Consider the following 50,044-nt stretch of genomic DNA (forward strand, 5'->3'; position numbering starts at 1 on the left):
CGCTCAGGCTAGCTTCTCCAACACCACTGATGGGCGAGCACACCCGTGACAATTTAAGCGGCGGGTTGCATTTGTCAATCAGCAATTATGCTCATAATTTACTCAAATTTTGGGTGGAAAACACAGATTTGGGCGTGAGTGCGATCGCCCTCGATGCAGCAATCGATTATCTTAGTAACATTGGCATGGATAAGATTCACGCTTGCGAAGCTGAATTGACTGCTTATATGTTCCAACAATTGTGGCAAATTCCCGAAATCAAAATTTACGGCGCGCAGCCAGACCGCAACGGCGAAGGTAGGGCAGCTTTGGCGGCATTTACTGCGGGAGAAATTCACCCTCAAGACTTGTCTACCATGTTAGATCAGGAGGGAGTCGCGATTCGTTCCGGGCATCACTGCACGCAAGCTTTACACCGCTATTTGAACGTTTCATCTACTGCCAGAGCGAGTTTGTATTTTTACAATACTCGCGAGGAGATTGATGTGTTTGTGAAAGCGTTGAAAGAGACGATCGACTTTTTTGGTGGGATTATGGGGTAAGTTAATTAGTGATTAAAAGGGCTTTTTTTGAACCGCCGATGTCGGAAGATGGACAGGGATAAACGCAGATGAATAAAAAATCTAAATCTGTCAATATTGCCCTTTCTTCATCCGCGTTCATCCGCGTCTATCCGCCTGCATCGGCGGTAAAGAAAAAGAGCGATTGCCCAACTAAAATTCCCTAATCTCAGGATGAACAAACTGATAACCAGCCGCCTTAATCTTTTGATTCGACACCCTCGCATTATAAGGCCGCACACTAGGACTTCCATCCCAAGAAACTTTAGGCAGATTATGAGCTTCAAAAATGCGATCGAGCAATTCACCACTGGATAGCGACACATCCCCGACTAAATTGTAAATTCCCTGCAATCGATTTTCCAAAGCAAAAGTTAACCCCCCAACAATATCATCTCGATGCACCCAATTACTAGCATCTTCCCCCCTACCGGGACGAGTGCTACCAGCCCAGCCTCCAAAGATTTTAACTAATTCTCGCGCAGGCCCATAAATTCCTCCCAAACGGAGAATGCAGACGTGAAGATTGGGACTAGATGCTGCTAATAAAACCCGTTCTGTTTCTGCGAGAATTTCACCGTTTGGATTAGCCGGTGCGACGGGTGATTCTTCATTTACCAATTCACCTTGGCGATCGCCATACACAGAATAAGTACCCGTATAAATAACCTGCTTTACAGTCGGTATCTGCTGTAAAACCGATACTAAAGTTGTCGCCGTATCTAAATAACTTTCCCGATAAGCATGAGGATTTGGAGCACCGACGCACAGCATAACAGCATCTTGTTCTTGCAGTACAGAGGCGATCGCATCTTTGTCATTTCCTTTGAGCACGGCTACCCGCTGCGCGACACCCTCCAACTCAACTACTCGCGTCGCCGTGGTAGTTGTCGCCGTCACGGTACAATCAGATTTGCCACGTAAATGTTTGGCTGTCGCAGTACCCACATAGCCGCAGCCGACGATCGCAACTTTCATAAAAAATTCTCCATTGTGTCATGTTCTCTCAAATTATTGCCGGTTTCTTAAATCATGGCGCGCTGAGTTTTGTGGTAAAATGCAAAGCGTCGTTATCAATCGGAGTAGCATCGTGTCCGAAAGAGATATTTTTGCCACATCCTCAGAAAGCGAACTTTTAGCTTTTTATGGTTCTTTGTTTGCGATCGCAGCCGCCGATGGCTCCATTGATATTGACGAACTAGATTTGTTGTTTAAAACCATAAATTTAGACAAATTTTCTGACTCTGCAAAAACTCAAATCCAATCCTACACAGCCAGTCCCCCATCACTCAGCGATTGTTTGCAAACACTCAGCCAGTCAGAAGAACCGCTGCGTTTGGGAGTCATGTATTTTTTAATTAACATGGCTGGGGCAAATAAGACGCTGCATCCCGCAGAAAGCGAGGCGATCCAATCCGCAAAAAAACTGCTGGCGGTTTCCGAATTGCAAATCCCAGCCATGCAGGAATTCATCGCAGACATGAAACAAATACGGGAGGCCACCCCTAATAAAAATCAGGCATCAGCCTCCTTCAATTCTACTGTTTCCCAGCTTAAAACTAAGGGCATTCCTCTCGATTTGATCGACCGAAAAGGAACCGCAACAAACCTCAGCAACCCCAAAATCAACTATTCAGATGAAAGTTTTTGGACTAAACTTAAAAACTTTGCTTTAACCGCAGGAAGAGAAGTAGTTGAAAAAGCTTTGATTCTCTACTATACGGCTCAGAACCCAAACGTGCCTGCTTGGGCAAAAGGAGTTGTAGTTGGAGCTTTGACCTATTTTATATCTCCGGTCGATGCCATTCCCGATATATTAGTCGGCATCGGATTTACAGACGATTTGGGAGTATTGCTGGCGGCAATAGCTACTGTTTCAGTATATATTAATGCTGATACCAAAGCACAAGCAAAACAAAAAATGAAAGATTGGTTTGGCAAATAATATTATGTCCTGTGGCGCGTTTTGTTTCCGTCTGCATGGGCATAATATAATCTGAATAATATAGAATTTGTCAATCGGATCAAATAAATGACACGGCGTTGCCGTGCCCCTACCCAATATCTGTAATTCACTCAACTGAAAACTTGATTATTGTGGGTTCTCAGTCTTTAATCGGCTTACCATCTCGATTGACAATACGGCTTTCACCATCCTTAGCCGTGACATTTTCATAAACCCCTTCATCCCGCTTCACGTACTTGCTGAAACCAGAATTTTTATAATCGGTGTCGGATGTCGGCTTCATCAACCTCGGAGCGCTCAGCAGTCGGCGTACCGGAGCATCTACGGGAGTCTCCCCGGGTTCGCACTTAGCTAACTCGCACAGTTGGCCCCAAGTCGAAACTTCCAGGTTCATGCTGTGCGAAACTTCTAACTGCTGATTGTTTTTGGGACAAAAATAATCGTATACAGGCATACTAAGAATCTCGTTTGCAACTACTAAAATTACTAATTGCACGGTTATTGAGAATATTATAGCTCAACATTACTAAAAATTCAAGCCCAAAAATCAAACTTTACTATTTTTAACGGTTGTTAAAACCTTAAATCAGCTATATTATTAACCCAGTGTGCTTGCTCCCGGATGCGATCGAGACAAAGCCCAAAAGTACCCTACCCTGAAATCCTCTGACTCGATCGAACAATCGCACGATCGACGGCTAGCAAATGCCCGCAAGACTTCCCTCAATGCCGTCACAGGATTGATCATCATTTTCAGACTGTACGCCAATCACAGATTCTAAGTTTCAATTTTATTTATTTACTCACCAGCGAGGATTTACCGATGAGCGATTTCAAAGTTACGCCAGAAGTAGAGCTGAACACAGCTCAAATGTTGGAGCGATACCAACTGCAAGATGAGACAACTCTGCGCCGTTGGGCAAAACTGCACGGCATCAACAGCACTCGTGGTTTCTTCTATCCCAGTGAAGTAGATTTGATGGATCACGCTCACCATCATCTCTACAATTTGGGAATGAGCATTGCAGATTACCAAAGTCTTTTAGACCGACGCCGCAGCCATTCCCAGACACCGGGCGACAAAAATAAAACAGTAGCAAGTCAAGTTGCTGACGAAGCATACGATGCCATAGAAACGCTAACAGATCAGTATGCTGAAGCTATTGATTTAATGGGAGAACGTATAGCAGACCATTTCATCGATGAACTCGATTTATCTGTGATGAGGCACCTTTCTAAAAAAGTGCAAGACCGGCGCACTCTCAACGGTCAAACCAAAAAGCCTAACCGTTTTCTCCAAGTGATTAAAGCTGTGTTGCAACCGAGCAGCGAAAATACGCTTCTGGTTCCCAAAAAAGAGAATGACTCTAGTTTAGAATTAGAACAGCATCACCGCCTCGGCTAGTCGCCGATTTTTGGGAAAGACTAAGAGACTTTTTGTTCAATTTACTGGTCAATTTTACTGAAAAGCCGACCGGACCCCTCCCCTTTTCAAGGGGAGGGAGCAGGAGTCAAATTTTTTATATTATGAAACGGAATAGAAGAAAATAAATTGAGATTTCCCAGAAGTCTAAATTACTTTTCAACTGATGTTGGGTTTCGCGACGGAACCAAAACTAATATAACTAGGGACAGATTGCGCGATCGCCAAAATTAGAGATAATATCTGCTGAATTGAACCTGTCAACCTCGCCCAAGGTAAAAAAATGATTAAATCCTGGATGGTAATTGGAGGCGTCGCCTTGATAGTAGCACTAGCAGCTAACTTTATCCCGCCCAGCGACATCCAATGGTTTAACCGCTTGCAGCGTCCGAGATGGCTAGTAATTGAAAAAGCAATTCCCCTAATTTGGACAGTAATTTTTATTTGTGCAGCTTGGTCAGCAGTGATTGTTTGGGAAAAAGAACCGGGAACTCAGGAGACTTGGCTGAGAATGGGTTTGTACCTGCTTTTAGAAATAGTAACTATGTCTTATACCTCGGTTATGTGCAAAGTTAGGAGCCTAAAAGTCGGCACAATAATCGGCGGAACGGGCGCTATTTTAAGCGTTATACTAGCTTTAAGTGTGTTGCAAGTTTCCGAGCCTGCCGCCCTGTTATTGCTGCCTTACATACTTTGGAGTCCGATCGGCACTTACACCACTTGGGCGATGATGCACCTAAATCCGGCAGATGTTTAATTGATTTAAAAATAAAGGGTAATTGGTAATTGATAATTAGGAAAAAGCTAATTGCTAAGCTGTACCTCACCCAATAGAAAACTGCTATAGCAAGCCTCGCATCACTTGTGAACTCTTTCTATTGTCTCTCTTGTCTTCCTTTTCTTCCTTCGCGCCCTACCCTACGGGAACGGCTTCGCCGAAGGCGTCTTCGCGGTTCTTTAAATAGATACTCTCTGAGTTTTATCGCGTGGTGGGGGCGGCTTTATTTAATTTGTTGGCAAGGTGAGGATTATTAGTAAACCCCCGCCTAAAAGTTGATTGAGAATGATGCTTGATGTGAGTTAAAACTCTAATCAAGCACTAATTCTCAGGGTTTAAACCCCCCGCCCCATGTCGGGCAAGCGAGTTAACCTAGCGACTCCGAGAACGGCTAGGAGGCTCAGTTTCTGGCGGTTCGGGAGGGGGAGATTCAGCATCCGAAGAATTCAGCGACTCCTCCCAAACTTGGATTTGCGATCGAGCTTGCTCAAAAGCCCGAGTACCCGAGGGAATTTTCTTCAAAGTCGCGATCGCCCCAGCCAGATCCGACGACGACTGTTCCACACCAAGCGCCAAAATCCGCTGGCTCCACTCATCAATCGCCTCACTCGCCTGCCACCGGAGCGAACTCGACTCCGGCACCTGAAGAGCCAGCGAAATTGCCGTTTGCAAAGCGTCAGCAGTCCCCGCTCGGGCCGCCTGACGGGCGCTCTGCAAACCTTGCTCGCCCTGAAATTGAGCCTCCCAAGTCCGAATGTTCGATCGAGCTTCCTCATAAAGCACCCGTCCCGATCGAATCCGGCGGGCCATCTCAATTGCCCCCGCCAAATTGCCCGCCGCCGCTAGCTGCTGAGCTCTATCCAAAAACGGCTGGTCAACAAGCCGCTGTCTCCTCTCCACCCAAGCTTGAATTTTGGTTTGAGCTTCCACGTAAAGCGCCCTACCTTGACCGATCCGAGAAGCTTGAGCAACGGCGGCCTCCAGAGAATTCGGATCGCCTGTACTCGCCAAATCGTTCGCTCTTTGCAAATACGGACTGTCTTCCAGCAGCTCGATTTGACGGCTCAAGCGGCTAATTTGAGTGCGAACTTCCGAAGCGCGGGGGTTTGATTGGGGGACTGTTTGCAATTGCGCGATGGCAGCCCTCAAATCATTTACCCCTCCCGGCGCCGCCAGCCTGCTTGCCAAATCCAAAACTTTCACATCAGCCATTTCTTGCTGCCAGCGGCCGACTAAATTTTGAGCTTGTTTGTATAAAGGGCGACCCGAATTCAACTTTTGAGCAATCTCGATCGCCTTGGAGAAACCCTCAACAGAGCCAGTCAAAGCCTGAGCAGTAGCACTCGCCAACTGGTTAAAATCCTCAACTTGTCCCCTTAAATTTGCCGACTCTGGAATCTTGTTAGCGATCGCGATCGCCTGCTCCCAATCCCCTGCCTGCAAGCGTTGTTGCGCGATCCCCAGAATTTTCTTGCTAAATTCCGCGATCGCCTTATTGGCAGCTTGATACAAATAACTGTTTTGATCAATTCCCTGAGCCAGCTTAATCCCCGTCACCAGATTGTCAAGACCTCCCTCAGAGGCTGTATTCCGGGCTTTTAGCAACTTATTTCCCTCAGCCCGAGTCGTCTGAATTAGCTTAGTCAATTCCTCGTACTTAGCCGATTCCCAGAAAGTATTTCCCACATCCAAAAGCAGAGTAGCTTGGCGGAAAGCCAGCGTCCACTCTTCCTGACGCAAATGGTCTTCGGCCGTGTGGTAAATTTTCTCTGCCTCGCTCCATATCGACTGCCACTTTTCAATCTGCTTTTCCACCATCGGGTAAGCGGGAACGTTTTGAGGAACCTTGTTCGCAATCGCAATCGCCTGCTCCAGCTTTCCTTCTTGAAAACTAGCATTTCCCAGCCTAATAATATCCTCCGACCACCGATCAATTTGAGTGTTAATTCTCGGCCGCAGCGGATGGTCTTGTGGCAAAGCATTCACTAATTCGATCGCCCACAGTAAATCATCTGCCGTCCGCTTGCTAGCTGCTTCTTGAGCACAAAAAAAGCGATCGTTAGCAGAAGCCGTCGGCCAAAAAATCTTTGAGCAATTCGACTGCGAAGTCAGGTTGAGCAAAGACGCAAGTGCCACAAACCCCATGCCCACCGACAGAATCAAACTCACGGCGAGCCAAAACTGCCACTTATTCGACCACCTGGGCCACAACCGATTGTGTCCCTCCGGCTGCTGCGAGTTTTCCCCAGACAAATTCGGCGGTAGTTCCAGATGCCCTCCCGGCAGTTTTCCCGAAGTAACCAACTCTCGGAGCTCTTTAAGTCGCTCAGCCCGGTTTTTCCTTGCTGGAAGTGGCACCAGCGATGAAGTATCCCTTTTTGGCTCGAAGGATTCTGATGCAGACCAACGGCCTGATGTTTTGCGATCTTGACTCATATCCTCACCACAAACAACAACCAGCCTGTCTTAATTATTTCAAAACAGCGATCGCTGCTATTGACTGCTCTATAGAATGTATTCATCACTTTTAAATACTCCAGCAGGCGAAAGACTACAAGAGGCGATCGCCAAACCCCAAAAATCAAAATTTTGTGATTAGGTAATTGATAATGGGTAATTGGCAATTGGTCAAGGCCTTGATCCCTAACTCGCACTCCTGATTGCCAATTACCAATTATTATCTCAAGAACCGGAGTTCGATCGCAAATCGCCGATCAGTTCCGCAAGTTGGTCGCTATTAGCTTTGTAAACCTCGTTGCAGAAATGGCACGTAGCCTCTGCCCCCCCATCTTTTTCAATCATGTCTTGGAGTTCCGCTTCGCCCAACATTTTCAGAGCTCCCAAAACTCGATCGAACGAACAGCCGCAGTGAAAGCGCACCATCTGAGTTTCCGGGAAAATTTCCAGGCCCATATCTCCCAGTAACTCTTCGAGAATCTCGTGCAGCGTTTTCCCTGAGCGCAGCAGCGGCGTAAAGCCCGACAGTGCAGCCACTCTAGATTCTAAAGTTTGCACCAATTTTTCGTCCGTTGCCGCCTTCGGCAGAACCTGCAACAGCACACCCCCAGACGCTTGTACCCCGCCCGCCCCCACAAACACCCCCAAAACCAGAGCCGAAGGCGTCTGCTCCGAGGTTGCCAAATAGTGAGTCAGATCGTCGCCAATTTCGCCGGAAACCAATTCTACCGTACTTGAGTAAGGGAAACCGTATCCAACGTCCCGCACCACGTACAAATAACCGTCACCTATTGCCCCGCCCACATCGAGTTTGCCTTTAGCATTGGGCGGCAACTCGACTCCGGGATTGTCCACATAACCTCGAACTGTTCCATCAAGTCCCGCATCCACCAGAAGCCCGCCCAGCGGCCCATCTCCTTTGATGCGAATATTGACTCTCGATTCGGGGCGTTTCATGCTGGAGGCGAGTAACAGCCCCGCCGACATTGTGCGGCCGAGGGCGGCTGTAGCCACGTAGGAGAGCTTGTGCCGCTGTCTTGCTTCTTCGGTGAGGCGGGTGGAAATGACGCCTACAGCGCGAATTCCGCCCTCTGCGGCTGTAGCGCGAATTAATTGATCGGCCATGAAAAACCTTACTATGTCTTTTGATACTTCTTTAAACTATTTTAGAAGTTCTTGAAGGTTGCCGCAGCAAGTAGCAACAGTTGACTCTGCGGGCCTGGAAGTGCGATCGAGCTTCAGAACTCGCCTCTGTTTTCTATAAAACCTGGATCAACCCACTATTTATTAACAAAAATTCTGATTCATTCTTCCACTTAAATATTTATTTAATATGCCGGGAATAACGAGTGCATTTATTTTCTACAATCCACCGTGTTTTCAGTCATTTTATAACAACTAACAACTAATGACTAACAACTAATGATTAAAGCTTATCTTTCCCCTAACCTGACGATTACCAAACCTTTACCTTTGTAAGCTAGAGTGAGAGGCGTAGGTCTCAGACTAATGTTTTTTAGCTGGAAATAACGGATATGCCACCAACATCCAAAGCACTTTTAGCGGAAGTCCAGCATAACACAGGAGCAACTCGAAACTTGCATTTTTATGCCAAGGGCGAAACCATTCCTATGATGCCGCAAGGCCTTTGGCGAGTCTGTCAAGGTCTAGCACAACTGAGTACGCTTTATCCAACCGGGGAAGAAGGACTTTTGGGTTGGGTTGGGCCTTCGATGTGCTTCGGTTTGTGGTTGACAAGCTTACAGACTTACCGAGCTACGGCGACATCAGATATTTATTTGATGTGGTATTCTATGGTGGAAATCGAAGCTTCTCCTCAATTGGCTCACGAGTTGCTGCCTCAAATGGTACGGCGGCTGCGACAAATGGAAGCTATTTTAGCGATCGCCGGACAGCGGCGAGTAGATGACCGTTTGTATCAGCTACTGCTATTATTGCAACAGGAATTCGGTCAGCCTGTGGTTGGGGGAACTCGTTTGAATATCCGCTTGACACATCAAGATATTGCTAATGCGATTTGCACGACGCGGGTAACAGTAACTCGAATGCTGGGAAAATTGCAGCAGCAAGGGTTAATCAGTCGAGATGGCGATCGGCATTTAATTCTTAAGAAAGGTGTTTTTGCGTCAACGTCTGATTTGTTTGGCTGCAACCCTCAAGCAGTGTAGCAAGCGCAGAAAAAAATCTTATTCTGCTTCGCCAATCAGCGTAAACGCCGCCCAATCTTGCGGAGTTGGGTGCATCTTCATTGTCATCAGCATCGCTTGCCGCAAAGCTTGAGCTTTATTCGGGTTTTTCTGTAACTGGCGATAGAATTCTGCCATTAATTCCGCTGTCGGCTCATCGGGAACTAACCACAGAGAAACGATAATACTGGAAACACCAGCACTAATTAAAGCACGAGATAATCCAAGCACACCATCACCTGTGATTTTTCCTCTGCCTGTATTGCAAGCGCTTAATACCACTAATTCAGCATTTAATTTTAACTCCAATATTTCGCTAGAAGTCAACAATCCGTCATCATTTCCTGATGGAGCCAGGGCGATCGCTCCCGGTAAATCTCGCGTCTTCACTTCATTGAGTAATCCGTGAGTTGCCAGATGAATAATCCGGGCTTTTAGCATCTGTTGAGTAATCGATGCTTTAGTGGCTTGAGAGCCTGTAATCGGTTTAGTATTCAGAAGTTGGGCAATTGTAATTGCTTCCCGTTCGCTGCCCGGTAAAGGAGCTAATTGGCGCGGCGGGGTGCCAATTAGGGGCATAATTGGATTGCCTACAACTAAGTTATTCTGGAGAGAAAGTTGTCGGACTTTTTGCCGTGATTGGTGGGTTAACTGCAAAACTCGAATGGCGGGAGCAGTGAGGATGGTATGTTTTTCAATCAAATATTGACCTGTCGGATCTTGTAAGGCGACAAAGGGAACTAAAAACAGGGATTGATGGGGAATGAAGATGACAGGAGCATTCGGGTCAGTAGGTAAAAGATCGGCAATGGGTTGAATCAGTAGTTGATAACTTTGCTGTAATTTGGGGTAGATTATGCGAGAATTAGCAGGGGTAGAAGCAGGACGATTAGCCACTTGTCGATTGGCAGTGTCCCCCGCCGATACACCCAGAGCCTCGCGAGTGCCGCGAATCATCTCAGCTAAGGCTGTATCTTGCTCGTTTAATCCTCTCGTCCCGAGAGCAGCAGATACTCTTGTCTGTTCGCTGGCTTCGGGTAGATTGATGTTAAGAGATTTGAGGTCAACTGAGCGAAAGGTAATTTCACCAGTCGGCTTAATTACCCAAATATAAAGGGATTCATTCCCAATAGTTGAATACTCGACGAGAGTAGCGTTTTGCTCTTTAGCGATTTGTTGAATTTGCTGGATATTGAGCGGATTGATAGGAATTCCGAAATAGGCAGATGGGGCGAGACGAGATGCCAATAACTGGACAAAAACTCTGGCTCTACCTCGCTCGGCAATTTCTAACGCTTCCTGAGTTTTTTTCTGGGCAATGAGGACTTTTTGTAAGTTGACATAGAAGTTAGCTTGCTCGTCAAACATTGCCACTCTCGAGGCATCGTCCCCACCTAGGGAAGATTCTGAAACTTTGATGCTATCTAGTAGGGTTTGCTCGGCTCCTGTAAGATTGCCAGATGTATAGAGAGCCCATCCTAGATTATTCAAAGCTGCTCCCTCATAGAAAGCCAACATCGTATCACTGAAAGTTGCTTCCTCCTTTTTAATTTCTCGCGTGCTCGCCAAAAGCTGCTGAGCATACTCAATCACTTTGGCGTAGTCGCCGAGGTTACGGTAAGCATCTCCCAGATTACCCAAAGCTGCTCGCTCTATTCGGCGGTTTTTAATTTCGCGGGCAATCACCAACGACTGCTGAGCGTACTCAACTGCTTTGGCGTAGTCGCCAAGCTTTACGTAAGCAATTCCCAAATTTAACAAAGCTAATGCCTCACTTTGGCGGTTTTGAATTTCGCGGACGATCGGCAACGACTTCTGAGCGTACTCAATGACTTTGGCGTAGTCGCGGAGGTACATGTAAGCTTCTCCCAAAACTCTCAAAGCTCCTCCTTCAATTTGGCGATCTTTAATTTCTCGCGCCATCACCAAGCCCTGCTGAGCGTACTCAATCGCTTTGGCATAGTCCTGGAGAATCATATAAAACCTTACCAAACTTCCTAAAGCTTCTACCTCACTCGGGCGGTCTTTAGTTTCGCGGGCGATCGCCAACTGCTGCTGAGCGGACTTAATTTCTTCAGCGTAGTGGTTGTCGATAGAACCGGAAGCACGGCTCAAATTTCTGTCAGCTTCTACCTCACTTCGGCTGTCATTAATTTCTCGTGCGATCGCCAACTGCTGCCGAGCGTACTCAAGGGCTTTGGGGTAGTTGCCTAGAGAATAATAAACTTGTCCCAAAATTCCCAGAGCTCTTCCCTCACTTTTGCGGTCTTTAATTTCTCGTGCGATCACCAAGCCCTGCTGAGCGTACTCAAGGGCTTTGGCGTGGTCGCCGAGGTTTATGTAAGCATCTCCCAGATTTCTTAGAGCTATCCCTTCGTTTTGGCGGTCATTAATTTCTTGTGCGATCGTCAACAACTGCTGAGCGTACTCAATAACTTTGGCGTAGTCGCCGAGGTTTCGGTAAACAAGTCCCAAATTTCCCAGAGCCACTGCTTCACCTTGAGGGTCATTAATGTCCCGTGCGATCGCCAACTGCTGCTGAGCGTACTCAATCGCTTTAGCGTAGTCGCCGAGGTCACTGTAAGCAAGTCCCAGAATTCCCAGAGCTATCCCCTGCCTTCGGCGATCTTTAATTTCTCGGGCTATCGCCAACTGCTGCTGAGCGGACTTAATTTCTTCAGCGTAGCGGTCGAGGTTGTAGATGGTATCGTAAGCACTTCTCAAATTTCTGTCAGCTTCTACCTCACTTCGGCTGTCATTAATTTCTCGTGCGATCACCAACTGCTGCTGAGCGTAATCAAGGGCTTTGGCGTAGTTGCCTAGATAATAGTAAGCTTCTTTCAAAATTCCCAAAGCTACTCCCTCACTTCGGCGGTCATTAATTTCTCGTGCGATCGCCAACTGCTGCTGAGCGTAATCAAGGGCTTTGGCGTAATCGCCGAGGTTACTGTAAACACGTCCCAGACTTTCGAGAACCCACCCTTCACCTTGGCGGTTTTTAATTTCTCTATAAATTATTAGTGCCTGTTGGCAAGACTGTAATCCAGCTTGAAATTGACTAATCTGATACTGCTGAATCCCTTGCTTGAACAGTCGGTCTGCTTCGGCTTCCCGCTCAGCTTGGGTTTGAGCCAAGGCCTGGGAATTGATGATTTTAAATTGAGAGTTAGGGATAAACCGAAACTCACCTATAGTCAGCGCCGCTAAGATTGAGATCAGTCCCGACAATCCTATTTTTTGCAGTTTCATAACTTTTGACAGGCCTCTGGTTTGAATATCCGCTTGACACATCAAAATATTCCTAACACTTATTAAAGCTTAAATGCCACTCCATGAGAATTGTTTGTCTTGATTTTCCTCTCGATATCTACAGCAATATCTTTGCAGCCCCAAACGATATAATTAAGCGGTGCATCTATTTAGGACAAAACTCAATGGCTCACTCAACTCCAGAAACACCGCAACCAGACAAAAAAGAATTAACTCAGATCACAGCTAAACCTCAAGAACAACAAGAAGAACCGCCCAATAAAGGTGACGGGCGGAAATAGTTGATCGACATTCATCTGTGACGATATAAATCTCGAATTGCCTTTAGATCGCTAACTTCTTTTTTTCTCAAAATCTGTGTTCTTCCCTACAATACCAGTTCCTATAAATTGGTATTCTGCCAGTAGTTTTTAAGTAATAAACTAACCCGATTTTTGCCAAAAATCGGGTTAGTTTGCTATTGACAAATTATTCCGTTTGTGTAGTGGTGTTGTTCGATCGCAACTTCGCCTTTCCCGGCTTTCCACGGAGGCCGTTTAAAGACACCACATCAGCCTCTGAACTCTCTCTCGCCACCCGAATCAGCAACCCCGACAACAACAAACTTGCCAACATCGAAGAACCCCCGTAACTAAAAAACGGCAGCGGCAAACCCGTAGTCGGCAAAACTCCCGTCGCCACCCCAATATTCAGCAGCGACTGTCCCACCATCACCACCATCGCCCCAATTGCCACCAACTGACTCTCACTATTTCGAGCCTTCATCGCTACCCTCAAAGCCACAGTAGAGTAAGCCGCCAACATCAGCAACAGTGAGAAACATCCCACCAAACCAAACTCCTCAGCAAAGACAGCAAAAATAAAATCGCTGTACTGAATCGGCAGATAAAATAGCTTTTGCTGCGACATCCCCAAACCCACACCCCAAATGCCCCCAGAACCCACAGCCAGCAGACTTTGAATCAACTGATAACCGTCTTGCATCGGATCAGCCCAAGGATTGAGGAAAGACATAATCCGGCGGCGCTGATATTCCCTAAAACTAATACTTAAAACCGCCAAAAGCATTCCCCCCATAGCCGTTGCGCCCAACTGCAAGTAAGGCAAGCCCGCCGCCAAAGCCACCAACCACAAAGTCATGCCGCACAAAGCCGTGGTACTTAAATTCGGCTGCAACAAAATTCCCAACAGCATTGCACCGAAAATTAACAGCCAAGTTAAACGAACTTTATTCGTCAACCGGGACCAGTTGCCGAAAATGCGGGCGCTTTGGAGAACAAAAAACGGCTTTATCAACTCAGAAGGTTGAATAATCGGAACCGGGCCCAGAGATATCCAGCGAGTCGCGCCGTTGACGGTGGTTCCCACTCCCGGAATTAAGGTCAACCACAGCAATCCCAGCAACAACAGGACTCCTAACTGAGCTGTTTTCAGCAGGTAGCGCAGGGGGGAGTACACCATCAAGTTAAAACCTGCCAGCCCGATCGCCACTGCGATTAGCTGTCGCTTAAAATAATAAAGGCCGTCTCCAAATTCAGAATTTGCGATGGGATAGGAAGCCGAAAACAAAGCTGTCAACCCGACAAACAGCCACAGAAAAGTCAGCCACCTCAGCCACCGAGCCTCAGCGGCCCATTGAGACGCGCTGGGGTCAAAAAATGGAATGAAGCGTCGAATGTCATTAGCCATAGGATTTTAGAAGGATCTCAATAAACTCTAACAAAGATGGCTAAAGTACCAGATTGGTTAATTTACGCATTAATCTGCTCGCTATTATATGGTTTGTGGGGATTTTTCGGCAATTTAGCGACTAAATATATTGACTACAAAACTGCTTTTGTTTATGAAGCAATTGGTGCTATTTTAACTACTTTATTTATTATCCAAACTAATAGTTTTAGTTTTGAGGGAGATGTTAGGGGAATTTTGTTTGCCATGTTAGTTGGTGTTTGTGGCACTGTGGCATCATTAGTATTTTTTATAGCCCTTGGCAAAGGTGAAGTTGCCAATGTAGTGAGTGTTACGTCTATCTACCCGCTGATTACTATATTATTATCGTCTTTATTCTTGAAAGAGCCTATTACATTACCACAAATGCTGGCTGTTTTGTTAGCGATAATCGCAGTTATACTTTCTGCTTATTGAAATATTTGTCAATGATTAGATTAACAACGGTCGGAGCATCTGACTTCTGCTATAACAACAAAAAAGAGGTCATCGCGACCTCTTACCCCTCTACTAATCCAGCTTCGGCTCTTAAAGCAGGCCGGTATTAGCTCCGGGCTTACCCGTAGCCAGTTGCACTTTAATAATTCTGCCGCCCATTTTCATAATTCTTTGCTGTTCCCGGAACCAGTTGTCGTAAGGAACGAGCTTAGTAAAATAGGTATTTTGCAATTCGCGCTGAGTGCGGATGCGAGTTTGACTTGGGACGCAAGCAGTCACCTTAAACATTCTCATTGGAAACTAACTCCTGAGTAGGTTTACAGATTATTAGATGGATTTTTTAAAGATTGAAGGCAGGGAGTTAGGAGTCAAAACTAGCTCGTTAAAACTCGTCGGGCTTTCTCGACAAGCCTTTGACGGTCTAGCAATCACTCTCAACTTCCCTGACCTCTTTTCAAAGCCAAAGGTAACAAGTCCAAAGTTAAAAGTTAAAAGAGGCAAGAAATAAGTGTTATTTCTTCTTCTTTCTTCCTTCTTCCTTCTTCCTTTTTCCTGAGTCTTAGCTCAAGCCAGAGCAGATGTAGTCGAAATAGACGCCCATTTCTTTACCAGCGTCAGAACCGACCAAACCAGCGGTGACTTCTTTCATTGCTTGGATTGCTTGTACGGTAGAACCGATGGGCACGCCCAAGGAGTTGTAGGTTTCTTTCAAACCGTTGAGCACGCGCTCATCGAGGATGGAAGGGTCGCCAGCTAGCATAGCGTAGGTGGCGTAGCGGAGGTAGTAGTCCAAGTCGCGGATGCAAGCTGCATAACGACGAGTGGTGTACATATTGCCGCCGGGACGAGTTACGTCAGAGTACAACAGAGACTTAGCAACTGCTTCTTTGACGATTGTTGCTGCATTGGCGCTGATGGCTGTAGCGGCGCGGACGCGCAGTTCACCAGAAGCGAAGTAGTTCTTGAGCTTGTCTAGAGCGCTGATGTCGAGGTACTTACCTTGAACGTCAGAGGAATTGATAACGGCGGTAATTGCGTCTTGCATGGTTGTCTTGTTTCCTAGAAAGTGGCTGAGTCAGTCCAATTTTGGAGCTAGAATTTGGAATTTGGGATATGGGATTTGAGATTTTTAAGTGGCCGATTATCTGCAAAAGCTTTTAGCTTGTTAGCAGTAACGCCCAATTCTTCAATCTAAAATCGAAAACCTAAAATCGAAATTCCTTACTGCATCGCACCGATAACGTAGTCGAAGTAAGAGGAAGCTTCGGAAGCATCTTCTCCAGACAGCAGCGAAGAAGCTGCATTTTTCATAGCGCGAACGCCTTCGGCGACGGCTTCAATCGGGGTGCCGAGAGATTTGTACATTTCGCGGACGCCGACAATACCGATTTCTTCGATCGGAGTAATGTCGCCAGCTACGATTCCGTAGGTGATCAAACGCAGGTAGTAATCCATGTCGCGCAAGCAAGTTGCGGTCATTTCTTCGCCGTAAGCATTGCCGCCGGGAGAAACAATATCAGGGCGCTTTTGGAAAAGTTGGTCGCCTGCTTGCTTGACGATGCGTTCGCGGGATTCGCTCAAAATTTGGGCGATGCGGACGCGGCGTTCACCAGAGGTGACGAAGCTTTTGATCCGATCTAATTCACCTGGGCTCAGGTAGCGAGCTTCGGCGTCTGCGTTGACGATTGATTTGGTGACGATACTCATCTTGTGTGTACCCGCTGGATATTTTGCTATATGAACTGCTCTGCGCTGAGCTAGCGAAGGCGGGCGCTTGCGTCCCGTATCTTTCCTGCTCAGGCAGGAGCTTTGACGGGGAAGGCTGGACTTTCCACAGTCAGCAACTGTTGAAGTTGTTGGCGGGTGACTGCCTTCGGTGCTTAACGGCGCTGGTTCTTCACGCCGGTGCGGTTGTGAGTGCTCGCACTAAGCCTGTCGCTTACAATACCACAAATGACTGATGCGATCTTTAATCTACGATCGAGATTGCAGCAGGCCACTTAGTGGCGATCGAGTGACTATCGGGCAGTTAGTAAGGATATTGCTTCTCTGACACAACTACCTCTCGCAAGTATTTTGAGGCATTATGTTCACATTCTGAGTGTTACTGTAATAGTTTGTAACATTCCTTTTCATGTTTGGGCCCTCGCTTGGGTCTTCTAATTTAAAATTTCACAGTTAAAAAATCGCTAAAGTTATCTTGCCGTAAGGGTTGCAGGCGATCTAGCATTAAGAGGGAATTGTGGCGGGCGACGAGGCGAGGGTCACAGACTTGTTGCTGAGAGGGAAGGGAGACAGGCGGGAGATGTGGGAGAATCTCACACTCACATCTTGCAGCATTCTCTCTTAACAGGCTTTCGGGCCGGTTCGACAATAGAGTGAATTTTGTTGTGGGGATTAGGGGTTGGGATCTGATAGCCCGCCCGTGAAAAGCTTATTAACAATGATGCCAGATATCAGATCATCGGAAATCGTGACTTTCGAGCTTGTAGCTAGATTTGACTCTCACTTTTAATCTGGTGCGCCGTGAAAAGAAATCTATCAGCCCTTAAAAAAGCTTTGCAGTTTGGCATTAGCGGTGCAGTCGGCGGTTTCGTCGGCAATCTAATCACCGAACCTTTCATGCAGCGACTCCCTGGTTCGGAATCTTTTTTTGACAGTGTATTGTCTACAGGTCGCTGGTTTGGATTGGTAGGCGGTGGTATTGCTACTGCTATCATGTTCGGCTATTATTACTATATCAAAGGCAAGCCTCAAATTAAACAGGCTTTAAAAAATGGCGGATTGTTTGGTTTAATAGCAGGAGCGATTTCTGGGGCGATCGCCGAAGGTATTTACAGCGGAATTGGCGACGGAAACAACGAATTATTACGAGTAATTTGCTGGGGAATAGCTGGCAGTTTATTAGGACTGGGACTTGGACAGCGGATTCCTAATTTGGGAGCGCTTCGCGGCACGGGAGGCGGCGGTGTTGGAGGAGTTTTGGGCGGCTGTTTGTTTATTCTGTTTGCTTACAATCTATCTGGTACAGCGGGCCGTTTAGCTGGCTGTGCTGCGATCGGTTTTTGGATTGGAATTATGTTGGTTGTAGCTGAAACTTTGTTTAACAAAGCTTGGCTGGTAATTAGTTACGATACCGGAGCAAATCGCACTCTTACTCTTGGCTCAGAACCGATCACTTTTGGCAGTGATGAAAATTTGTCTATTATCTGCATTCCTAATGTTTCACCCGTGGCAATGCGGTTTCAATTAGAAGCAGGTCAAATTGTTTGCGAGAATCTTGATAGTGGGGCGGTGAGTTATTTGCGATCGGGCGACCAAAAGAAAATCGGCAACTGTACAATTACAGTAGGAAACTCTGACTTGCCTGCTGCAACTTCGGCTCAGGTTCCGCCTAGTATTATATCACAAAAAGCCGCACCAGCTTCTTTTACCAGCAGCCAATTTTCCCTCAAATTAGGCAGTCGAGTTATTCCTCTGACTTCGGGAACTCAACTATTCACCTCTGACATACCGAGTTTAACAGCCGCAGCATCTAACGGTCTTGTAGCTATAGTCACTTCTCGATCAAGAAACGAGCTTTCGTTAGGATTGACAAATTTGTGCGATCGCACTTGGTGGGTTACAGACATTCAAGGCGATATAAAAATGGTAGAACCTGAAAGTACCCTGACTTTGGCGTTGGGAACTCAAATCGAATTCGGTGAAATTGACGGCGAAATTGTGTAAGTAAGTAGGTAGGTAAAAACTCATCGAATAACATCATTTACAATAAGCTTTTCATGGGCGGGCAGGATGCCAACCCCACAAAAAAAATTACTCTTTGTGGAACGGGGCTCTTGCCCGTTATTAACAATAATTCAAGCAGAACTGCCGCTAACTCCAGTAATTACAGCCGCACCAATCAAATGAGCCAAACGCAAAGCTTCAGGAACTTTACCAGTGTCTGTTAAACGCTGGAGCACCCTCGCTATTACTTCCGGTTGTTCGCCACAAACTTGAAAAAAGAAAGGTTCAAAAGCGTGAATTTTTCCGGCGCGACGCAACAATTCTAAACGGTATTCCGAGTCTGGTAAATGGCGGAGGGCTTTTTCAACAGCCGCTAAATCGGGTTGGCGGCGCATGACAGCAACGCAAGGAATTTGCAGCCGCGATGCTAACTCGGGAAGGTCAATAATATTGAAGCCGCCGAAAGCAATTCCGTCTAGCAAAACGAGATGCAATTGCGGCAGAAATTTGCCTCCGAGGAGTAGCCCAGAAATAGCATCCGTGGCATCTAATCCGTCTGGGAGGACTTGTCCCCACACCATTCCTTCAAATCGCGTTCCCCCGCAGACTATGCCCGCGATCGACACCAGACTGCCGCTTGTACGAGAAAACGGAGCGTCGTCAAAGCCAATAACCTTAATTGTGCGATCGAGCCTCAGCAAATCTGCCAGTTTCAACTTATGGAGTTCCCTAAGCTAAAGTTTTTGAGATTAGGTTGTGTTTTACATAGTATCATATACGTTAAATAGCTCATTATAAAAAGGTTTTAGACAGTTGGACAAAAAATACGTAGCAGCGATCGACCAAGGAACCACCAGCACCAGATTTATCATATTCGATCGCCTGGGACAGATAATTTGCAGCAACCAACAAGAACACCAGCAAATCTACCCGCAACCAGGATGGGTTGAACACAATCCCGAGGAAATTTGGCAGCGCACCCAAAGCGTGATTAAAAATGCCCTCGAAATCGGCAATATCGACCCAAAAGATATTGCTGCCCTCGGTATTACCAACCAGCGCGAAACTACAATTGTTTGGGACAGAAAAACTGGCAAACCTTACGGAAATGCGATTGTTTGGCAAGATACCCGCACTCGCTTTATTTGCGATCAATTAGCTGAAGTTGAGGGCAAAGATCGATTTCAAAAACGATGCGGTTTGCCGCTGGCTACTTATTTCAGCGGGCCGAAAATTAAGTGGATGCTGGACAATATTGCAGGATTGCGGGAAGCTGCAAATCAAGGGGATGCGATTTTTGGCAATGTCGATACTTTTCTGATTTGGCACCTGACTGGCGGCGCGCACATTACCGATGTTACCAACGCCAGCCGCACCATGCTGATGGATTTGCAAACCCTCGATTGGGATGCCGAAACTTTGGAAATAATGGCAATTCCCCGCCAGATGCTGCCAGAAATTCGCCCTTCGAGTCAAGTTTTTGGAACTGCAAAAGGAGTGCTTGCAGGTGTTCCAATTGCTGCTGCTTTGGGCGATCAGCAGGCCGCTCTCGTCGGGCAAACTTGTTTCAGTCCGGGGGAGGCAAAAAATACTTACGGTACGGGCTGTTTTATGCTGCTGAATACTGGTGAGGCGATCGTCCCTTCAAAGCAAGGATTACTAACAACAGTCGCCTACAAGATGGGGGAATCGCCCGCTGTGTATGCTTTGGAAGGCAGTATTGCGATCGCCGGAGCTCTAGTGCAGTGGCTGCGGGATAATTTGGGTATCATCAACACATCTGCGGAAGTAGAAACATTAGCAAATACAGTTGAAGATAGCGGCGGAGTTTACGTTGTTCCGGCATTTTCTGGACTCTACGCACCCTATTGGAAAGACAGCGCGCGGGGAGTAATTGCAGGTTTAACTCGCTACGTGACTAAGGCACACATTGCCCGCGCAGTATTGGAAGCGACAGCGTGGCAAACGCGGGAAATTTTGGACGCTATGAATCAGGATTCAGCAGTGCAGCTTTTGTCTTTAAAAGTAGACGGAGGTATGGTGGGAAACCACACGCTGATGCAGTTTCAGAGCGATGTTTTGGGAGTGCCTGTGGTGCGGCCTGTGGTAGCAGAAACTACTGCACTCGGTGCGGCTTATGCGGCCGGTTTGGCGGTGGGTTTTTGGAGCCAGCTAGCCGAATTGCGCGACAATTGGGCGGTGGATTTTACTTGGGAACCGAAAATGCCGATCGCACTTCGCGAGCAAAAATATCGCTTTTGGAAAAAAGCAGTTTCCCGCACATTCGATTGGGAAGAATAAATCGCTGAGTTAACCAGAAAATGCGTATTTAGTGATATCATTAAATCCAGCAATATTTTTCAAATTGTAAATAGATGATTTCGCTAAAGAACTTAAAAAAAATTCTCACCGCCTTTCTATTGATACTGACACTGGCCTTTGTAGAAATCGCCACTAATTCCCAAATCGCCCTCGCAGATACAGCGACAAATCCCACCGCAGCAGAAGTCTTCAGCGCCAACTGTGCAGGCTGTCACATCAACGGCGGCAACATTATCAGGCGCGGCAAAAACTTGAAACAAAAAGCATTAAAAAAATACGGCATGGATTCCATCGCCAACATTTCTAACTTAGTAACCAACGGCAAAGGTATTATGCCCGCTTACAAAGATCGTTTGTCTGAACAACAAATTATCGATGTTTCAGCTTACGTGCTATCCCAAGCCGAAACCGATTGGAAATAAACCAGACTATCTATATTGTAAGACCAGTTTTAGCGCCTAACTTCAGGAAACCAAGCCGAGGTATAATGTAAGGGCAGGTTTAGCGCGTAACTTGGTCATTGATGAATAATCTTTATACAAAACCTGCCTGCTTCTTGTCTTCTATTGTTCATTCTTTTATAATCTCAATACAAACCTTTTTTTTTATATTTTTGGCTAAAAACTGTAAATTATTGGAGGTATTGGAAGTTGAAAAAACATTATTGTCGGCGTAAAACTTTAACTATTCTTAGCTTGTGCTTGTATCTAATCTTAGCGGTTAGCCCGCCCGCTTTCGCCTCGATTCACAAGTATCCCGAAACTGCCGAAACAGCAATGTTTCGCTCAGTACAAAGCCTGCGTGATACAGACGAAAAAGCCTGGCAAATTGTTTTGTACAAGCGAGTAAAGTCTGGAGTAGTAAAGTCTTTAAATCTGAGATTAGTAGGATTTCCGGGAACAGAATTGCAGCACCCTGTCCCGCTGAAAGTTGCGGCTGGCAAGCGCGAAATTGGCAAGGCTAATGATATTTGGAACGAGTCGGGTTTGCCAATTAATGTCGGAGAATACGATTTCAAATCAATAATTACACAATTGGAAAGTAATCGACCTTTGCTGTTGAGTTTGCCCGTGAAAAATCAAAATGAGACACAAGTGCTGGTTCCTCCTTTTGCTGTCAGAGAATGGCGCCTGTTGTTAGACAGAAACTAAATATACCAATTTAAGCGCACTCTACATTTAAAATCTATACAATTTCCAATGTCACAAATCCCTGTGTTTAAATTATGCCTTAAGGTAGATTTAACGTACTTGAAGAATAATAGGGTCTGACGAAAACTAAATAGCTCAATTTAATTGCACTGTACATTTAAAATCGCTAAAGTTTTATGGAGGTATCAAAAATAACTTTATTTACATAGACCTTAAGGTAGATTTAACCTATTTTAAGGATAATTATGAAACAAACTAAAAGCTGAGTTAGTCGGATGACAAAACTTCAGTGTTTTAACGTAGGTGTATTCAGGGTGAAGCTACTATGACTTTAATCAGTAAAATTGTCCGCAAAGCTTTGGCAACAGGTTACTTAACGGTTGAGGCCGAAGAACAGTTGCGACAGCAGTTGCAGATGACTAAGTACGGTTTAGAAGATTTTGAGGCTTTTATTAATTTGCAAAAAGAGGTGATGGAGGGTAGGGTGAAACAGCAAGCTTTGGAATTGTTACGATCGCGCAGATGTTCTGTGACGGCTTGAATCCCGTTCGATCGACCTTTTGGATAAAATAAGGTCGATCGACCTTCGTATGTCGATCCGGCCTTTGGGGCGCGGATTCTCGGCCCCACCCCACAAGAAAATTCACTCTTTGTGGAACAGGCCGCAAAGCCTGTTCATACAAATGATACGCCAAGCCTGGAAAAATTTTTCTACCCTATTCCTAGCTGTCGCCTTAACGCTTCTGGAACATTAACGGCTTCCTTCAAACCTCGAACATTCTCCCACTTTGTATTTTCATCCCATTTGACATCGCCAAATATGCGCTCTCTGAGGTTTGCGTCGCTAAGGTTTGCGCCGCTGAGGTTTGCGCCGCTGAGGTTTGCGCCGCTGAGGTTTGCGCCGCTGAGGTTCACGTCGGTAAGGTTTGCGTCGCTGAGGTCTGCGCCGAGGAGGTTTGCGTCGGTAATGTCTGCGTCGCTGAGGTCTGCGCCGAGGAGGTTTGCGTTGGTAAGGTCTGCGCCGAGGAGGTATGTACCGCTACCGCTGAGGTTTGCGCCACTGAGGTCTGCGCCACTGAGGTTTGCGTTGATGAGGCATACGTCGCAGAGGTATGCGTCGCTGAGGTTTGCGCCTCTGAGGTTTACGTCGGTAAGGTTTGCGTCGCCGAGGCTTGCGTCGGTGAGGTCTGCGCCACTGAGGTTTGCGCCACTGAGGTTTGCGCCCCAGAGGTTTGCGTCGCTCAGGTGTGTACCGATGAGGAATCTCCCAACTGTTTCGACAAAGCCAGAATTCCCAACACAACAGCTATAACCGATGAGACGCAACAACCGACTTGCATCGTCAAGTTCACCTTCAGCATTAGCTTTCCCGCAAGGATAAAACACCATTTTGTCTTTGAATTCAGGTGTCTCCTGACCGTAACGGTGCAACTCCAACAGCAAAATCATCACATTCAAACCAACATAAATATCTATTTGTCGCTGTCCCAAATCTTGGGTTTTCAATTGATCTCGCAGTAGGCGCATCTTCTTCTGAGGCAAACTTTCCGGCAGCATATCGATAAATTCCCCCTCGCACCACCGCAGATAAAAATTTTCCAAACGCTGGAATAACTCCACAAAGCGAAACTGATTTTCCTCGCCTAGATCAGCCGGACTTGTTAACAACCCCATCAAATATTCCACAATTTCTTCTGTCAGCGGCCCATAACCCAACAAATCATAAATCTCCCAGTCCATCTGAGAGTCTTGAGTATTAAATCCTCTACCTTTCTTTCCCGGTTCCGTCCAGTCTTCCAGACTTTCTTTCAATCGTTCCGCACACAGAAATTCACCAAAACTCTTGTGTACAAACTCCACAGAACCTTCTTTACTGCCTTGCTGAAGATAAAAAACCGCCAAAGCATTTCTCAGAGGATTGTCGCCAATCGGTATTTGGGCTTTTTCAAGTAAGGCTTTAACCGAGTTGTCTTCTCTCAATCGTTTCTCAATCATCGCTACAGGAGCGCATTCCCCTCCCGACTGCACCACGCACAATCCTGCTTCTGTAAGGATGCGCCGCAAATCTTCTGTCTCCAGTTCGGTCAAATTGCGATTGAGCAATTTAGACCGCTGTTCAGTGAGTACCCAATTCACAGCTTGGTTGTAAATCAAAATTTTTGCTTGAGTGCTGTTAGTTCCTTGAAAATCCTCAACTTTCAAGATTTTGTCCCGGTGCATTGCCGCTAACAGATAAAGCAAGAGCGGCTCTCGCGAGAGTTCTGATTTTACATTCTCTGGACAGCATTTATCTTGCAAAAAATTCTGAAAAGCTGAGGTTTTTTCTGCCCCTTGTTGGGCTTCCCACTTGCTCAACCACTGTTCCTGTAGTCCGTCATCCATTATCTGAATTTCGACTCGCTCCAAGTTATCTGGCATTTGCCTTTCAATCCCTTGCAAAGCTAAAGTTCTGCCAGTAATCAAAACCCGGTGTCCCATTTCTGAATTCTGATCGCAGTCTCGCTGAAATTGTCCTACTTGCTTAAGAAATTGCTCTAAACCCCCGCTGCTTCTCCCCTCCATCAGCAACTCGTCAAAGCCATCCAAGAAAAACAAATATCGCGTGTTTCTATCTGTCAACCAGCCGTCATCGCTAGCAAAACCAGCATTAACTGCTTCTTTGAGTGTTTCTCGAAAACTCTTTTGCAATATGGGAATATCTCGCAGTCGAATTAACACGGGAGTCCAAACTGGATGCAAATGTTGCCGCACCCAGTCAGCAAACATCCGACAAAAAACGCTCTTGCCGCGTCCGGGTCCAGCTTCGACAAACATTACTTTATTTTCTTTTTTGCCATCCTCAAGCAATTTTTTTGCCCAAGTTGCTAAATCGAAATGTTCTGTATTTTTAACACGATTGCCCTTTTTATCAATTGGCTTTGCCTTCAGAGGCACGTAGATATCTTTGAATGAGAAATTTTCTGCAAATACAGGTTCTAGTGGTAGAGAGGCAATCTGTTCTTGCAGGTAGGTGTCAATGCTGTGATATTTCTCCTGTTCCTCCCGCCATTCGCTGATAGAAGGCTGTCCAAGATGTTTCATGGCATCACCGGAAACTGCCCAAGCTTCGATTAAATAGCGGTGAGTATTAGCAGCAACTCTCTTTGTCAAAATTTGAGCTTCATCGGCATTGAGTCCGGCTTGTTGCAGCCGTTCTGATAGCACTAGGTTAAATTCCGTGGCTAACATCGAATCGCGGAAGCAAATAACAGTGTCTTTGGCTGCTTTATCGCTAAATTCTAAATCTGCCAGTTTTTTAAGCAACTGCTTAACTCCATCGGAAACCGGAGTTTGCCCGATGCGATTTAACAAATTTGCGTCTTGTTCAAGAAAATCCTTAAAACTTTCCAGATAAGCCGCCTGACTGACCAGGAAAATGCACTCAGCTAAAGTCGGCTGCTGTTGAGTTTTTTCAATAAAAAACGCCAGCATTTTCGCCGCAATCCCGACAAATGGCAATCCAGTTCCCACAACTTGAGCTAAGGGAGAGTTCAAAACCTCTAGCAGCAAGTTGCTATTGTCCAGCCCTTGTTCTTTGAACATTTTTGCCAATTCTGCGGCTGTTTTCCCAGCTTCTCCGATTCCCTCTGCTGCTTCGGCGGAACACAGTTCTTTGATATCAGTATTTAAGAATTTCCAGATGCGATTTGCCATTTTTACCTGCCCTGTTTCAGAAGAGAGAATCTGAGAAAATCTACATTTAACTCTGTAAGCATTCCGTAGTTCGTTGCCACCAATCTGTTCTCAAACTAACAATTAGAAAAGATTAACTCTCTTTTACCTTGACAAAACTCCAACAATCCGCAACAATAGTAGATTGTCTGTCTAAATCCGGCTCGGATCAGGTTAAGACATTCCAAAAGCTGGAGAGCAGTCAGCAGTCAAAAGTCCACAACGACCAATGACCAATGACTCATCAGCTACCTGTACGGCAATTTCAACCACCATCCCATGACTTACGCAATCATTGAAACCGGCGGCAAACAATTTCGGGTAGAACCAGGCCGCTTCTACGACATCGAACTGCTTCACGTTGAAGCTGAATCCAAAGTCACCATAGACAAAGTATTTCTGATCCAGCACGAAGGCGAGGTTCATATCGGCCAGCCTCTACTAGAAAATGCCACTGTAGAAGGAACGGTTCTACGGCATTTCCGGGGCCGCAAAGTCCTCGTCTACAAGATGAAGCCGAAAAAGAAAACTCGGAAGAAAAAAGGGCACCGTCAAGAAACAACTCGCTTTATGATTGACTCCATCAGCGTCAACGGTACAGTCTTAGCCGCCAGAGACTTAACTGCAGCAGTTGTTGAAACCCCCCAAACCGCCGAAACTGATTCAGAATAAAAAATAGTAAATACAGTTGAGGATATTATGGCCCACAAGAAAGGTACAGGCAGTACACGTAACGGACGCGACTCTAATTCTCAGCGTCTGGGTGTCAAAAAGTACGGCGGTCAAGTTGTCAGAGCTGGCAACATTTTGATCCGTCAGCGCGGCACTAAAGTTCACCCCGGTAACAATGTTGGTATCGGCAGAGATGATACTCTGTTTGCCATGATTGACGGTGTGGTGACTTTTGAAAGAAAAGGCAAAACTCGCAAGAAAGTCAGCATTTATCCTGTGGTTGCAGCACCTGTGGCTGAACCCGTGGCTGAAGCTGTCGCAGTTTAGTTTTATGGTTCCTAGGCTATGCCTGGGAACGCATATAAGCAAGGCTCTGCCTCCTGATTTTCTATGTTATTAGAAAGTTACAGGAGGCAGAGCTTTTTGCAATTTGTTTTCCCGGAGAAAGGACTGTGGGTGCTTACCAATAACCAGAGAAGCAGGAAAAACTCTCGTTTTTACTCCTAAAAATTGGCTAGCCTCCCCCGACAATTGTGACAACTTCTAAGATGTCGCCCTCTTGCATCTGTGTAGTTTCCCAAAATTGTTTGTGCAGAATTTCGCCGTTGTACTCCACAGCCACCAAGCGCGGGTTTAATCCCAATTGTTTTAGTAATTCTGGTAACGGTGTGTCGATCGCACAATTGCGGGTTTCTCCGTTAACTTGCAGCGCAATTTGATTTATCATAAGTAAAATATCAGTTTTCAGGGCGGGTTTGGTAACAAAATTATATTTTATGCACAGATTTCCTGTGCTAAACCCGCCCTACGAATCGCAAATAAACCTAGCTTTTGCCGTGCAAAGCTTTTTGAGCTTTCAGATTCTCCATCCGAATCAACTGCGAGATGAAAAACTGCGTGACTAAAGTAGGCTGTTCTGCTTCCATAATCGCGCGTACTATGGCAACTCTTTGAGCTCCGGCATTCAATATTTCATCGAGGTTGTTGATATCAATTCCGCCGATCGCAAACCACGGAATCGGCGACTTATCAGCAGCATACCGCACATAATCCAAACCCGCCGCCTGTTTATCAGGTTTAGTAGGAGTGTGGTAAACCGGCCCAACTCCAATATAATCGGCTCCCTCTTCAATAGCTCGCTGCATTTCCTCGCCATTGGTAGTAGAACGACCGATGATCCGTCCCGGGCCGAGCAACTTGCGCGCTTCCGCCACAGGCAAATCTCCCTGTCCTAAGTGTACGCCGTCGGCATCTGCTGCGATGGCAAAATCCACGCGATCGTTCACAATCAGCAAAGCATCGTAGCGGTGACAAAGTTCGCAAAGCTGGCGCGCATTAGCCAACTTTGCGCCGTCGTCTGAGCTTTTGTCGCGGTACTGCACCAAAGTCAGCCCGCCTTGCAAAGCAGCTTCCACGACTCCCAACAAGTTGTCTCTGGGCGAAGTTACAAGGTATAACTGCGATCGAAGTAACTGTTGGTAGCGCCGGTAAGCCAGCAAATTGCTTTCGAGAGTATAAACCCGATAGCGCATCTGCTTAAAAGCCGCCCCCATATTCCGATCGTAAATTTTGCCATACTCTTCGAGTACCCGCAGAGCTTCTTCCACCCGACAGAAATTCGCCTCCAGTAGCTGCTGAATGCTCGAACGCTGCTCTTCCTGCGGGTGAGTCAACTCCGTACCCGGATCGGCCGGCGTATCCCTAGCACTGCGAAGTTCTGCGACGTGCCAAGCAGCCAATTCTTGACGCAGTTGCTTGCACTCGCCTGCTAAATCCGCGTTGTTGAGACCAAACCTGCACCATTCTTCAATAATTCTCAACCCTTCGCGCGATCGATCTAAATTTGCATCTAAAATCCGGCAGAGGGCTGGCTGTGCCGGTAAAGTTCTGTTTTGTTTGTCGGTCATTCAGAACCACCCTAATTATAATTAATCCTACCAATCAACCCGCTACATTGTCCCACGCCGTCAAGATTGTGGCAAAGCAGGCGGCTTAATTTTGGCATAAACCAATGTAAATTCGACAATAATTTTTTAAGTTTTATTGAATTTGATGAAAACAAAGCATAATAGATCAAACTTGATGAGAGTGGAATCGTTAAACTGCATACCACACTTCGGAGGAGTGCCGTGAGGTTAGCAGAACAACACAAAAGATTAACAGAAGAAAACCCCAGCAGGCGGGTGAAATCAAAGTTCGATCGCAAAAACCCGACACCGAACTCGGGAAGCGGAAATCGGATCGCAAATCAGTGGGGTTTATTTATGCTCCTAAACTCTCAACATAGCGAGTGCAAAGAAAAGCGATCGCAAAAATCTTGTTTGAGTTCTTGCCTTTTGCTCGTTTTTGCCAGCACCGCCCTTTGCAACCATCAACCGTCAGTTATCGCTGCCGGGATACCGGGAGTGCAGCTACTTTCTCAGACGCCGCAGAGCGACATTAACATACTGTACGTCAGCTCGATCGGCGGCAGCGACACGGGGGGCAACGGCAGCGATCAAGCTCCGTTTAAAACCCTTACCTACGCCTTAAGCGTCGCCCCGCCCAAGACAGCGATTTTGCTAGCGCCCGGTACTTACAGCGAGCAAACTGGCGAAAAATTTCCATTAATGCTCAGGCCCAGCGTGACAGTTCAGGGAAATCCGAACACTCGCGGTCAGAATATTGTCATCAAAGGCGGAGGATACTTTATCAGTCCGACTTCGGCGGGTCAAAATATTGCCATTTTAGGCGCAGATGGGGCGGGACTCAGCGGGGTGACGGTAACGAATACCAACTATCGCGGTTACGCTTTGTGGATCGAATCGAGTTCTCCGACGGTTGTCAACAATACTTTTTCTGGGAGCACTCACGACGGAATTTCGGTAGTGGGTACTTCCAGGCCGACGATTGGCGGGAATGTTTTCTCAAAAAATGGAGCTAACGGCATTACGATTTTTGGGAGTTCCCAGCCGGAAGTTCGAGATAATGTGTTTGAAAACACGGGATTTGGGGTGAATGTAGCGCAGAACGCTTCGCCTCTGCTGATCGGCAACAAAATTACTCGCAATAAGGATGGCGTGGTGGTGCAAGCTGATGCTAGACCGGTGCTGCGTAACAATTATATCGAGAGTAATCGGCGGGACGGAATTGTGGCGATATCGAGAGCTCTGCCGGATTTGGGCACTGCCGCCGAACCGGGGGGCAATGTCATTCGCAACAACGGCCAGTACGATGTGAACAATGCGGCAAAAGGTCAAGTAATTCCAGCTTACGGCAATCAATTGTTGAGCAATCGGACGACGGGCTCGGTTGACGTGGCGGGAACTTTTAGCCCTCCACCAGCAATCGGGGGAAGTGCTTTGCAGCTAACGACCGATCGACCCCCCAGCATCGGTGGTCCAGACACTTCTCTCCCTGTTTACACCCCCGGGCGGCTAAGTCCCAGAGTAGAAAGAGCTCCAATTTCGCCACCTGCGCCCGTTTCAAGGCGACCGATGCAAAATCGACCTGCACCGCGAAGCGCTGAGTTGCGGCAAGAGCTTTCTCCGAGGAATGCCGCTGCTTCAGCGGTAGTCCCAGGGGCGATCGCAATTCCCGTGCCCGATCCGAATTATCGATCGGTTTCGGAAAGTTCGGTACAGCAACCAATTATTCCTCCCAATTTTGATAGTTCGAGTTCGGTTGCTTCCGAGGGTAGATTGCCGGTTCCGGGCCGCAACATTCCTATCGGAAGGGGCGGCTATGTACCTGCACCTTTAGGGGGGAATTCTTTGCCCGATTCCCCGGAGAATTCGCCGTCATTCGATTTACCGTCGGCTTTGGGTTTGCGCTATCGAGTTGTGGTGGAGGCCAACAGTTCGGGCGATCGACAAAAAATCCAATCCCTCGTTCCCGGTGCTTTTCGCTCTTTTTCCAGCGGGCGATCGGTGATGCAAGCCGGTGCTTTTCGGGAACGCCAAAAAGCTGACGAATTGCTACAAATGCTCAGCGCTAACGGTTTGAATGCTCGAATTGAGGACATTAAATGAAATCGTCATTAGTCATTAGTCAACTGTTGACTGTTGACTGTTGACTGTTGACAGCCAAAGACTGCTTGCTACTTCAAAATTTCAAAATTTTAGGGCCTAGCATATCGGATGCCAGACCCTAAAAAGTTTGTAAATTAAGTTGATTCAAGTGGGTTTTTAGCTCTGCTGAGTTTCAGCAAACTACAACTAAGGTGGACTTTTGTGCAACTACTCTGCGGACGAGCTAGCTATCAGCGGAGTCTATTCAGACTTCTGTGTTTGACTGTTGTGTGATCGCAACTTTTGATTCATGCAATAGCCTCAAGCTATCTAACAAATATCGAGCGCAATGTCAACCTTTCTTTGCTAATAAGCTACACGGTTCAGGCGTTGCCTGCGGACTAGAGCCGAGCGGGACAAATACTCTAATTCCAAATTTTTTATCCAAGTTTTTTGTGCTTCTTGGTTTTGCCCCTCATGTTTTTAAGTTAACACCAACTGCGCCTATAAAAACACTTTGTTTACCAAACTTGACACTTTTTGACGTGCAGAAATACTCCCGAAACCAATTATTAACAATTTGTAAAATCAGTATGTCGCACAATGTGCAGTAGGCCAATAAAATCTAGGACTTAGGTAGAAACCGGGTTTTTTTTACCAAAGTACGGCGTTACATCGACTATGCTAGGCCCTAAAATATTGAAATTTTGAAGTAGCAAGCAGTCTTTGGCTGTTAACACCGAACAGTCAACAGTCAACAGTCAACGCAGCAGAGCTTCCCAAGTAGCGCGGCCGACAATCCCGTCTGCTGGCAGTTGATATTGTCGCTGAGCGGCCTTGACAGCAGCTTGAGTTTCCGGGCCAAACACGCCGTTAGCACTCACGCGCAAAAATCCCTTGGCCCGCAGCCGCTCTTGCAAATCTCTGACTGCCGCCCCCCGCATTCGTCTTCTCAAAACCGGAAAATTAGTTGGCTGCGCTTGGGCATTAATCTCTGAGTTGTCGGCAGTTACGGGAGCGTTGGCGATCTGGTTTTCGGTCGTGCTCGGAGCCTCGGGAAACAGCCGGTTCCAAGTATCTTGACCGACTATTGCGTCGGGAGGCAGACCTGCTGCTTCCTGGAACTGAGATACAGCTCTAGCGGTGCTTTGGGAGAAAATCCCGTCTACAGTGTCAGCGTAAAAGCCCAATAATTTAAGAGCAGCTTGGAGTTCGATTACTTCCGACCCTCGGCTGCCCAATTTGATCGTGGGGCGGACGATCGCACCTGTTTGAGCGATCGGGCTGTTGCTGTTACTCTGTTCGGAGGTAGGTAGCTGTGCGACAGCAGGAGTAGGGGCGATCGATCCCATTACCAATAAACCGCACAAACTCCAGCCGAATAGCAAACTCGGAACCTCGCGGGCTTCATTCCAGCTTGCTGTCAAGTTTTGGGACATTGGGAATTCGACCTCTGCAAAACTGGTAGCGATCGTACATCAAATCTGGAAAAAATTGGGAATTTCGGCAGAGGGAATTGGGCATAAGGCATTAACGGATTCCCTGGCTATGCCTGCGAACGAGTTAACTCAAAACTCACAACTTTTCTCCCCTTCCCTTTCCTAAAAATAATTTATCCCCTGAAATAGCTGCAATTGGCAAAAAAACTGCTAGATTGCCCTACAGAAAACATTGAACCGCGTTCATTGGGCCCCAGCAATACCATGTCCGAATCCAGAACCGCCAGCCAAATAGACATCGGCAACGTCAACATCGGGAACTTTCAAGTCGGCAGCATCAGCGGCACCAAATACAACGACTTCAACGCCAACGGCCGCCCTGATCCCGGAGAAGTCCCCATTCCCAACTGGCAAATCTACCTCGACCTCAACAACAACGGCCAGCCAGAATTTAACGAACCTTCCACCCTCACAAACCCGCAAGGCAACTACATCTTCGCCAACCTGCCGCCGGGCACTTACCAAGTTAGGGAAGTCCAGCAGCCGAACTTTCGCCAAACTACCCCAAATCCCGCACCCATCACAATTACCAGTGGCACAAACGCTGGCAATATCAATTTTGGCAACAACTTCAACGCAGGGACGATCGCAGGCACAAAATTCAACGACATCAACAACAACAGCAGCCGAGATCCCGGGGAACAAGGGCTAGCTAACTGGCAAATTTACCTCGATCTCAACCGCAACAATAGGCTCGATGGTGGCGAACCTGTTACTTTGACAAACGCTCAAGGCAATTACGCTTTTGTCAATATTCCCGCAGCTACATATTTTGTCAGAGAAGTCCAGCAACCGGGTTTTCGCCAAACCACGCCTGACCCTGGCCCGGTTAACGTTACTTCCAATGCCACTGTCAACAACATCAATTTTGGGAATGTCTTTTTTGTCGGCAGCATCAGCGGTCTCAAATACAATGACCTCAATGCCAACAGTGTCCGAGATGCGACAGACCCGCCTCTGGCAAATTGGCAAATTTACCTCGACCTCAACGGCAACGGCAGCGTTGACCCGGGCGAACCCAACACCATCACAAACCCCCAAGGCAACTACACTTTTGCCAATGTTTCTCCCGGCCGATATTTGGTGAGGGAAGTTCAGCAACCGGGATGGGTACAGACTACGCCAAATCCAGGCCCGATCGACATCATCGGCAATACCAACGCTGTCGGCGTCAATTTCGGCAACAATTTACCCACCGGCAGCATCAGCGGTTTCAAGTTCAACGACCTCAACGGTAACGGCATCAACGAACCGACGGAACCGAGAGTTGCCAACTGGCCAATTTATCTTGATTTCAACAACAACGGCGTCCGAGATCCGAATGAACCTTCGACTTTAACAAACCCCCAAGGTAATTTCTCTTTTATCAATTTGCCTCCAGGCAGCTATGTGGTGAGGGAAGTTCCGCAGCCCGGTTTTCGACAAACCACACCAAACCCGACTCCGATCACCGTGGGCAACGGCACAAATGCCACTAATCTCAGCTTTGGCAATGTATTGGTAACTGGCACCATCAGCGGTGTGAAATTTAACGATTTTAACGCCAACGGCCGCCTAGATCCTGGGGAACCGCCGATCGCCAACACTCCAATTTACATCGACCTCAACAACAACAGCAGTTTAGATCCGGGTGAAGCGAGTACCTTAAGCGACGTTCAGGGCAATTACAGTTTCCGCAACGTTCCGGTAGGTAGTTATGTTGTCAGGGAAGTTCAGCCGCCGGGTTTCATTCAAACGACTCCGCCTGCGGTGGTTGTTGTCTCGGCAGAGATTCGGGCTAGCAAAATCGATGTGGTGACGGGAGATGTGGTGACGGGAGATGCTGAGGGTGGGGCGGCTAAATCCTTGAAGGGCGAACTGCTGCCGAATGCCACCAGCTATGCGCGACTGGAACTTGCGGGTAATATGGCGGCGGATAGCTTGCTTTGGAGCGAGGGTCGTGATAGTTATCAAAGTAGTAAATTTTTGAGTGAGGGATCTTTTGCGAATTTAGGCAATATGCCTAACATTGGGCAACAGAATGTCGGTCTGGAGCCTAATGCACAAAGAAGTAATTTTGTCAAGACCCGTGAATTAATAAATGGGGCGATCGCTCACTCGTTTGTGCCGATGGGTGTGACAAATTTCCCGGTTATGTAGGGTGAGACAAAGCTCGATCGCCCTCAATCCCAAACCGCAGATAAAAATAACGAAGAGGTGAAAGGGCGATCGCGTGATACCCTATTGTTGGCAACCTCCAACACTCAAGCCTAAGTTCCGGCAACTCCGAAGCTGGCTTGTATATTGGGTGCAAGATTCAGAGGCAGTAGCATCTCTGTGAGTGAGAAACTATCAGGTAATTCCCCCAAACCCGATCGGCGTATTTCCAGTCAGGGCAAGTCATATCAAGTGCGGTAGCTCGATCGGTGCTTGTTCTCTGTGCTTGGCAATCCCAGAGGAGGCGATCGTCAAGCACAGCGAACTAGGACAAACAAGAACGAGGCCGCCGGACTTGATATCAGGGGGAAGAAGTCAGTCTTAGGCTTTTTAAAGCTCAAAACCGCAAGTATGTACGGACAGAGAAGGCGTGCAAATCCTGAAGATGTTGCCCTCAAATTGCCAGGGTTCTTCAAAACCTGATATACTTGCCAGCGACAAAGCTTGAGGCATTGTTGTGTGAGATGGGAACATTACCTCAAGTGCAGACGTATGTAAAATCGAGTAGCGGTTGTCAGCTATTAGTAAAAACTACTCAGCAAGTTACAACCCATACAGTAGTCTGTAATTTACGTGGATTTAGGTGTGAAGGAGAGAAATCATGGCAGATTTAGATTTAACTACCGAAGAGCTCAGAGCCAAGCAATTACAGCCAGTTGTGGTTGGGAATGCTGGCCCCGCAATTGTAGGCATCAAGTTCTTGGACCAGAACCGGGATGGCATCAGACAGCCAAATGAACCAGGTCTGGGAAATATCCCGATTCTCCTCGAATCAGCAACAAGCACCAACGGTGTATTTAATGCTGGTACTGGGGAAGTATCAACCACGACGGACGCTAACGGCGCGTTCTCATTTATAAATCTTGTCCCTGGCAATTACGTACTCACCGAAACGGCACTACCTCCTGGTTTAACCGCTACTACCCCCAACCCCCTCGCTGTCACTGTCGGCAACCGAAATGTCAACGTTTTCTTTGGCAACGGTCCAGTAGAAACACCTCTAGGCAGCCGGATCGTTGGATGCAAATATTTAGACATAGATGCCGATGGCTTCCGAGATGGAAATGAACCGGGGATTAAAAATGTCAGGATTTATATTGATGCCAATGGCAACGGTCTACGCGATGCAGGGGAACAGAACACTTTAACAGACAAAAATGGTGCATGGTCATTCAACGTAGCACCCGGAACCTACAAGATTCGGGAAGAACGGATCAGACGACAGATTAATTCTGTTACCGGACTAGAAGTTAATGCTACGGACGCAGAACCCTTAGAAACACAAGATTTTCCCCAAAGCACTCCCCCCGGCAACGTTCCGGTACTGGACGTGACCGTAGCAGCAGGTCAAACCTTTGCCTGCGCTCAAGTTGGCGATACTCCGCTCTATCAAATTGAAGTTAACAAATTTCGAGACATAGACCGCAGCGGCACGCGAAATGTTGTTAATGGAGTCTTGGAACCCCCCATTGCCCGAGTACCGTTTATTTTAGATGTCAACGGGAACGGTCGCTGGGATGGAGCAGCCTCCGAACCGATAGCCATCACAGATGCGAACGGAGTAGTTACCTTCAAGGATTTGCGAGCTGGCAATTACAAAGTGTTGGAAATTTTTCCAAGTGTACTGCCTGCTGAAGTAGGTGGCGGTGTCCCCGGAAACCTCAATGCTCCAGTATCAACAACTGGAAACCCCGCTCTCGTTTCGGCACCAGGGCCTCAGGCGCGATTCCAGGGTACGATCAGCAGAGAGCAACCGCTGCTAGTAGCAGACTCAACCTACACGCTGAAACCAAACGACCCTAAATTCATAGACTCCAACCGCGACGGCGTTCAACAACCAGGTGAAAGATCGATCGCCAACACTGGTGAGCGTCCGATTTTTGCAGCGCCAGTGACAACTTTACCAGCCCCCAACCCCTCGCCGTCACTTACCTTTTCTCCCGTTGGAGCTACTCAGGGTATTGGCAGTAATGCCGGTGTGGGCAACACTCTACCCCTCATCAATGTCTTCAAGTACAATGACTTGAATGCCAACGGTCGCTACGAACCAACTCAGGGTGAAGCGCCAATTAGCGGTGTCACTGTCTTCCTAGACACCAACAATAATGGGACTCCCGACACTGGAGAACAGCAACTCAGGACAAATGACCAGGGAAGAGCCGCCTTTACCAACTTGTCAGTAGGCAACTATGTCGTCCGAGAAGTTGTACCGCCAAATTTCTCCCCTTCTACTGCAGATCGCGTCGATGTTACCCTCAATCTTCAGGACGCCAACGTTACCTTTGCCAACACACCCAGCAGCAACATCACCGGTTGCAAGTTTGAGGACTTCAACCTGAACGGTTATCGAGATGGCAATGAACCAGCTATTCCTGGTGTCAGCATTTTTATCGATAGCAATGGTGACGGTCAGTTGCAAGCAAACGAACCCACTACTACTACCAATCAGTTTGGTACCTTTGCATTCAACAATTTGCGCCCTGGCACTTACAGCATTCGAGAAGTAACGCCTCCTGGTTACTTCCAAACGACTCAACCAGTAGATGTTGTTCTCGGTGCAAATCAAACCTTTACTTGCGCTTTGGTGGGTAACTCTCGCCGCTATGACCTGTTGGTTCCTAAATTCCGAGATGACAACCGCAACGGCATAAAAGACGGAAACGAACCGCCCCTTGCCGATGTGCCTTTCACTTTGGATTTGAATGGCAACGGCCGCTACGATGCTGCAACAGAACCGCTGGTGAGAACGGATGCTGCTGGTATTGCTCGGTTTAATAATTTGTCTCCAGCCAGCTACTCGGTTTTGGAAGTCTTCGATACTCCGGGCGTTCTCAACAATTTCCCGATCCGAACTGGGCCAAACCCGGTTAGCTTTGACGTGCCGGGCCCTAATACTACGCCTACGGTGGTGGCACCGACACCAACAGTTACACCAACCGTCCGTGCTTCTAGCATCATCATCAATGATGATAAGGATGTGCTAACTGGTTCTCCGGCTACTGGGGCTCCGGCTATGGTAACTGCTTCTAGCCGCGACGATGATGGTCTGACTAACCGCGCGATGGCCGCACCAGTCAGCAATGCTGACATCGTAGTATCTGATAATGCAGTTTTTAGCAGCTTTAAATACCCTGAGCTGAGAACGGCGAGTTCCCTGATTCCTTCAACCATAGAAGCTTCGGCTCTCAATCCGAAAGAAGTACAGTTGCTAATTCCTACTCAAGCTCAAGTGTTTTAGTTCGAGACTTAGCAATTAGCATCTAGCTTGTTTAAACTGCACGTCAAACGAGGTTTTGGCGTGCAGTTTACTAACGAGGTTTTGGCGTGCAGTTTACTATTGTTACCATCTTAACAACTGCTTTCGATCGCCCAAACTGTCTTTAGTAGTAGGGAACGATCGGCAAAAAGACCGATTCCCCGCCTCACTAAAACCTTTATTTATAGAGGTAGAACTTAGAGGAATATGTTATGCCAACTCAACAACAAACCAATCCGGCTCAACATCAAGAAAAGCAACCCGGTATTGAATCGCAAATGACTCCTCAACCTCAATCTTTCGCGGAGGGATATCGGGGTAGCGACAAATTGCGGGACAAAGTAGCCTTAATTACTGGCGGAGACAGCGGTATCGGGCGGGCGGTGGCGATCGCTTTTGCCAAGGAAGGCGCTAACGTGGTCATCAGCTATCTCAACGAAGATGATGATGCTAAAAAGACCAAAGAGGCGATCGAACAACAAGGCCGTCGCTGTATTGCGATCGCCGGCGACATCGGCGATGAAAAGGTCTGTCAAAACCTTGTAGAACAAACAGTTAAAGAATTTGGTCACCTCGACATCCTGGTCAATAACGCCGCCGAACAGCATCCCCAAGAAAGCATCGAAGACATCACCGCCGAACAATTAGAGCGCACCTTCCGCACCAACATTTTCTCAATGTTTTACCTCACAAAAGCCGCTCTAAAACACCTCCAAGAAGGAAGTGCAATTATCAACACTACCTCTGTCACCGCTTACAAAGGCAATCAACAATTGCTAGATTACTCCTCCACAAAAGGAGCGATTGTTGCTTTTACCCGCTCTTTGTCTCAAAGTTTAGCTGAGAAAGGAATTCGCGTCAACGGAGTAGCTCCCGGCCCGATTTGGACGCCTCTAATTCCCTCGACTTTCCCCGAAGAAAAAGTTGAGAAATTTGGTGCAGACACGGCCTTGGGACGCGCCGGTCAACCCGATGAAGTTGCCCCCAGTTACGTGTTTTTAGCTTCAAAAGATTCGTCTTACATGACGGGTCAAATTTTGCATCCCAATGGCGGCTCTGTGATTAACGGATAGATTTGTCGCGAGTTGATTATAAGAGCATTTTTAGGCGTGGGTTTCACCCACAATCTCGGATCATAACTCAGAATCTAAATAAATCCGCCCCCACAACCAGCTTACGGAGGGCGGGTTTATTCATTTTTTTAGTTATATCGTTTCCGGTTGGAGGGGAATGATCAAGTCTCGGTCAATACTTTCACATTACCCCACTCTCCATCATGTATAAGTGCAACCACAATGGATATAATTAATCTGTGTTTATCTGCCTCTATCTGCGGTTAAAAAAGAGAATGTATTAACCGCAGATGACAAGGGATTGACGCAGATGAAGAGAATAGACCTCTTGCCAAAAAAATATGTGTTATCCTTAAAAGTTTGCTCAAGTTTAGGTCATAATTTGTATTATGGGGTTGATTGGCATCTCCTTAAACTTGCCCAGCCTGCTAGATTATAAAATTGTCTAAACTTTCTATAATAGCACAAAACTATTTTGCAACAGGTCTAATAGATATATAAATAATTCCGATGCTAACAGATTTGAGATTAGTTTTTGAACCTGGGTGACTTCACACAAAACAGTAATCCCGCTACGTGGGTAGCGGGATTGATAGGTTGCAGTTTAACTATTCTCTAGTTTTGCTAGAGGTATAATTAGCTGACTGCTGAATTAGCTCAAGTTAGCCATTTCTTGCTGCATCGTGCTTTTGGCTGCTTTGAATTGAGTAGCCATTTGTTCCATTTGTGCTTCGCTCAGGTTGCGGCGAATTTGAGGTAACATATCCTTTTCTTCTTCTTTTACGTGATCCTGAACCGCTGTTTGGAGCTGTTTTATTTGGGCTTTGAAATCAGAAGAACTGGGGCTCATGGACTTAATCTTGGCGAGCATTTGCTTCATTTCTGCTTGCTCGTCGTACAGTTCTTGAGTGTTGCTGTAGTAGCTGCGAATTGCTGGGTAAACAACTTGTTCTTCGGCTTCTGCGTGGACGCTGAGGTCTTTGTAAAGTTGACCGAAGAATTCTTGCAGTTTTTGAGGATCGTCGGTTTTTTCGATCTCCATAAATAGGGTATCGGCTTTGCGGTGATCCATGGTGATGATTTCGGTGATGTTCATCTCATCTTTGGTGCGGGTAACTGCACCGCCGATGATGCCGGTCATGGCTGCCATTGCATCTTGCACGCGGGCCCAAACGCCTTGGTCGGGGTCTTTGCCGGTCAGTTCGCGCACGCCCAAGATTTCCATAACTCCCTTGAGTTGCTCTTGGTGAGCGCGGTTTTCAAAGTTAACTGTGTTGAGGGGAGTAATGGCGGCTTCGATGTCGGCGCCGACTACTTGAGCGGCTTTGTGAATTAACAGACCGGCCATTGTTTGTTTGTGTTTGAGCAGTTCGTGCTGGGTGACTTTTTCAAACAATGTCAGTTCAGAACCTTCCATGAGTTTCTGAACTTCTTCAATCATTTTTGCGCTGGTTTCTTTGGGCTCGGCTTGAATGCCGTATTGCACGATCGTAGTTTCTAATACGCCCAAGTTTTTGCGATCGTCTTCAAGCATATCCCGGAAGCGATCAGCCAGTTCGGAGTCGTTGCAGGAATTGATGAACAATTGCTCGTTGGCGATCAACAAGTTTTGCAGCGCTTTCATGTCTGCTAATTTAGTCGCGATCGCTTGGCGCTTGGTATCTTCTAAGGTAGCTACCATCTGTCGTTTCTCCTCTCAATGTCTTTAGTGTTCTTATATTTCTTAATTTATTGAAATATTCCGATAACATCCTCTTTCTCCCGACTGATTCATTAATATCCCGCGCAACCTATTGACTTTTAAGCAAAAAAATGGTAAGTATTTGAGACTGCTTGAAAAAAAAGCAAAAAACAAAAAATAACTGATGAATAAGGATTAATGGCAGATGAGTAATGATTTCTGTATCAATTAATCCCGATCGCAGAGCTGTAAAGCGCTACCATAGTTGCAGCCGAAGTTAACTAAAGTTTAAGAATAACTAGCTTGTCTCAACTGCTCACTGCTTTAGAGTTCCCAGCCAATGTCTGGAAGCTCAACAACGGGTTAACGGTCATTCACCAGCGGATTTCGGCCACACCGGTGGTCGCGCTAGACGTGTGGGTGAGGGCTGGCGCTACGCTGGAGCCGGATTCTTGGTCGGGAATGGCTCATTTTCTAGAACATATGATATTTAAAGGGACGGACTCGATCGCCCCTGGAGAATTTGACCAGGTAATCGAAAATCGCGGCGGTGTCGCCAATGCAGCTACAAGTCACGACTACGCCCATTTTTTCGTCAACGCTGCGGCTGATTATTTAGCAGAAACAGCGCAGCCACTGGCAGAATTGCTGCTGCGGGCTTCGATTCCAGATCTGGAATTCGATCGCGAGCGAGATGTGGTGCTCGAAGAAATCCGTCAAGCTCAAGACGATCCCGATTGGCTGGGTTTCCAAGCCATGATGGAAACAGTTTACCAGCGACATCCCTACAGGCGATCGGTACTCGGCACGGAAGAACTGCTGATGTCGCGAACTCCCCACGAAATGCGCTGTTTTCACCGATCGCACTATCAGCCGGAAAATATGACTGTGGTGGTAGTCGGGGGAATTGATGAACAACAGGCCAGAGATATTACGGGGAAAGCATTCGAGCAGTTTTACGATCCGTGGGATTGTCCAAAATTAACCGCAGAGGCGGAACCGCCACTGATAGAAATTCGCCGTCAGGAACTCTGTCTCCCCCGATTGGAACAAGCGCGGCTGATGATGGCGTGGACGGGCCCGGGAGTTGAACACTTGCAAAGTGCTTGCGGCTTGGATCTGCTGTCGGTGTTGCTCGCACACGGGCGGACTTCGCGTTTAGTCAGGGAACTGCGGGAAGAATTACAATTGGTAGAGGCGATCGACAGCACTTTCTCGCTGCAACGGGAATCGAGTTTATTTACTATCAGTGCAGTCTTGGATGCGAAGGATGTCGAACAGGTGGAATCTCGGATTTGCGATCGGCTTTGGGAATTGCAGTCTGAGCCTGTTTCCGAGGTAGAATTGCTGCGCTGTAAGCGTTTGCTGTGCAACGATTTTGCTTTCTCGCTCGAAACGCCGGGACAGCTAGCGGGTCTTTACGGATATTACAATACGATCGCCACTGCCGAATTAGCGCTTAGCTATCCCACCAGGATTAAAGCATTTGGGCCATTAGACCTCCAGCGCCTAGCTCAACAATATCTCTCTCCTCGACGCTATACGGCCGTGGTGCTCAAACCAATCTAATTGGTAAACGGGTGAAAATAAATATCTTTTATACCGGATAGAGGTTCGGCGTTTGTCGGGGGTTCTCTGTGCTTGTGGCGCACCCTACGGAGTAGAGGTTCGGCATTTGTCGGGGGTTCTTTGTGCTTGTGGCGCACCCTACGGGATAAATGTTGTTACATTTAGATGTTGTGCGTCAAGCCCTACCCGGTAGGACATCATACAATATGCAAATGCAAAATAGAAAAATGGCAATCAAGTAATTACAAATTACCAATTACCAATTACCCATTCCAAATTACCAATTCCCAACTAAATTAACCATGAAAAATGAAATCCAGCGCACGGTTTTAGACAACGGTATTGTTGTCTTAGCAGCAGAAAATCCAGCAGCAGATATTATTGCAGCTAGGATATTCCTGCGGGCCGGCAGTCGCTACGTGCAGCCGGAACAAGCAGGATTGTGTCACTTGCTGTCGGCGGTAATGACTAAGGGAACCGATCGGCTGTCTTCGCTGGAAATTGCCGAGCGTGTAGAATCGGTGGGAGCGAGGTTGAGTGCCGACTCTACTACAGACTATTTTTTAGTGAGTTTGAAGACGGTTTCTGCGGATTTTGAGGAGATTTTGGAGTTGGCTGCGCAATTGACGCGATCGCCTACTTTTCCGGAAGCTGAAGTCGAACTTGAACGCCGCATTGCCATATCAGCAATTCGATCGCAGCAAGAACAGCCATTTGCGATCGCCTTCGAGCAATTGCGGCACGCGATGTACCAGGAACATCCCTATGCTTTCTCTCCCTTGGGCACGGAAGCTACTATGTCAAAGCTCACCAGAAACGAGCTTGAAGAGTTCCACAAAACCTATTTCCGTCCCGATAATGTAGTTATTTCTGTAGCCGGCAGAATATCCACCGAAGATGCGATCGCCCTGATCGATAGAACTTTTGGCGACTGGAAAGCGCCTTTAACACCCTTACCAACTTTAACCGTCCCCCCTCTGTCACCTTCCCCTGAATCGGTCGTTACGGCGCAAGATACGCAGCAATCAGTGATTATGCTGGGCTACCTCGCACCCTCTGTCAAAAATCCCGACTATGCAGCGATTAAGTTGCTGAATACTTATTTGGGTAACGGTTTGTCGAGCCGATTGTTTGTGGAATTGCGGGAAAAGCGGGGCTTGGCTTACGACGTTTCCGCGCTCTACGCGACGCGCTTGGACACGGCTCAGTTTGTCGTGTACATGGGTACGGCGCCGGAAAATACGGCGACTGCTTTTGAAGGATTGCGCGCAGAAGTCGATCGACTCACCAGCATCCAACTAAGCGAGGAGGAATTGCAAGCTTGCAAGAATAAAATGCTCGGACAATATGCTTTAGGAAAACAAACTAATTCGCAAATTGCCCAAGTTTTAGGCTGGTACGAAATTTTGGGATTGGGAATTAAATTTGACCAGCAATTTCAAGAAGAAATTGCACAGGTGACAGCTTCACAAGCGCGGGATGCTGCTAAGAAATATTTTGTAGAACCGTATGTTTCTTTGGTGGGCCCGGAGGCGGCGATTACAGAATTGGGTGTAGCGGCTGTTTGTTGAGGAGGAAATGGGCGATCGAACTTTTCACAAGTTCGATCGATGCGATCGCAGATAAAAAGACTTTGCTCGTCCGCTGTTTCTAGAAATGTGTAACTAATGTTTCGCGTTGCGGTGTAACAGTGCTTTGCAAAGTCAAGTAGCTGTTGTCAAAAGAAGGGCAGAAATGCCAACGGAATTCTTGCCTCTCAACATTGATGGTGCGGAAACCTTTTTTATTTTTGGGGTGGGTCATAGCAATACTAACCTCGAATAAAGTAAAAGATTAACCAGCGATCGTACCAAATTATTTCAGTCTAACGGTGCGCTTGAGTGGCTACAAACAATCTTCGCAATGCACTAATATCTTTGGACAATCCGCTCCAAGCAAATTGTTACGGTGCGGCTTTACAGTTTTCACAAAATGTTGCTTTCCATCCAAATTTCTAACAAAAATCTCAAAGTTGATTCCATTCGTCTAAGCATCATCTTGAGCTGAAGCTCCGTGTAAGGAGAGGTAATTTCATGTGTTCCTCGTTGGAAAAGTTTGAGAAATTCCAAAACAGCATTAATGTCCTTTTCAATAAAATCTGAACATGGGCCGTGATTCAAGGAGCGACAAATGTAAAGGAGTCGTGCCCGTCGTGTTAGCTTTCCCTTGTCATAATGTTCTGGAGAGTTACTCCAATTTTTAACTTGGTCGTCAGGTGAAAGTGTATGTAATACATGGGTAAAAAGTTCTCTCAATGAGGTTGCGGCCTGCCGAGCCTTATCAGGATTTGTAGATTCTAAGGATTGCCTTGCCCCATGCAGTAGACGAATAAGTTCTACATTTAATTTTCCAAGTAGTTCTTCAAGAACACTTTCAGTTTCCTGTTGAACATCTTTTTCTAGCTGATGTGTTTCTTCCTCAAATTGTAATTCAAATTCTAATTCATCAGATTGAATAGTAACAGCTTCAGCAAGTCTAACCCCATTTAAAAATTCAACCGCCGAATACAGTGAGACGATAGGTGGCAGTGAAATAAGAGATGCTGGGTTATGGCTAAGTGACGCAAATAATTTGGAATAAGATTTTCCCAAATCAATGAAAGTATTTTGAAGAACGCCTTGAATAGAAGTTTCTATTCTCAGAGCATTTCCTAAAAAACCTTCTAGGGGTAGATGAGATAGAGATATTTGAGATAGTGCTGAAAACTTGGAGATGTCTGCTAGGTGAGATTGCAAAACTAGATCGTAACGGTGCAAACTACCTGGAATTGTATCTATTGCTTTGAATTGCTTTTGCCAGGCAGCAGACTGGAGAGTTCCCTGCTGCATCAACTTACTGATATTTGAACTATCAACTGCTTTCAGGAGCTTTGAAATTGATAAATTTGCGGCGTTTACCTGGTCAAAAGTTGGTGATTGTTTTATTTTCTCCAAAGCATTTAACTTAGATAGGTTTGCGAGAATTTGAGAATTTTCTGGCAAGGAAAACCGCCTCATGTTCTCAATAACTGAACTACTTAAAGCACTTGCTTTAATCGCTTGATCGAAAATGCTCCTATTTTGCTCTGTATAAAGTCGAAGTTGATCAGACAGAGCCAAGATACCCTTAAAGGATTCCTGGGAGAATGCGGGCGAATTTAGGGATTCATGAAAGTTTTTTTGAAATTTATTCGGCTCGTTGGGTTTAACCATTAGTCTCTAAATCCTCAAATTACCTAACTGATTATAACGAAAGTCATCAAACTAGGAGATACTCTTAAAGAACAGTCTAGTCATCGTAGCTTGTCTCTAATGACCAACAGATATGCTTCAAAGTACGGCTTCAGCGACCAACTAAACCACTCTAACTACTTATTGGAAAGAAAATTTCCGTATATCCTCTATATGATAGCAAGAAACTTTTTGAATATCCTGCCTATAGGGGCGATCGCCCGAAAGTTTACGGAATGCCTACAACTGCGCGTCTTGGATTAGCTCGATGACAACAAAACCGGGAACACTAGGTATATCTGAAAGACTAGAAAACCCAGTAATTGCAGGTGCATGACCCTCTTGAATATCAATTAAAACATCAGTCTCTAAAAGGTACATAGCGTTTCTTATGTTCGTGTCCGTGTCCGTGTTTGTGCCTGATGCCGCAGGTTTCGAGCATATCCTTGACTATCGGTGATATCAGGTCGTGAGTTGATGACTCCTTCGCTTTGCCAATAAGCAACCAGCTCTGCTCCAGTTTTAGATGAGTTGCTCAGAACTTATCTGAGCGATAAAACACGTAGGATGTAGTCAGATACAGGCAGTTTTAGCCGCAAAGCTTCACTAGACAGTTGACTTTCTAACTCCGGCCGCAAGTCTAAGTGAATGCTCATGTCTGCGTTGCTCATCGATCGAGATTCTAAATTAATCGTAGCTGATTGCCTTATTATCCAAAATTATCCGAAGATACCTGCGCTACAACCGAAAAAACTTAGTGCGACTTCAATTGAACCTTTTCTGTTCCCGATCGGTCTAAATTCAAGACAGACCCATCAGGTCTAATTTATATGTACTTCGTAAAGCACTTTCAGATTAAAAAAGAGCTGACTCCCTGGCTTAGCGGACTCCTCGCCGCTTCCCTGCTGGCAGGAGTCGGCTACACAGCTTACAGCCAACTCACAGTCAAATCCAGCCGCGAAACCAGGCGCAAGGAAAAAACCGTTGCTGTCGAAAGGGTGAACCTGCCGATTACAATTTCGGCAAACGGCACAATAGTGCCCGAACGTTCCGTTAACGTCAGCCCCAAAACTTCAGGAATGCTCAAAAGTTTGCTTGTCAAGGAAGGAGATAAAGTTGAAAAAGGGCAGATTCTCGCCTACATGGACGACTCCAACCTCCAAGGGCAACTTACCCAAACTCGCGGACAACTCGCAGCCGCGGAAGCAAACCTGCAAAAATTGCTCAACGGCACTCGAACCCAGGACATTGCTGTGGCTAAGGCAGTGTTAGCAGAACAACAGGCAAGTCTGGAAAAATTGCTCAACGGCAATCGAAGCCAAGACATTGCTGTAGCGCAGGCACAGGTGGCAGAGCAACAGGCAACGCTGCAAAAATTGCTCAACGGCAATCGAAGCCAGGATATTGCCGTAGCCGAGGCACAACTAGCTGAACAACAGGCAAATTTACAAAAATTGCTTAAGGGCAATCGGCCTGAAGACATCGCCCAAGCGATCGCCAAACTCAGAGATGCCGAATACGCCAAAAACCAAGCTGAGGAAGACTTTCATAGAAATCAGGAACTCTATAATGCCGGAGCCATTGCTTTGCAAGTTGTCAACAACTCCCGCACCGCGCGCGATCGAGCTCAAACGCAAGTCAGGCAAGCCGAACAAGCTGTAGCTTTGCTGCGATCGGGTACTCGCCCCGAAGAAATCGCTGCGGCGCGGGCTGCTGTCGAGCAAAAACGGCAAGCTTTGACCCTGGCGCGATCGGGCGCACGCCCCGAAGAAATCGCTGCAGGGCGGGCTGCTGTGGAGCAAAAACGGCAAGCTTTGGCCCTGGCGCGATCGGGCGCACGCCCTGAAGACATCGCAGCAGGCCAGGCTGCTGTGGAGCAAAAACAGCAAGCTTTGGCGCTGCTAGAAGCTGGTTCTCGCCCGGAAGACATCGCCCAAGCCCGCGCCCAAGTTCTCGCCGCTAGAGGCAGCCTGCAAAGCGTTCAAGCGCAGATCGACGACACTGTGCTGCGGGCTCCTTTCATCGGCACTGTTACCCGCAAGTACGCCGATCCGGGCGCTTTTGTGACTCCCACGACGGCAGGTAGTGCAGTTTCTTCGGCGACTTCTTCTTCGATTTTGTCCTTAGCTTCCAAAAATCAATTAGTAGCAAACGTAGCAGAAACTAATATTTCTCAGATTCGGATCGGCCAGGCTGCGTCTATTCAAGCCGATGCTTTTGCGGGAAAGACTTTTGTAGGTAAAATCACTCAAATTTCGCCTCAGTCGATCGTCCAGCAAAATGTGACAAGTTTTGAGGTAAAAGCGGCAATTATTAATGATGATAAACAAATACTGCGATCGGGAATGAATGTGAATGTGGAGTTTAAGGCCGGTGAACTCAAAAATGTTTTGGTAGTTCCGACTGCGGCAATTGTCCGCCAACAAAGGGAAACGGGGGTTTATGTTCCGGGTCCAGAAGATGGTAAACCTGCTTTTATGCCGATTAAGACTGGTATGACGGTGGATGACAAGACGGAAGTGCGATCGGGTTTGAAAGGAAATGAAAAAGTGCTGATGAGTTTCCCCCCGGGATTGCGGCCTAGATCCCAAAATCCATCGGGTGGAATTCCAGGTTTGCAACCGGGTGGCGGAACGCGCTTGCGTTAGCAGTCATTAGTCCTTAGTCATCAGTCATCAGATTAGCATCCGCGAGCGAGATGCTCGCACTGACTCCGAAAATTATTATTGCGATTACTCGTTACCAGGCTCTGCCTGGTAGCGCAGATCCGGAGGAAGAGCCTCCATCCATTTTCCCTGCCGAGGCTCTTCCTTCATCCATTTTCCCTGCCGAGGCAGAGCCTCTAAATATAGGTTCCCAGGCAGAGCCTAGGAACCAGTTAATTACCTATTACCTATTAACTGTTACCTATTAGCCAATGAAATTACAGACTCGCCCCCGCCCCAACAAAATCTCTAACGTTCAAATCGCGTTCATGGCGACAGAGGCGCTGTGGAATAATAAGTTGCGTACCAGTTTAACTATGCTGGGCGTAATTATTGGGATATCTTCGGTAATTGCCATTACTTCCGTGGGACAAGGAGTACAAAAATCAACTGAAGAACAGTTAAAGGCTTTGGGTACAAATGTGCTGTTGGTTTTATCCGGCGCTTCGCGATCGGGCGGTGTCAGTCAGGGAAGCGGTTCTGCTACTACCCTTACTTGGGATGACGCTAGGGCGATCGGCAAACAAGCTCCTGCTGTTAAGGCGATTTCGGCTTATTTGCAGCGCCAAGTGCAAGTGGTTTACGGCGGACAAAATTCCTTTACTTCTATTTTGGGAACGGATTTAAACTATCCAGATGTGAAGAACATTCAACCCCAAGAAGGACGGTTTTTTAACGAGGATGAATTGAATGCTGCTGAGCCAGTAGTTGTCCTCGGTTCTAAGGTGCGGGATGAACTTTTTGGAGCGGGAGCTAATGCGCTCTCCTCCGATATTCGCATTCAGGGAAACCGCTACAAGGTCATTGGAGTGATGGAAAGCAAGGGGTCTGTAGGGGGAACCGATCAGGACGATCGAGTGTATATTCCCCTCAAAAATATGTCTTCGCGGATTGTGGGTAGAAATTCTTTAGCGGGGATTGCGATCTCGGGTTTTTGGTTGGAAACTGCGGGCGAAGCTGATTTAGCAGATGCTCAATTTCAAGTGGAAAATATCATGCGCTTGCGCCACAATATTTATCCGCCACAACCGGATGATTTTCGAGTTGTAAATCAAACAGAGATCGTTAATACTTTCAGCAATGTGATAGGTTTATTTACGGTTATGGTGGGTGCGATCGCCGGAATTTCTTTGGTGGTTGGCGGCATCGGTATTGCTAATATTATGTTGGTGTCTGTTGTGGAACGCACTAAGGAAATCGGGATTCGCAAAGCGGTAGGCGCTACTAATGCGGCAATTCTCATTCAATTTATGGCGGAATCTATTTTAGTTTCCACGGTGGGGGGAACGGCGGGTATTGGGTTGGGAGTTGCGATCGCCTTTGGAGCCTCGACAGCCTTCAAATTTCCGTTTGTGGTTTCTGTATGGTCGATCGCAGCCGGTTTTGGGCTGTCTTTTACCGTCGGGTTGTTAGCTGGAGTATTGCCGGCTCGGAATGCGGCTCGCTTAGATCCGATCGCAGCCTTGCGGAATGATTGAATTTAAGCAATATAAGCTCTTGTGGGGAGTAGGGGTTGGGCATCCTGCCCCCCCGAAAGCCTAAATTTTAATTCAGCTTATACTAAACCAGCTTGAAAAATCTGGTTTGCTGTGAGGTTTAGAGCGGGAAAAGTTTGCGACACAATCCGATCGTTCTCTCGAAACTTGAGGATTTGATATTCACCATCAACCAAATTACACACAGAAATCGTCGGTTGTTTGGGATTACCAATAAAATTGCGTCCGCCCAACGCAGCATAATCCACAATCCAATATTCAGGAATACCCATCTCCTCATAATCAGCATATTTCAAATAGTAATCATCGCGCCAATTGGTTGACACAACCTCAATTACCAACGGTATCGATGCACCCAAACTGAGGACAGATTGTTTTTGCCACAATGTTTCGTTCACCAGATTTCCACGATTCAGCACCAACACATCAGGGAAATAACCAGAATCTTTTTCAGGAGGTCTGACTATCGCTTGGCGGGGGATACCGTAGGGCAATCCCAGACGTTTGATTTCAACAGGAATTTCGACTGCAAGAAAGCTTATAACTTCCTCGTGTTCGCCTACTGGTTGTGCCATCTCAACAATATCTCCATTATGCAGTTCGTAGCGTACCGCCGAATTTTCAGGCAGCCACTCCACAAATTCCTCGAAGTTTACGAGTTTGGGTAAAGCTTGAGTCATAGGTTTTCAGAATTACCGATAATATAAATTATATCTCTATCTATCTGCGTTTATCTGCGTGCATCTGCGGTTACAAATTTCCATTTTTTATAAAGTCCGCAAGTTATTGTGCCACTTATGCTGTAACCCTTTCGGGTTTGATATCCGGTGATGCTGGCTCAAAAGACCTCTTGCGAAAGTGCGAGCGCTCTGGTAAAATAAAAGAAAAAATTAGCTTAATAATATGAATTACGAACAATT

42 protein-coding genes and 1 pseudogene are annotated in these 50,044 nt (G+C 46.8%); 23 read left to right on the plus strand and 20 right to left on the minus strand.

Annotation, left to right across the window (positions count from 1 at the left end; translation table 11 throughout):
• Window positions 1–140: 140 nt before the first annotated feature.
• Window positions 141–542, plus strand: a pseudogene (locus QT996_RS02105) (aminotransferase class V-fold PLP-dependent enzyme); the annotation flags it as partial.
• A gap of 171 nt (window positions 543–713) precedes the next feature.
• On the opposite strand, the gene QT996_RS02110 reads toward QT996_RS02105, so the two are convergent.
• Entirely contained in the window at window positions 714–1,538 is an 825-nt protein-coding gene (locus tag QT996_RS02110; RefSeq protein ID WP_333044224.1) for an NAD-dependent epimerase/dehydratase family protein, read from the minus strand.
• A 112-nt stretch (window positions 1,539–1,650) separates the two neighbouring features.
• Between QT996_RS02110 and QT996_RS02115 the strand changes: the two genes are divergently transcribed.
• Window positions 1,651–2,505 carry a DUF1232 domain-containing protein gene (locus tag QT996_RS02115; RefSeq protein ID WP_333044225.1) on the plus strand — a complete coding sequence of 285 codons (855 nt, stop codon included), beginning with the start codon at window positions 1,651–1,653 and terminating at the stop codon, window positions 2,503–2,505.
• 160 nt (window positions 2,506–2,665) lie between these two features.
• Here QT996_RS02115 and QT996_RS02120 read toward each other — a convergent pair whose 3' ends face one another.
• Window positions 2,666–2,980 (minus strand): zinc ribbon domain-containing protein, encoded by a 315-nt coding sequence (locus QT996_RS02120; RefSeq protein ID WP_333044226.1) that lies wholly within the window; start codon window positions 2,978–2,980, stop codon window positions 2,666–2,668.
• A gap of 154 nt (window positions 2,981–3,134) precedes the next feature.
• On the opposite strand from QT996_RS02120, the gene QT996_RS02125 reads away from it, so the two are divergent.
• The 3 genes from QT996_RS02125 (at window position 3,135) to QT996_RS02135 (ending at window position 4,706) form a co-directional block, all read left to right on the plus strand.
• Window positions 3,135–3,308, plus strand: a complete 174-nt coding sequence (locus QT996_RS02125) for a hypothetical protein (protein WP_333044227.1) — start codon at window positions 3,135–3,137, stop codon at window positions 3,306–3,308.
• Between the two features lie 41 nt (window positions 3,309–3,349).
• The gene (locus QT996_RS02130) at window positions 3,350–3,931 is read left to right on the plus strand and encodes a hypothetical protein (RefSeq protein ID WP_333044228.1); all 582 of its coding nucleotides are present in this window, start codon (window positions 3,350–3,352) and stop codon (window positions 3,929–3,931) included.
• A 301-nt stretch (window positions 3,932–4,232) separates the two neighbouring features.
• Entirely contained in the window at window positions 4,233–4,706 is a 474-nt protein-coding gene (locus QT996_RS02135) for a TspO/MBR family protein (RefSeq protein WP_333044229.1), read from the plus strand.
• Between the two features lie 393 nt (window positions 4,707–5,099).
• Here the strand turns inward: QT996_RS02135 and QT996_RS02140 are convergent, their stop codons facing one another.
• Genes QT996_RS02140 through hslO form a run of 3 tightly spaced genes read right to left on the minus strand, consistent with a single transcriptional unit; the run spans window position 5,100 to window position 8,309 of the window.
• Complete coding sequence (locus QT996_RS02140; RefSeq protein ID WP_333044230.1) at window positions 5,100–7,163, minus strand: hypothetical protein; 2,064 nt, start codon at window positions 7,161–7,163, stop codon at window positions 5,100–5,102.
• Complete coding sequence (locus QT996_RS02145; RefSeq protein WP_333044231.1) at window positions 7,160–7,381, minus strand: hypothetical protein; 222 nt, start codon at window positions 7,379–7,381, stop codon at window positions 7,160–7,162. The genes QT996_RS02140 and QT996_RS02145 overlap by 4 nt, the downstream gene beginning before the upstream one ends.
• A gap of 28 nt (window positions 7,382–7,409) precedes the next feature.
• A complete protein-coding gene (hslO, locus tag QT996_RS02150) occupies window positions 7,410–8,309 on the minus strand; it encodes an Hsp33 family molecular chaperone HslO (RefSeq protein ID WP_333044232.1) in 900 nt (299 codons plus the stop codon).
• 410 nt (window positions 8,310–8,719) lie between these two features.
• On the opposite strand from hslO, the gene QT996_RS02155 reads away from it, so the two are divergent.
• A complete protein-coding gene (locus QT996_RS02155; protein WP_333044233.1) occupies window positions 8,720–9,373 on the plus strand; it encodes a Crp/Fnr family transcriptional regulator in 654 nt (217 codons plus the stop codon).
• 18 nt (window positions 9,374–9,391) lie between these two features.
• On the opposite strand, the gene QT996_RS02160 is transcribed toward QT996_RS02155, so the two are convergent.
• The gene (locus QT996_RS02160) at window positions 9,392–12,640 is read right to left on the minus strand and encodes a CHAT domain-containing protein (protein ID WP_333044234.1); all 3,249 of its coding nucleotides are present in this window, start codon (window positions 12,638–12,640) and stop codon (window positions 9,392–9,394) included.
• Window positions 12,641–13,129: 489 nt separating this feature from the next.
• A complete protein-coding gene (locus QT996_RS02165) occupies window positions 13,130–14,350 on the minus strand; it encodes an FtsW/RodA/SpoVE family cell cycle protein (RefSeq protein WP_333044235.1) in 1,221 nt (406 codons plus the stop codon).
• 36 nt (window positions 14,351–14,386) lie between these two features.
• On the opposite strand from QT996_RS02165, the gene QT996_RS02170 reads away from it, so the two are divergent.
• Window positions 14,387–14,806 carry an EamA family transporter gene (locus tag QT996_RS02170; RefSeq protein WP_333044236.1) on the plus strand — a complete coding sequence of 140 codons (420 nt, stop codon included), beginning with the start codon at window positions 14,387–14,389 and terminating at the stop codon, window positions 14,804–14,806.
• Window positions 14,807–14,917: 111 nt separating this feature from the next.
• Here the strand turns inward: QT996_RS02170 and QT996_RS02175 are convergent, their stop codons facing one another.
• From QT996_RS02175 to apcA, 3 genes are all read right to left on the minus strand, one after another.
• Window positions 14,918–15,121, minus strand: coding sequence for a phycobilisome linker polypeptide (locus tag QT996_RS02175; protein ID WP_006634929.1), 204 nt, complete (start codon window positions 15,119–15,121; stop codon window positions 14,918–14,920).
• A 265-nt stretch (window positions 15,122–15,386) separates the two neighbouring features.
• A complete protein-coding gene (apcB, locus tag QT996_RS02180) occupies window positions 15,387–15,872 on the minus strand; it encodes an allophycocyanin subunit beta (protein WP_006634930.1) in 486 nt (161 codons plus the stop codon).
• A gap of 176 nt (window positions 15,873–16,048) precedes the next feature.
• Complete coding sequence (gene apcA, locus QT996_RS02185; protein WP_333036136.1) at window positions 16,049–16,534, minus strand: allophycocyanin subunit alpha; 486 nt, start codon at window positions 16,532–16,534, stop codon at window positions 16,049–16,051.
• Between the two features lie 819 nt (window positions 16,535–17,353).
• Here apcA and QT996_RS02190 point away from each other — a divergent pair.
• Entirely contained in the window at window positions 17,354–18,556 is a 1,203-nt protein-coding gene (locus QT996_RS02190) for an FHA domain-containing protein (protein ID WP_333044237.1), read from the plus strand.
• A 131-nt stretch (window positions 18,557–18,687) separates the two neighbouring features.
• On the opposite strand, the gene QT996_RS02195 is transcribed toward QT996_RS02190, so the two are convergent.
• Window positions 18,688–19,272, minus strand: coding sequence for an endonuclease dU (locus QT996_RS02195; protein ID WP_190739524.1), 585 nt, complete (start codon window positions 19,270–19,272; stop codon window positions 18,688–18,690).
• Between the two features lie 97 nt (window positions 19,273–19,369).
• On the opposite strand from QT996_RS02195, the gene glpK reads away from it, so the two are divergent.
• The 4 genes from glpK (at window position 19,370) to QT996_RS02215 (ending at window position 22,570) form a co-directional block, all read left to right on the plus strand.
• Window positions 19,370–20,857, plus strand: a complete 1,488-nt coding sequence (glpK, locus tag QT996_RS02200) for a glycerol kinase GlpK (RefSeq protein ID WP_333044238.1) — start codon at window positions 19,370–19,372, stop codon at window positions 20,855–20,857.
• A gap of 74 nt (window positions 20,858–20,931) precedes the next feature.
• Window positions 20,932–21,300, plus strand: a complete 369-nt coding sequence (locus QT996_RS02205) for a c-type cytochrome (RefSeq protein WP_333044239.1) — start codon at window positions 20,932–20,934, stop codon at window positions 21,298–21,300.
• 279 nt (window positions 21,301–21,579) lie between these two features.
• Window positions 21,580–22,029: a DUF3122 domain-containing protein gene (locus tag QT996_RS02210; protein ID WP_333044260.1), complete on the plus strand. Its 450-nt coding sequence runs from the start codon at window positions 21,580–21,582 to the stop codon at window positions 22,027–22,029.
• Between the two features lie 325 nt (window positions 22,030–22,354).
• Window positions 22,355–22,570 carry a hypothetical protein gene (locus tag QT996_RS02215; protein WP_333044240.1) on the plus strand — a complete coding sequence of 72 codons (216 nt, stop codon included), beginning with the start codon at window positions 22,355–22,357 and terminating at the stop codon, window positions 22,568–22,570.
• A 170-nt stretch (window positions 22,571–22,740) separates the two neighbouring features.
• Here QT996_RS02215 and QT996_RS02220 read toward each other — a convergent pair whose 3' ends face one another.
• Window positions 22,741–25,722: a pentapeptide repeat-containing protein gene (locus tag QT996_RS02220; protein WP_333044241.1), complete on the minus strand. Its 2,982-nt coding sequence runs from the start codon at window positions 25,720–25,722 to the stop codon at window positions 22,741–22,743.
• 297 nt (window positions 25,723–26,019) lie between these two features.
• Here QT996_RS02220 and rplU point away from each other — a divergent pair, with 297 nt between their 5' ends.
• Together rplU and rpmA are read left to right on the plus strand one after the other, a co-directional pair.
• On the plus strand, window positions 26,020–26,412 hold the full coding sequence (rplU, locus tag QT996_RS02225; protein ID WP_172190164.1) for a 50S ribosomal protein L21: 393 nt from the start codon (window positions 26,020–26,022) through the stop codon (window positions 26,410–26,412).
• A gap of 27 nt (window positions 26,413–26,439) precedes the next feature.
• Window positions 26,440–26,739 (plus strand): 50S ribosomal protein L27, encoded by a 300-nt coding sequence (gene rpmA, locus QT996_RS02230; protein ID WP_333044242.1) that lies wholly within the window; start codon window positions 26,440–26,442, stop codon window positions 26,737–26,739.
• A 187-nt stretch (window positions 26,740–26,926) separates the two neighbouring features.
• Here rpmA and thiS read toward each other — a convergent pair whose 3' ends face one another.
• Together thiS and QT996_RS02240 are read right to left on the minus strand one after the other, a co-directional pair.
• Window positions 26,927–27,139, minus strand: a complete 213-nt coding sequence (gene thiS / locus QT996_RS02235; RefSeq protein ID WP_190738130.1) for a sulfur carrier protein ThiS — start codon at window positions 27,137–27,139, stop codon at window positions 26,927–26,929.
• Window positions 27,140–27,236: 97 nt separating this feature from the next.
• Window positions 27,237–28,319, minus strand: a complete 1,083-nt coding sequence (locus QT996_RS02240; RefSeq protein WP_333044243.1) for a thiamine phosphate synthase — start codon at window positions 28,317–28,319, stop codon at window positions 27,237–27,239.
• Window positions 28,320–28,541: 222 nt separating this feature from the next.
• On the opposite strand from QT996_RS02240, the gene QT996_RS02245 reads away from it, so the two are divergent.
• Window positions 28,542–30,422 (plus strand): DUF1565 domain-containing protein, encoded by a 1,881-nt coding sequence (locus QT996_RS02245; protein WP_333044244.1) that lies wholly within the window; start codon window positions 28,542–28,544, stop codon window positions 30,420–30,422.
• Between the two features lie 740 nt (window positions 30,423–31,162).
• Here QT996_RS02245 and QT996_RS02250 read toward each other — a convergent pair.
• Window positions 31,163–31,840: a peptidoglycan-binding protein gene (locus QT996_RS02250; RefSeq protein ID WP_333044245.1), complete on the minus strand. Its 678-nt coding sequence runs from the start codon at window positions 31,838–31,840 to the stop codon at window positions 31,163–31,165.
• A 264-nt stretch (window positions 31,841–32,104) separates the two neighbouring features.
• Here QT996_RS02250 and QT996_RS02255 point away from each other — a divergent pair, with 264 nt between their 5' ends.
• From QT996_RS02255 to QT996_RS02270, 4 genes are all read left to right on the plus strand, one after another.
• The gene (locus tag QT996_RS02255; RefSeq protein ID WP_333044246.1) at window positions 32,105–34,039 is read left to right on the plus strand and encodes an SdrD B-like domain-containing protein; all 1,935 of its coding nucleotides are present in this window, start codon (window positions 32,105–32,107) and stop codon (window positions 34,037–34,039) included.
• Window positions 34,040–34,220: 181 nt separating this feature from the next.
• Window positions 34,221–34,421 (plus strand): hypothetical protein, encoded by a 201-nt coding sequence (locus tag QT996_RS02260; RefSeq protein ID WP_333044247.1) that lies wholly within the window; start codon window positions 34,221–34,223, stop codon window positions 34,419–34,421.
• Window positions 34,422–34,697: 276 nt separating this feature from the next.
• Window positions 34,698–37,334, plus strand: coding sequence for an SdrD B-like domain-containing protein (locus QT996_RS02265; protein ID WP_333044248.1), 2,637 nt, complete (start codon window positions 34,698–34,700; stop codon window positions 37,332–37,334).
• A gap of 230 nt (window positions 37,335–37,564) precedes the next feature.
• Complete coding sequence (locus QT996_RS02270; RefSeq protein ID WP_333044249.1) at window positions 37,565–38,425, plus strand: SDR family oxidoreductase; 861 nt, start codon at window positions 37,565–37,567, stop codon at window positions 38,423–38,425.
• A gap of 652 nt (window positions 38,426–39,077) precedes the next feature.
• Here the strand turns inward: QT996_RS02270 and QT996_RS02275 are convergent.
• Window positions 39,078–40,106: a hemerythrin domain-containing protein gene (locus QT996_RS02275; protein WP_333044250.1), complete on the minus strand. Its 1,029-nt coding sequence runs from the start codon at window positions 40,104–40,106 to the stop codon at window positions 39,078–39,080.
• Between the two features lie 303 nt (window positions 40,107–40,409).
• On the opposite strand from QT996_RS02275, the gene QT996_RS02280 reads away from it, so the two are divergent.
• Both QT996_RS02280 and QT996_RS02285 read left to right on the plus strand, forming a co-directional pair.
• Window positions 40,410–41,675 carry a pitrilysin family protein gene (locus QT996_RS02280; protein ID WP_333044251.1) on the plus strand — a complete coding sequence of 422 codons (1,266 nt, stop codon included), beginning with the start codon at window positions 40,410–40,412 and terminating at the stop codon, window positions 41,673–41,675.
• Window positions 41,676–41,977: 302 nt separating this feature from the next.
• Window positions 41,978–43,246 (plus strand): pitrilysin family protein, encoded by a 1,269-nt coding sequence (locus QT996_RS02285; RefSeq protein ID WP_333044252.1) that lies wholly within the window; start codon window positions 41,978–41,980, stop codon window positions 43,244–43,246.
• Window positions 43,247–43,639: 393 nt separating this feature from the next.
• On the opposite strand, the gene QT996_RS02290 is transcribed toward QT996_RS02285, so the two are convergent.
• From QT996_RS02290 to QT996_RS02300, 3 genes are all read right to left on the minus strand, one after another.
• The gene (locus tag QT996_RS02290; protein ID WP_333044253.1) at window positions 43,640–44,905 is read right to left on the minus strand and encodes a pPIWI-associating nuclease domain-containing protein; all 1,266 of its coding nucleotides are present in this window, start codon (window positions 44,903–44,905) and stop codon (window positions 43,640–43,642) included.
• Window positions 44,906–45,284: 379 nt separating this feature from the next.
• Window positions 45,285–45,428, minus strand: coding sequence for a hypothetical protein (locus QT996_RS02295; RefSeq protein ID WP_333044254.1), 144 nt, complete (start codon window positions 45,426–45,428; stop codon window positions 45,285–45,287).
• Window positions 45,429–45,465: 37 nt separating this feature from the next.
• Window positions 45,466–45,594, minus strand: a complete 129-nt coding sequence (locus QT996_RS02300; RefSeq protein ID WP_333044255.1) for a hypothetical protein — start codon at window positions 45,592–45,594, stop codon at window positions 45,466–45,468.
• Window positions 45,595–45,753: 159 nt separating this feature from the next.
• Here QT996_RS02300 and QT996_RS02305 point away from each other — a divergent pair, with 159 nt between their 5' ends.
• Together QT996_RS02305 and QT996_RS02310 are read left to right on the plus strand one after the other, a co-directional pair.
• Window positions 45,754–47,571, plus strand: a complete 1,818-nt coding sequence (locus QT996_RS02305; protein ID WP_333044256.1) for an efflux RND transporter periplasmic adaptor subunit — start codon at window positions 45,754–45,756, stop codon at window positions 47,569–47,571.
• Between the two features lie 269 nt (window positions 47,572–47,840).
• Entirely contained in the window at window positions 47,841–49,106 is a 1,266-nt protein-coding gene (locus QT996_RS02310; RefSeq protein WP_333044257.1) for an ABC transporter permease, read from the plus strand.
• 77 nt (window positions 49,107–49,183) lie between these two features.
• On the opposite strand, the gene QT996_RS02315 is transcribed toward QT996_RS02310, so the two are convergent.
• Window positions 49,184–49,804: a Uma2 family endonuclease gene (locus QT996_RS02315; protein ID WP_333044258.1), complete on the minus strand. Its 621-nt coding sequence runs from the start codon at window positions 49,802–49,804 to the stop codon at window positions 49,184–49,186.
• Window positions 49,805–50,044 lie beyond the last annotated feature (240 nt).

Origin of the sequence: Microcoleus sp. S13C4 (assembly GCF_036700865.1) — a bacterium.
In the GTDB taxonomy this organism is placed as follows: domain Bacteria; phylum Cyanobacteriota; class Cyanobacteriia; order Cyanobacteriales; family Microcoleaceae; genus Microcoleus.

Excerpts from the sequence above, each read along its gene's own strand:
- QT996_RS02110 (WP_333044224.1), bottom strand. The coding sequence starts at position 1,538 with ATGAAAGTTGCGATCGTCGGCTGCGGCTATGTGGGTACTGCGACAGCC.
- QT996_RS02120 (WP_333044226.1), bottom strand. The coding sequence starts at position 2,980 with ATGCCTGTATACGATTATTTTTGTCCCAAAAACAATCAGCAGTTAGAA.
- QT996_RS02130 (WP_333044228.1), top strand. The coding sequence starts at position 3,350 with ATGAGCGATTTCAAAGTTACGCCAGAAGTAGAGCTGAACACAGCTCAA.
- QT996_RS02135 (WP_333044229.1), top strand. The coding sequence starts at position 4,233 with ATGATTAAATCCTGGATGGTAATTGGAGGCGTCGCCTTGATAGTAGCA.
- QT996_RS02140 (WP_333044230.1), bottom strand. The coding sequence starts at position 7,163 with ATGAGTCAAGATCGCAAAACATCAGGCCGTTGGTCTGCATCAGAATCC.
- hslO (WP_333044232.1), bottom strand. The coding sequence starts at position 8,309 with ATGGCCGATCAATTAATTCGCGCTACAGCCGCAGAGGGCGGAATTCGC.
- QT996_RS02155 (WP_333044233.1), top strand. The coding sequence starts at position 8,720 with ATGCCACCAACATCCAAAGCACTTTTAGCGGAAGTCCAGCATAACACA.
- QT996_RS02160 (WP_333044234.1), bottom strand. The coding sequence starts at position 12,640 with ATGAAACTGCAAAAAATAGGATTGTCGGGACTGATCTCAATCTTAGCG.
- QT996_RS02165 (WP_333044235.1), bottom strand. The coding sequence starts at position 14,350 with ATGGCTAATGACATTCGACGCTTCATTCCATTTTTTGACCCCAGCGCG.
- QT996_RS02170 (WP_333044236.1), top strand. The coding sequence starts at position 14,387 with ATGGCTAAAGTACCAGATTGGTTAATTTACGCATTAATCTGCTCGCTA.
- QT996_RS02175 (WP_006634929.1), bottom strand. The coding sequence starts at position 15,121 with ATGAGAATGTTTAAGGTGACTGCTTGCGTCCCAAGTCAAACTCGCATC.
- apcB (WP_006634930.1), bottom strand. The coding sequence starts at position 15,872 with ATGCAAGACGCAATTACCGCCGTTATCAATTCCTCTGACGTTCAAGGT.
- apcA (WP_333036136.1), bottom strand. The coding sequence starts at position 16,534 with ATGAGTATCGTCACCAAATCAATCGTCAACGCAGACGCCGAAGCTCGC.
- QT996_RS02205 (WP_333044239.1), top strand. The coding sequence starts at position 20,932 with ATGATTTCGCTAAAGAACTTAAAAAAAATTCTCACCGCCTTTCTATTG.
- QT996_RS02215 (WP_333044240.1), top strand. The coding sequence starts at position 22,355 with ATGACTTTAATCAGTAAAATTGTCCGCAAAGCTTTGGCAACAGGTTAC.
- QT996_RS02220 (WP_333044241.1), bottom strand. The coding sequence starts at position 25,722 with ATGGCAAATCGCATCTGGAAATTCTTAAATACTGATATCAAAGAACTG.
- rplU (WP_172190164.1), top strand. The coding sequence starts at position 26,020 with ATGACTTACGCAATCATTGAAACCGGCGGCAAACAATTTCGGGTAGAA.
- rpmA (WP_333044242.1), top strand. The coding sequence starts at position 26,440 with ATGGCCCACAAGAAAGGTACAGGCAGTACACGTAACGGACGCGACTCT.
- thiS (WP_190738130.1), bottom strand. The coding sequence starts at position 27,139 with ATGATAAATCAAATTGCGCTGCAAGTTAACGGAGAAACCCGCAATTGT.
- QT996_RS02240 (WP_333044243.1), bottom strand. The coding sequence starts at position 28,319 with ATGACCGACAAACAAAACAGAACTTTACCGGCACAGCCAGCCCTCTGC.
- QT996_RS02250 (WP_333044245.1), bottom strand. The coding sequence starts at position 31,840 with ATGTCCCAAAACTTGACAGCAAGCTGGAATGAAGCCCGCGAGGTTCCG.
- QT996_RS02255 (WP_333044246.1), top strand. The coding sequence starts at position 32,105 with ATGTCCGAATCCAGAACCGCCAGCCAAATAGACATCGGCAACGTCAAC.
- QT996_RS02265 (WP_333044248.1), top strand. The coding sequence starts at position 34,698 with ATGGCAGATTTAGATTTAACTACCGAAGAGCTCAGAGCCAAGCAATTA.
- QT996_RS02270 (WP_333044249.1), top strand. The coding sequence starts at position 37,565 with ATGCCAACTCAACAACAAACCAATCCGGCTCAACATCAAGAAAAGCAA.
- QT996_RS02275 (WP_333044250.1), bottom strand. The coding sequence starts at position 40,106 with ATGGTAGCTACCTTAGAAGATACCAAGCGCCAAGCGATCGCGACTAAA.
- QT996_RS02285 (WP_333044252.1), top strand. The coding sequence starts at position 41,978 with ATGAAAAATGAAATCCAGCGCACGGTTTTAGACAACGGTATTGTTGTC.
- QT996_RS02290 (WP_333044253.1), bottom strand. The coding sequence starts at position 44,905 with ATGGTTAAACCCAACGAGCCGAATAAATTTCAAAAAAACTTTCATGAA.
- QT996_RS02300 (WP_333044255.1), bottom strand. The coding sequence starts at position 45,594 with ATGAGCAACGCAGACATGAGCATTCACTTAGACTTGCGGCCGGAGTTA.
- QT996_RS02305 (WP_333044256.1), top strand. The coding sequence starts at position 45,754 with ATGTACTTCGTAAAGCACTTTCAGATTAAAAAAGAGCTGACTCCCTGG.
- QT996_RS02310 (WP_333044257.1), top strand. The coding sequence starts at position 47,841 with ATGAAATTACAGACTCGCCCCCGCCCCAACAAAATCTCTAACGTTCAA.
- QT996_RS02315 (WP_333044258.1), bottom strand. The coding sequence starts at position 49,804 with ATGACTCAAGCTTTACCCAAACTCGTAAACTTCGAGGAATTTGTGGAG.